Genomic DNA, 57,137 nt, shown 5'->3' with positions numbered 1-57,137 from the left:
GCGTCGTCTCCATCTGCTCGGGCGCGTTCGCGCTGGCCGCCGCCGGGCTGCTGGACCACCGCCCGGCGACCACCCACTGGCAGTACGCCGACCTGCTACGCCGCCGTTTTCCGCTCGTACGCGTGCACCCCGACGTGCTCTACATCGACGACGGCGACGTGCTCACCAGCGCCGGCAGCGCGGCGGGGCTGGATCTCTGCCTGCACCTCGTACGTCGCGACCACGGGCCGAGCGTGGCCAACACGGTGGCCAGGCGGCTCGTCATCCCACCGCACCGCGACGGCGGACAGGCGCAGTTCATCGAGGCGCCGGTGCCCCATGACCTCGACGACGACCAGATCTCCCGGACCATGACGTGGGCCCTGGCCAACCTGCGGCAGGAGATCAGCATCGAGACCCTGGCACGCCGCGCGCACATGTCCACCCGTACGTACCTGCGCCACTTCGCCCGCTGCACCGGGACCAGCCCCACCAGGTGGCTGATCGCCCAGCGGGTCCAGGCCAGCCTGCCGCTGCTGGAGAAGACCGCGGCGCCGGTGGAGGAGATCGCCCGCACCGTGGGCTTCAAGAGCCCGATCACCTACCGATCCCATTTCGTGAAGGCCATGCGCACATCGCCCTCGGCATACCGGCGCGCGTTCAATGCGGCCGAGCCGACGGAGCACGGCCACTGATCGCCGCCGGATGTGGCAGAGTGCGGGGCACCACAAGATCGAAAGGTGCGAGTCTTGGCAGTCCCCCTCGCCGCGTTGTTGCTGGCCTCGTTACTCACCGCTCCGTCCGCCGCCGCCCTGCCCGCGTGCCCGCAGATCTTCGGGCACGGCGGCTACCCCACCGGCGCCAATCCCTGGGAGAGGGATCAGGTACGCCAGCCGAACAATCCCACGGCCATCCGGAAGTACAAGGCATGGGGCGCGTCAGGCGTCGAGGCCGACCTTCAGCTCACCAAGGACGGCACCAAGGCCGTCATGTGGCACAACACCTCCACGTGGGGGCTGACGGGCACCAAGAAGAACATCACCGAAATCTGGTGGGCAGCGGGCGACACCGCGCTCAAGGGCCGGACCATCACCCGCGGCCCGTTCCAGGGCGAGACCGTGCACACCTTCCGCGAGTGGCTGTCCGCGATGAAGACCGCCGGCATGGTCGGGCTGGTCGAGATCAAGCCGGAGGCCCGGCAGTCGCTGCTCAGCTCCACCGCCTCGATCAAGACGCAGGGCTGGGCCGAGGTGCTCGACCCCGTCAAGGAGAACTACCGGTCGCAGGAGATCATCCTGTACTCCCACGACAGCGCGCTCGCCGCCGAGCTCAAGAAGCGGGTGACCGAAGCGGGCATGACCCAGGTGCTGAGCGGCGGCCCCATCTGGCCGGAGGTCACCAAGTGGGAGGAGCCGCCCCCCTCGTGGACGCTGAACGAGAACGCGTGGAAGGGCGCGCTCGCGAGCGGCGCCAAGCGGGTGGCCACCGACTACACGCCGCAGTTCAACGCCTGGCTCGAGGGAAAGTGCCAGTGACCATGCTGCAGAAGGGCGTCTTCCGCGGCTTCAGGTGACCGTCGCATCGTCGTCGCCCCCGGCCGCCGCCAGCAGCCGCCGCCCGAGGACGCGGGCGGCCTGCTGGAGCTCGGGACACCGCACGATCCGGTACGGCGCCGGGATCGCGGCGAGCTGCTCGGCGTACCACCTCGGATTGCTGGTGCTGCCGACCAGGCGGGACGTCCCGGCGTCGAGCGGCTCGAGCCGTCCGAGAGCGCGGGGAAGGCAGCGGCCCACGGTGTCGGCAGGGGCGTCGATGACGACCTCGACGTCGTACTCCCATCCGACGGAGAGATGCTCCTCGAGCGTGGCGACCGGGTCGAGGTCGGCGGGCGGGCTGAAGGTGTCGTCGAGGACCTCAACCCCGCGTACCCGGTCGATCCGGTACGCCCGGCGGGCGCCCGCGGTGTGTGACCAGCACAGCAGGTACCACCGGCCGTGGCGTACGACGACGGCCCACGGGTCGGCCTCGATGACCCGCTCCGGCCCGGCCTCGGAACGGTAGCCGAGGCGTACCCGGCGGCGGTTGGAGCAGGCCTGCACGAGGGCGGTCGCGGTGTCCGGGTCCGGGCGGGCGGCGGCGCGGTCGGGGGCGGGCGCCGTGGTCCGGCGTACGGCCTGGACCTGGGCGGCCACCGGCTCGGGAAGCGCCCGCACGATCTTGCCGAGCGCGCTGCCGACCGGGTCGGCGGCGTCGCCGGCGTCGTGATGGCCGTCGAGCACGGCCATGACCAGGCCGAGGGCCTCGGCGGCGCTGAACATCAAGGGCGGGAGCCGCAGGCCGCGGCCGATGCGGTAGCCGCCATAGGGGCCGCGGAGGGACTCGATCGGGATGCCGGCCTCGCGGAGGATCGCGACGTACCGGCGGGCGGCCCGCTCGGAGACGCCGAGCTTGTCGGCGAGCCGGTCCGCGGTGATGCCCGGACTGCCTTGGACCAGCTCGAGGGCCAGCAGTGCCCGTGCCGTGGGGCTCGCGTCGAGCTTCACCACATCCCCGCAATCCGGAAGCGGAACGTCCGGGACGGACCTTAACACGAGGTCATTTGGTGACGTCGAACGCCGCGTGCATACCCGAGGCGTAATGTCCGGGGAAGTTGCACACCAGCTCGTACTGTCCGGGGTGCAGCTGCAGCGTCACCCAGCCCATGGAGCCGGGCGCGATGCCCTCGCCCTCGCCTTGTCCGCAGTTGCTCGACGCCTCGCCGAGGCTGCCCGTCTCGCTCACGCGGGCGTCGGATCCGATCGGCCGCTTGCCGATGGCCTGCCCCTTCGGGAGCGGCAGCACGACCAGTTCGTGGGCCACCGTGCCCGTGTTGTCCGCCCGGAACGACACGGTGCCCGCCGGGACCCCGGCCGGGGTCACCGTCACGCGCATCGGCCCCGGGGCCGAGTCGGTCAGCTCCACGTCCACCACCTTGCCCGGCAGCGGCGGAGGGGTGCATTGTCGCCACTCGGCCGCCGGTGCGCCGGCGACCAGCGCGGTCGTCATCGCGGCCGTCGCGGTGGCCGCGGAACACAGGTCGTGCAGCCTCATCGGGCTCACCCCCAAGAGCGCGAACGGGTGGGCGTCCCTCTCTTCCAGCCTAGAAGAGATCGCCACCACACCGGGACCACACCCGGGCTTCCTAGATTCGACGTGCCAAGTGATCCATGGCGAACGGAGGAAGACGCATGCCGACTCAGACCGTCGAACTGCCGAAGTTCCCGCTGAGGAACGACGCCGCGCCGAGCGTGACGACCGACGCCCCGCACGAGCGCGCGTGGCGGCCGAGGTTCTCCTCTCCCAGCTCCAAGTAGCGGAGAGAACGAAATGACCGGCGGCGGGACGTCCCCGTCGCCGGTCCACACCGGTGAAATCGAGGTGACGTCATTGGCTCCCGAACCAAGTGTCGCACTGACATCCGACATTGACCTGGCACTCGGCTCGGACCGCCGGTTCGGCTCCGCCGAGGCGATCGAGGCCAGGAACCTGGCCCGCTACCGGCTGGGCCTTCAGGTGCTGGCCCGGTACCACCCCCGCGCCGCCGACAGGCTGACGCGGCTGTCCCTGGCGGGCGACGCCGACCTCCGCCCCCTGATGTACGACCCGGTCCTGCGCAACGCGTTCGAGAACGACATGACCGCGCTGGAGCTCCAGACCGGTGAAGCCGCCGATCTGGTCACCCATTTGGAGCGGGGCGTGGCGGACACGCTCGACGGCGTCGGGCCGTGTGAACGTCTTTCCCGCCCGAAGGTGCGCCCGTGGCCGGATCGCGCCGTCTCATGGGTGTGGACGGATCTCGAAACGGGCTCCGAACCGGACCTGGCACTGAGCACCCGTTTGGAGGAGCTGCTGGCAGGGACGCTGTCCAAGGACGGCTCCGGCACCCGGGTGCGTCCCGATGCCGGCCTGCTCACCGGGCTGAGCCAGGCCGCAGAGCTCCTCGCCGAACTGCTGCCCCACTCAGGCGCCGGGGTGCTGCCGCACGTCTCCCTGGCCGGGTTCATCCGGGACGAGCTGGCCGACGGAACCCTCAACTCGGTCTCCGGCGGCGACCCGCTGCCTTCGGCCCTCTTCCTGGCCCCTGAGCGGCTGTCCGATCCCTGGACCGCGGCCGAGACGCTCTTCCACGAGGGGCTGCACCTGAAGCTGTTCGACGTGCTGCGGACCGGCTCCCTGGCCGCCGAGACCGGCGAGCTGATCCCGATCCCGTGGCGCGTGGAGCCGTGGACGCTGACGCGGGTGCTGTTCGCCATGCACGTCTACGTCCACCTGCTGCTGTTCCACGCGGCGGCCGCCCAGGCATCCTCCGCCCTGCGGGCCCGGTACGGCGAGCCCGCGGCCGAGTTCGTCGACCTGGCCACCCCCGGCAGCCAGGCGGGCGAGAACGGCGGGTACACCACCAGCCTGGAACGGGCCACCTATCTCGCCCAGCAGGCCTCCCAGGCGTACGGCCACCTGCTGACCCCTACCGGCAGGCAGTTCGTCGACTGGCTGATCGGCAACGTGGCCCCCATCGCTCCAGGAATCGTGCCAGGACAGGCGCCTGTCGCGGCCGGGCGGCCGGCCCCGGAGGTGGCGTTGGGAGCGCGAGGCTACCGCCGGGCGGAGCCGGTGCAGGTGTGCCCGATCCCCGAGCAGGGACAGCTGGTGGCGTTCTCTCCGGCCCCGCCGAGCTTCCGCTGGCTGAACGACCACGCCTGGCTGATCTACGCGCTGTGCGACGGCGGGGACCTGTCGTCGCTGCGTGACCGGTACTCCCAGGCTGCGGGACCCGGCGCCGAGGACCGCCTGGCCCCGGGGGTGGCCGACCTGCTCTCTGCCGGGCTCATCGTGCCCGTGGGTTCCTGAGGACCCCGGCTACCCGGTCACCCCCAGTTCCTTGAAGATCTGTTCCGCGGCGGCCAGGTGGTGGGCGGCGGCGGCGCCGTCGCCCAGGTCGTTGTAGGCCTCGCCGAGCTCCTTGTGAGTGTCGGCGAGGCCCTTGCGGTCGCCGATGCCGGATCGGATGCGCAGCGCCATGGCGTAGTGCGCGAGCGCGTCCTGCTCCCGTCCGAGAAGGTGATAGAGACCGGCCAGGTCGTTGACCACCTGGCCCTCGCCCCTCGCGTCGCCGGTCTCGCGATGAATGGCCAGCGCGCTCAGGAGGTGCCCGAGCGCGGATTCGTACCGGCCGAGCTTGATCTCGGTCAGGCCGATGTTGTTCAGCGCGCGCGCTTCGCCCTTGCGGCTGCCCGTGGACCGGCGCAGCGCGAGCGCCCGGTGGTAATGCTCCAGCGCCTCGGCGTGGCGGCTGCGGATGTCCAGCACCACGCCCAGGTTGTTGAGCGTGTTGGCCTCGCCGTGGGCGTCGTTCGTGCGCCGGTGGATGGCCAGCGCGCGTTCGTAGTGGGCGACGGCCTCGTCCGTGCGGCCCAGGTTCCGCAGCACGATGCCGAGCAGGTTCAGCGTCTGCCCCACGGCGGCGTCCTCGCCCGCGTCCTCGAGGATGTGCCGTGCCTCGCGCAGCTCGGTGAGGGCCGCGTCATATCGGCCGAGCAGCCAGGAGACCGTGCCGATGCTGCGCAGCGCGGTGCCCGTTCCGACCGGGTCTGCCAGGCTCCGGTAGATCTCCAGTGCGCTGCGGTGCTCGGTCAGGGCCTCGGGGTAGCGGCCCAGGTACTCCAGGGTCGCGCCGAGGTTGTTGTGGGCCACCGCGGCCTGCAGGTGCTCCCCGGCCCGCTCGGCGGCGCTCGCGGCCAGGGCGTGCAGCTCCGCGGTGCCGTCCAGGCAGTGGCGTAGACGCAGCAGCGGGGCCAGGGCCGCGGGCAGCCGCCAGGCCGCGTCCAGGTGGTGCGCGGCGGCGTGACGGGTGGCGGCCAGCACGTTCTCGTACTCGTCCTGCAGCACGAGCGGGTCGTCGATGGTGCGGTACCACTCCAGCAGCCGGCGTACGGCCTGCTCGCGTACCGCCTCGTCGTCCTCGGTCTCGGCCCGGTGGCGGGCGTAGTCGAAGAGGAGATCGTGCAGGTGGTGGCGCTCCTCGTACGACTGGCTGCCACGGGTGTGGATCAGGCTGCCCGCCCGCAGCGCGTCCAGACGGGCACGGGCCTCGGCGGCGGAGACGTCGAGCATCGCGGCCAGCGCCCTGGCCGTGAAGCCGCCGCCGCCGGGGATCAGGCCGAGGCAGCGGAAGGCGATCCGGTCGGCCTCGGCCAGCGCCCGGTAGGACAGGTCGAAGGTGGCGCTGACGGCGGCGGACGGGGCGTCGCCGAGATGCAGCGCGCCGAGCCTCCCGCGTTCGGTGAGGTCGGCCACGTACGTGCCGATCCGGCGATGCGGGTGATCGGCCAGGTGGGCGGCGGCGATCCGCAGGGCCAGCGGCAGGTGTCCGCACTGGCGGGCGAGTTCGGCCACGGCGGCGGGCTCGGACTCGCAGCGGGGACCGATGACGGCGGACAGCAGGGCGGCCGAGTCGGCGGCGGTCATGATGTCGAGATCGATGGTACGCGTCGCGTGGTACAGGGCCAGGCCGGAGAGCCGGCTGCGACTGGTGACCAGCGCCAGACAGCCCTCGGTGCCCGGCAGCAGCGGCTGCACCTGGGCGGAGTCGGCCGCGTTGTCCAGCAGCACCAGCACGCGCCGGTCGGCGAGCAGCCGCCGATACGCGGCGGCGAGCTCGTCCTCTCCGGTGGGCACCTGCTCAGGAGGCAGCCCCAGGGCGCGGACGAACCGGTCCAGCGCCTCCCGCGACGTGATCGCCTCCTCCGGCCGGTGCCCGCGCAGGTCGATGAAGAGCTGCCCGTCGGGGAAGCGCTCGGCCATCCGGTGGGCCCAATGCACCGCGAAGGCCGACTTGCCGACGCCGGGCATGCCGCTGATGACGGCCACCGCCTCCAGGCGGGTCTCCGCCAGTGCGGTCAGTTCACGGAGAGCGGCACCGCGCCCGGCGAATCCGGCCAGGTCGGGCGGGAGCTGCCGGGGTACGGGCGTGTTCCCACGCTCCTCCTCCCGCTGGAGGATCCCGGCCTGCAGGCGGCGCAGCTCCGGTCCCGGATCCAGGCCGAGCTCCTCGGCGAGCACCCGCCGCGCCTCGTCGTACGCGGCCAGCGCCTCCCTGGGCTGTCCCGAGCGGTCCAGGGCGCTGATCAACCTGCTCCACAGGGACTCGCGGAGCGGATGCTCCGCCAGCAGCCCGCGGACCTCCCCCGCGATCAGGGCGTGCCGGCCGAGTCTGCCCAGAGTGTCGGCGTACTCCTCGAAGACGGCCGGCCGGAGCCCGTCGAGCCGGAGCCGCTCCGCCGCGATGAGCGGCGACTCCGGCACGTCCGCCAGCGCCCCTGCCCGCCACAGGCCAAGGGCCTCCTGGAAACCCCGCACGGCCTGCTCCAGGTGGCCGGCCTCGGCCAGCTTGCGTGCCAGGGCGGCCAGCCGCTCGAAGTCCTGGGCATCCAACGTGGTGCCCTCGAGCCCCAGCCGGTAGCCGCCCGGCTCCCTGACCAGCCCGGCGACGCCCTTTCCACGCAGCCGCGAGATCAGCGAGTGCAGGGTGCTCTCGACGCTCGCCGGCGGCGCCGTGCCCCACAGCTCGTCGACCAGGCGTTCGACGGAAACGGTACGCCCCGCTCTGATCAGCAGGATCGCCAGCAGCGCCCGCTGTTTGGGCGCGGTCAGAGGCACCCGAGAACCGTCGTGCCAGAGCTCCAGAGCCCCGAGGATCCGGAATTCCACGCCGCCCCCTTGAGCGCGCAAGCCCCGCGCAAGCCAGGTCTGGCAGTGTAGATCGAGATTGGCGCGGTCCGCTAACGCGGATTAAGCCTGTCCAGATTGAGGAGGTGGTCGTGCTCCCGACGTCCCGTGCACCCCAGATCGATCTGCTCGGCCCGCTCCAGGTCGTCCACGGCGACGGCGTGGTCCCGATCCCGGCACCCAAGCACCGCGCCGTCCTCGCCGTCCTCGCCATCAACTCCGGCCGCCCCGTTCTGGCGGACCGGATCATCGAGGAGCTCTGGCAGGGCTCCGAGCCCAAGTTCGCCCGCAAGACGCTGCAGGGATACGTCTGGCGGCTGCGCCATGTCCTCGGTGAGGATCTGCTCACGCGAGGCGGCTGCTACGAACTGCGCGGCACCCCGCGGGAGACGGACGCCGCCCGCTTCGAACGGCTGCTGGCCGACGGCCAGCTGGCACTGCGGACCCGTGATCCGGCCCTGGCCCGCAGGCGGCTGGAAGCGGCGCTGGCTCTCTGGCGCGGGCCCGCGCTCGCCGACGTGCCGAGCGGCCCGATGGTCCGGGCGCACGCCGACCGGCTGGAGGAGGCCCGGCTGCTGGCCGTCGAGGCCGTGCTGGAGGCCGATGTCGAGCTCGGCCGGCAGGCGACGGTGATCCCCGCGCTGCGCGAGCTCACCGCCGCGCATCCGCTGCGCGAGTCGCTGCACGCGCTGCTCATGCTCGCCCTGTACCGCTCGGGACGCCAGGCCGAGGCCCTGTCCGCCTACGCCGGGCTGCGGGCGACGCTGATCGGCGAGCAGGGCCTGGAGCCAGGGAGGGCGGTGCGGGAGCTCCATCGGAGGATCCTCGCGGCCGACCCGGCTCTCGACACCACCGTCCAGCCGGTTCATCAGCCCCAGTTCTGACCGGCGGGCTCCTTGATCGTGGCGTTGATGCGGTTGAAGAAGTTGGTCATGGAGATCGTCAGGATGATCGCGGAGAGCTGCTGCTCGTCGAAGTGGTCCGCGACCTCGTCCCAGAGCTCGTCCGGCACGGCGTCACCCGACCGGTCGGCGATCCGGGTGACGGCCTCGGTGAGCTGCAGCGCGGCCCGCTCGACGTCGCTGTAGTACGGTGCCTCCCGCCAGGCCGCGACGTTGCCCACGCGCTCGTCGGACTCGCCGGACTTCTTGAGGTTCTGGACGTGCGCGTGGACGCAGGCGCTGCACCCGTTGATCTGGCTGGCGCGCAGGGCGACGATCTCCAGCAGCTCCTGGGGCGTGCCGCCCTGGTAGATGGCCTTGTAGATGGTCTGGATGCCCTTCAGGCTGTCGGAGAGGACGTACGCCGGGTTCTTCATCCGTGCTTCCATGATCGAGGTTTCCTTTCTCGGCTGGCTGACCTGTGCATTCATCATGCGAAGCCGAGCTGATACATTCGCGATGCGTCCGCTATGGGCGGCCTATATGTCCCGTTCGGGAGGGTGGGTTGGGCGTTCGGTTCGCTGTCCTGGGGCCCGTGCAGGTGAGGGATGACGACCAGGAGCTGACCGGCCTGGCGCCACGTCACCGGGCGGTCCTGGCGTACCTGCTGCTGCATGCCCGCGCCGTCCTCACCGCCGACCAGCTGATCGACGCGGTGTGGGGTCTGACGCCGCCGGACACGGCGCGTTCGCAGATCCAGGCCGCCATCACCGCGATCCGCCGGGTGCTCCGCGAGGCGGGGGCGGCGCAGCAGCTCGCGACCCGGTCGGGCGGATACGTGATCGAGCCTGAGCGGCTCGATCTGGAGGAGTTCACCAGCCAGGTGGCGGCCGTCCCGAAGGCCGCCGAAGGCCCCGACGCCGGCCGGCGGATACGTGAGGCGTTGCGGCTGTGGCGGGGTCAGCCGCTGGCGGACGTGACCGCGGACTACGTCGAGAGCGCCCGCGCCCGGCTGGAGCAGCGCCGCCTGGCGGCCGTCGAGCGCCTGGCGGACATCGAGCTGTCGCTGGGCCGGCACGAGGAGCTGATCGACGAACTGTCCGCGCACGTGGCGGCGCACCCGCTGCGGGAGCGGCTGGCGGGTCAGCTGATGCTCGCCCTGCACCGCGCGGGGCGGCAGGCCGATGCGCTGTCGGTGGCCCGCTCGCTGCGCGAGTCACTGGTCGAGCAGCAGGGGCTGGATCCCGGCCGGACCTTCGTGGCGCTCGAACAGGCCATCCTCCGTGACGATCCGAGCCTGCAGGTCCAGGCGCAGGAAGAGCCCGTACGCGAGCCCGAACGGCCGGCGAACTTCCTGCCGTACGACATCCCCGACTTCGCCGGCCGGGCCGCCGAACTCGAGCGGATCGCCGGGCTCCGGTCCGGCATGACGATCGTGGCCATCGACGGGATGGCCGGCATCGGCAAGACGGCGCTGGCGATCCACGCCGCGCACCGGCTCGCCGAGCGCTACCCCGACGGGCAACTCTTCGTCGACCTGCAGGCGCACACGGCGGGGCACGAGCCGGTCGAAGCTGGCGCCGCCCTGGAGACGCTGCTGCGCCAGCTCGGGGTGCCGGCCGAACGCATCCCGGCCACGGACGCCACGCGGTCCGCGCTGTGGCGGGCCGAGCTCGCCGCGCGCCGTGCCGTGATCGTGCTGGACAACGCCGCCGACACCGATCACGTACGCCCCCTGCTGCCCGGCGCCTCCGACAGCCTCGTCCTCGTCACCAGCCGCCGCCGGCTGATCGACCTCGACGGCGCCCACGCGCTGTCCGTGGAGGTGCTGACGGCCAGGGACGGCGAGGCGCTGTTCACCTCGATCGTGGGAGAGCGGGCGCGGGCCGAGCCGAACGCGGTGCTCGACGTGCTGCAGCTCTGCGGGTTCCTGCCGCTGGCCGTGCGGATCGCCGCCGCGAGGTTGCGCCATCGCCCCCGCTGGACCGTCGCGTACCTGGCCGACCGGCTGCGTGACAAGCGCCGCCGGCTGGCCGAGCTGTCCACGCCCGACCGGGGGGTGGCGGCCGCGTTCACGCTGTCGTACGAGCATCTGGACGCCGCGGAGCAGCGCATGTTCCGGCTGCTGGGCGTGCACCCGGGGCGCGACGTCGACGCCCACGCCGCCGCGGCGCTGGCCGGCGTGCCGGCCGACGACGCCGAGACGCTGCTGGAGGACCTGCTGGACGCCCATGTCCTCGCCCAGCACCAGCCCGGCCGCTACACCTTCCACGACCTGCTGCGCGAGCACGCGCGCGCCACCGCGGCGGCCGAGGAGAGCGACGACGCCCGGCATGACGCCCTGACCCGGCTGCTCGACCACTACCGGAGCACCGCGGCCGCGGCGATGGCCCTGGTCTATCCGTTCGGCAGGCTCCGCAGGCCGGTGATCCCGGAGACGGAGTCGCAGGCCGTGCCGTTGCCGGATGCCGCCGAGGCGGGCGCGTGGCTGGCCGCTGAGCGCGCCAACCTCGTCGCCGCGGGCAGCCGCGCGGCCGACGGCGACTGGCCCCTCCATGCCGGTCAGCTGGCGACCATCATGCACCCCTATCTCGACGGGCACGCCCATCATGCCGACGCGATCACCTTGCACACGAAGGCGCTGGACGCCGCGCGCCGCCAGGGTGACACGGCGGCCGAGGCGCGGGCCCTGCTCGATCTGGCATGGGTCTACTGGCGGCAGGGGCTTTACGAGAAGTCGTACGAGACCTGCCGGCCGGCCCTGGAGCTGTGCCTCGAGAGCGGCGACCGGCTCGGCGCGTCGCGGGCGCACAACACGTTGGGGAACGTACGCCTGCGGCAGCACTCGTACGAGGAGGCGGAGCGCCATCTGACGCAGGCGCTCGACCTGAGCCGCGAGATCGGCAACCGGGTCGGGGAGGCCTACACGCTGAGCAACCTCGGCCTCGGCCACGAGCGGCAGGGACGGTATCCGGAGGCCCTCGACCATCTCCGCCGGGCGCTGCAGCTGCATCGCGAGTTCCGCAACCGCAACGGCGAGGCCCAGACACTGGACCTCCTCGGCCAGGTGCACCAGCGTCAAGGGCAGCACGAGCAGGCCCGTGACCACCACCGTCAGGCGCTGGAGCTCTATCGCGAGCTGGGGAACCGCGGTGACGAGGCCGCGCCGCTCAACGGCCTGGGAGAGGCCGCCCGGCTCGCCGGTGATCCCGAACGGGCCACGGCATACCACGACCAGGCCCTCGCCATCGCGCGCGAGCTGGGCAACCGGCCCGAGGAGGCCCGTGCCCACGAGGGCCTGGCGCGCATCCACCGTGATCGCGGCCGCCTCGACTCGGCCCGCGATCACGCCAAGCAGGCGCTGGAGGTGTACACCGGCCTCGGCGTGCCCGAAGCCGGGCAGATCACGGCGTTCATCGCCGAACTGGAGTAGACGCCTTCAAAAAAATCTGATCTGGTCTGTCGATCCGGCCCGGGCGAGTTCGACGCGTTGGTGAGAGAACTCGTAGGGAGGAAGCACCATGCAGAAGATCACCACGTACCTCTGGTTCGACAACCAGGCCGAGGAGGCCGCCACGTTCTACACCTCGCTCTTCAAGGACTCGCGCGTCCTGGACGTCCACCGCTACGGCGACGCCGGGCCCGGTCCCGCCGGGACGGCCATGATCGTGACGTTCGAGCTGGCCGGGCAGCGGTTCATCGCGCTGAACGGCGGCCCGCAGTTCACCTTCACCGAGGCCGTCTCGCTCTACGTCGACTGCGACTCGCAGGAGGAGGTGGACGAGCTGTGGGCGAGGCTCACCGAAGGCGGCGAGGAGTCGCAGTGCGGCTGGCTCAAGGACAAGTACGGCCTGTCCTGGCAGATCATCCCGCGCCGGCTTCAGGAACTGCTCAGCGACTCTGACCCGGCCAGGGCCCAGCGGGCCATGAAGGCCATGCTCGGCATGCAGAAGATCGACGTCCCGGCCCTGGAGGCGGCCGCCAACGGCTGAAGCCGGTGCGGCCGGCGGGGTCTAGAGGCCGAGCACCTGGGCGGGCTCGGCGATGACCTGCTGGATGATCAGGCCCGCCGCGCCCAGCACGGCCGCGTCCGGGCCGGTCTCCGACACCACGAGGGCGGGGGGTCTGCCGCGCATCTGGCCCAGGCGGGCCCCCAGCCCCTCCGACACCGGCCCTTCCAGCCAGGGGAACAGCGGCGCGTAGATCCCGCCCAGCACGATCCGGCCGGGGTCGAGGAGGTGGATGGCCGAGGTGAGCGCCACGCCGAGCGCGTGCCCGGCCCGCTCGCACGCCGCCAGCGCCGGCCGGTCGCCCGATTCCAGCCGCGCGACCAGCGAGGTGACCGAGGGCAGCGCGCCGAGCAGGGCGTCCTGCCCGGCGTACACCTCAAGGCAGCCCCGGCCACCGCACCGGCACGCCGGCCCGTCGGGCACGACGACGACGTGGCCCAGCTCGCCCGCCAGCCCGAACGTCCCCCTGAACACCGTCCCGCCCACCACGAGCCCGGCCCCGATGCCGATCTCGCCGGACACGTAGAGGAAGTCCGCCGCCCGCGAGCCGAACCACAGCTCGCCGAGCGCCGCCAGGTTCGCCTCGTTGTCGATCGCGAACGGCAGGTCGACCAGGTCCGGCACGCGTACGTCCCGCCAGCCGAGGTGTGGCGCGTTACGCAGCACCTCGCCCTCGACCGTGCCGGGCACGGCGAGTGCCGCGCCGATGATCCGCAGCCCGGCCTGCTCCGCCTCGGCCGTCGTCTCCTTGACGAGGTCGCGCAGGCTCTCCAGGATGTCCGCCGGGTCCGAGTTGCGGTTGTCGGCCCGCCGCGTACGGCGCAGCCGCACCGCCCGGGTGAGATCGACGACGCACGCGGCCAGGTAGTCGATGTTGATCTCCAGCCCCAGCGTGGCCACCCGGTGCCCGCTCAGGCTCACCGCCACCCCCGGCCGCCCCCGCTCGCCGCCCCGCACAGCCCCGCTCTCGGTCACCACCCCGGCGTCCAGAAGGTCGGAGACCAGGCTGGACACGGTGGTCTTGGTGAGACCCGTCATCTCGGCGAGCGCCGCCCTGGTGTGCGGTCCTGATCGGTGAATGGCGCCGAGTACTACGGCCAGGTTACGGGCACGCATGGAATCATGCCGGACCCCTCTTGACGCCGCCATGCTCACCTCCTCAGGATTATGTACAGATTATGGACTAATCCACAGGAGCGCACTCGAATGGCCAATTTCATCCCGACCCCGACCGACCGGTTCACCTTCGGCCTCTGGACGGTCGGCTGGCAGGCGCGCGACCCGTTCGGCGACGCCTCGCGGGCGCCGCTCGACCCGGTGGAGACCGTCCACCGGCTCTCCGAGCTCGGCGCGTACGGCGTCACGTTCCACGACGACGACCTGCTCGCCGTCGAGCCCGACAGGGACAAGGCCATCGCGGCGTTCAGGAAGGCCCTGGACGAGACCGGCATGAAGGTGCCGATGGCGACCACGAACCTCTTCACGCACCCCGTGTTCAAGGACGGCGCGTTCACCAGCAACGACCGCGACGTCCGTCGGTACGCGCTGCGCAAGGTGATCAGGAACATCGACCTGGCCGCCTCGCTGGGCGCCAAGACCTACGTGTGCTGGGGCGGTCGCGAGGGCGCCGAGTCGGACGCGGCCAAGGACGTCAAGGCCGCGCTCGACCGCTACAAGGAGGGCCTCGACCTGCTCTGCTCGTACGTACGCGAGCGCGGCTACGACATCCGCTTCGCCCTCGAGCCCAAGCCCAACGAGCCCCGCGGCGACATCCTCCTGCCCACGATCGGCCACGCCCTGGCGCTGATCAACGACCTGGAGCACCCCGAGATGGTGGGCCTCAACCCCGAGGTCGGCCACGAGCAGATGGCCGGGCTCAACTTCGTGCACGGCATCGCCCAGGCGCTCTGGCACGGCAAGCTCTTCCACATCGACCTCAACGGCCAGCACGGGCCGAAGTACGACCAGGACCTGATCTTCGGCCACGGCGACCTCAAGAGCGCCTTCTTCCTGGTCGACCTGCTCGAGAACGGCGGCTACGACGGGCCGCGCCACTTCGACTACAAGCCGCTGCGTACCGAGGACGCCCAGGACGTGTGGGACTCGGCCGCGGCGAACATGCGTACGTACCTGATCCTCAAGGAGAAGTCGCGGGCCTTCCGCGCCGACCCCGAGGTGCAGGAGGCCCTGCGCGCCTCCCGCGTGGACGAGCTGGCGCAGCCTACGCTGGCGCCGGGCGAGACCTGGGCCGACCTGGCCAAGGACGACTTCGACCCCGAGGTGGCGGCCGCCCGCGGCTTCCACTTCACCCGGCTCAACCAGCTCGCGCTCGAGCACCTCCTGGGGGTACGCGGATGACGAAACCCATCAGTGTCCAGCTCTACACCGTCAGGGACGCGCTGGCGGCCGACCGCGACACGGTGCTGAGCCGGATCGCGGAGATCGGCTACCGGTCCGTGGAGCCCTACGACCCCACGACCGATCCCAAGGGTTTCCGCGAGGTGGTCGACGACCTCGGGTTGAGCGTGTCGAGCACGCACGCGTACGCGCTGCTGAGCAAGGAGCCCGCCGAGGTCTTCGACGCCATCGCCACGATCGGCACCGACCTGGTGATCATCCCTGGCGGCATCGCGCACGAGGAGTTCACCACGCGCGACGGGCTCTCGCGCACGGCCGACCTGCTGAACGGGCTGGCCGAGCAGGCGGCGCGGTACGGGATGCGGATCGGGTACCACAACCACTGGTGGGAGATCGAGCCGCGGATCGACGGCCGGCACGCCCTCGAGGCGCTGGCCGACCTGCTCGTCCCCGAGGTGTTCCTGGAGATCGACACGTACTGGGCGGCCGTGGGCGGCGCCGACGTGCCCGCCCTGCTCGGCAGCCTGGCGGAGCGCATCCTGGCGCTGCACGTCAAGGACGGGCCGGTGGTCAAGGGCGAGCCGCACACCGCGGTGGGCAGGGGCGTCATGCCCGTGCCCGAGATCCTCGCCGCCGCTCCCGACGCCTGGCGCATCGTCGAGCTCGACGAATGCGCGACCGACATCTTCGCCGCTCTCGCGGACAGCCACGCCTACCTCACCTCTTTGGAGGGCTCTTGAGCAACGGCCCCGTCGGCGTCGCCCTGGTCGGCGCCGGGAACATCAGTGGCCAGTACCTTCGCAACCTCACAGCCTTCCCCGACGTGCGCGTGATCGGCGTCGCGGACATCGACACCGAGCGGGCCGCCGCGGTCGCGGCCGAGCACGGCGTGCCCGTGTCGGGCGCCCTCGCCACCGTCCTGGCGGTGCCCGAGGTCGAGATCGTCGTCAACCTCACCGTCCCGTCCGCGCACGCGGCTGTCGCGCTGGAGTCGCTGCGCGCCGGCAAGCACGTGTACGGCGAGAAGCCGATGGCCATGGACGTGGACGAGGCCACCAAGATCGTGACCGAGGCCGCCAACCTGGGCCTGCGGGTCGGCGGCGCGCCCGACACCTTCTTAGGAGCCGGGCTCCAGTCGGCCCTGCACGCCCTGCGCTCCGGCCTCATCGGCGAGCCGGTGGCCGTCACGGCGGCCACGCAGAGCCTCGGCCCCGAGTCCTGGCATCCCAACCCCGAGTTCTTCTACCAGCCGGGCGGCGGCCCCCTCTTCGACCTCGGCCCGTACTACCTGACCGCCCTGGTGTCCCTGCTCGGCCCCGTCACCCGGGTGGCGGCCGGCACGCGCAGGGCGCGCCTGCACCGCGTCGTCGGCTCGGGGCCGAAGGAGGGCAAGGTCTTCCCCGTGGACGTCCCGACGCACGTCAACGCGTTGCTCGACTTCCCCGGGGCGGCCACCGCCGCGGCCACCTTCAGCTTCGACTCACCGATCAACCGCCGGACCATCGAGATCATCGGCTCCGAGGGCGCCCTGTCGCTGCCCGATCCCAACACGTTCGAGGGGCCTCTGCTGGCTCGGGGGCTGCACGACACGGACTGGCACGAGCGGCCGGTCTCGGGCACCACGGCCGGGCGCGGCATCGGCGTGCTCGACCTGGCCAGGTCCCTACGTTCGGGCACCCCGCACCGGGCCTCGGGCGATCTGGCCTTCCACGTGCTGGAGCTCATGTCGGCCATCTCGGAGTCTGGCGAGCGCTCCGAGTTCCGGCCCATCACGTCCACCACCGCCTCACCGGAGCCTCTCCCGTCGGACTGGGACCCGTACGCCTCGACCCTTTGACGGGGCTCCCACGCTGACCCGCGGCGCCCACCGCCCCTCGGCGGCCGGGCGCCGCACCCTTCCCTCCGCCGCGCGTCCTCGCCTGCTCAGCGCCACTGTGGCGGCACCCCGGCCGTCCCAGGCGCGCTGAGCGCGGCGACATGCCACACCAGCCGGGACACGCCGCCACCGGGGCGAGAGGCGACACCGGCGGGGCGCAGGACCAGCGTGCACAGCGGGGCGAACGCGACACGCGCCCCCACCGCCACGCCATCCAGCCCCACGCCACCCAGCCCCACACCACCCCAACGCCACCCAGCGCGACGCCACTCGGCGGAGGCCGCGAGTGCGCGGCGGTGTGGGGCGTTCGTGGTCGCCCAGCGGCTCGGTCGTCCGCGCCGTGCCCAGCGGCGTGTTGCCGCACCTCCAACCGTCAACGGCGAGACGCCGCCACCCTGGTGAGCCTGGCGACGGAGCGTGAGGAAGGGCAACTCGTTGGCTTGGACAGGAGGGAGCCGCGAGAATGGCACGATGGTGGAGAGTGGCGAGACCGACTGGGTCTCCAGGTTCGCGGACGAGGTCATCTCCGAGGCGGAGCGTCGCGCGCCCGGCAAACCGGTCGTGTGCGCCTCCGGCTTGAGCCCGTCGGGCCCGATCCATCTGGGCAACCTGCGCGAGGTCATGACCCCCCACCTGGTCGCCGACGAGATCCGGCGGCGCGGCGTCGAGTGCGTGCACCTGCTGTCCTGGGACGACTACGACCGCTTCCGCAGGGTGCCCGCGGGCGTCGACCCGTCCTGGGCCGAGCACATCGGCAAGCCGCTGACCTCCGTCCCCGCGCCTCCTGGCAGCGCGTACGGAAACTGGGCCGAGCACTTCAAGGCACCCATGATCGAGGCACTCCGGCAGCTGGGCGTCGAATACCACGGCATCAGCCAGACCGAGCAGTACACGAACGGCGCCTACCGCGAGCAGATCCTGCTGGCCGTGCGCGAGCGCGCCAGGATCGACGCCGTGCTGTCGCGCTACCGCACGAAGCAGGCGGAGCAGGCGAAGCAGGCGGAGCAGGCGGAGCAGGCGGAGCAGGCGGAGCAGGCGGAGGACTACTTCCCGTACAAGCCGTACTGCGAACTGTGCGAGCGCGACCTGACCACGGTCACCGCCTACGACGACGAGACCACCGAGCTGGCCTACACGTGCGAGTGCGGCTTCGGCGAGACCGTGCGCCTGGCCGAGCACGACCGCGGCAAGCTGGTGTGGAAGGTCGACTGGCCGATGCGCTGGGCGTACGAGGGCGTGGCCTTCGAGCCCTCCGGGGTCGACCATCACTCGCCGGGGTCGGCGTGGATCGTCGGCGGCCAGATCGTGGGCGAGGTGTTCGGCGGGCAGCAGCCGATCGGCCCCATGTACGCGTTCGTCGGCATCACCGGCATGGCCAAGATGAGCAGCTCCAAGGGTGACGTGCCGACCGCCGCCGACGCCCTGGAGATCATGGAGGCGCCGGTGCTGCGCTGGCTGTACGCCCGCCGCAAGCCGGCCCAGTCCTTCAAGATCGCCTTCGACCAGGAGATCCAGCGGCTCTACGACGAGTGGGACGCCCTGGGCCGCAAGGTCGCGGAAGGCCGGGCCCAGCCCGCCGAGCTGGCCGCGTACAACCGGGCCATGAGCACGGCCGCGGGCCCGCTGCCCGCGACGGCGCACCCGGTCCCCTACCGCACGCTGGCCTCCATCGTGGACATCACGACCGGCGATGCCGACCAGACCCTGCGCATCCTGCGCGACCTCGACGCGATCGGGACGCTCGACGAGGCCCGCCCCCGGCTCGACAGGGCCCAGCGCTGGGTCGACGGCCACGTGCCCGCCGACCAGCGCACGCGCGTGCGCGAAGAGCCCGACGAGGAGCTGCTCGACTCGCTCGACGCCGGCCAGCGGGAGGCCCTGCGACTGCTGGCCGACGGCCTGGACGACTGGTCGCCGGCCGGCCTGACCGCGCTGGTGTACGGCGTACCGAAGATCCAGGCCGGGCTGCCGGCGGACGCCGAGGCGACGCCCGAGCTGAAGGCGGCGCAGCGGGCCTTCTTCGCCCTGCTCTACAAGCTCCTGGTCGGCCGCGACACCGGTCCGAGGCTCCCCACGCTGCTGCTGGCCGTGGGCGCCGACCGGGTGCGGAAGCTGGTGGGCGCGTGAACGGCGCCGTCCTGATCACCGGCGTCATGGCCGCCGGCAAGTCCACCGTGGCACAGGCCCTGGCCGAGCGGCTGCCGCGCTCCGCTCACGTGCGCGGTGACACGTTCCGGCGCATGGTCGTCGGCGGCCGCGCCGAGATGACCCCCCAACCCACCGACGAGGCCGTCCGCCAACTCGATCTCCGTTACCGCATAGCGGCCAACACGGCCGACATGTATTTCGATGCCGGATTCACACCAATAGTCCAGGACATCATTATCGGCGGAGACTTGGAACGGTTTACGAGACTTATTCACACTCGCCCTCTCCATGTAATCGTCCTGGCTCCGGACGCGGATGAAATCGATCATCGAGAAAGATCCAGAGCAAAGATCGGATATGGCGGAAGATGGACGATTGCCCAGCTAGATGCGGTTCTTCGCGCGGAGACACCGCGCATCGGACTATGGCTTGACACCACCCGGCAAACGCCCCACGAGACCGTCGACGAGATCATTAAGAGGGCCGCAGAAGCGGAGATCTTGAATTAGCAGACCAATGCAAGGAACCGTCAAGCGACTTGCATGTGTCCGGGGTGACCTTTAGCACATGAACAAGCAGCCTTTCGCCGCCAGCGTCAGTGTCATCGTCCCGGCGATGAACGAGGCCGAGAACCTCCCCCATGTCTTCGCGACGCTGCCCAACTGGATCGACGAGGTCATCCTCGTCGACGGCAACTCCACCGACGACACCGTTGCCGTCGCGCGCAGGCTGCGCCCCGACCTCCGGGTCGTCGTGCAGACCCGGCGCGGCAAGGGCAACGCCCTCATCGAGGGCTTCCAGGCCGCCCGGGGCGACATCATCGTCATGATCGACGCCGACGGCTCGACCGACGGCCGGGAGATCCACTCCTTCGTCACCACGCTCGTCAACGGCGCCGACTTCGCCAAGGGCTCCAGGTACGCCCCTGGCGGCGGCTCGGACGACATCAGCCCGATCCGCTCGTTCGGCAACAAGTTCCTCACCGGGCTGACGAATCTCCTCTACGGCACCCGTTACACCGACCTCTGCTACGGCTACAACGCCTTCTGGGCCTGCCACCTCGACGCCCTCGGGCTCGACTGCGACGGCTTCGAGATCGAGACCCTGATGAACGTGCGCGCCGCCCAGGCCGGCCTCATCATCCGCGAGGTCCCCAGCCACGAGCGTTCGCGCATCCACGGCGCGAGCAACCTGCACGCGGTGCGCGACGGCTGGCGCGTGCTGAAGACGATCATGCGCGAGCGTGCGCGAGGGTCTGCCGTGACCGGGCAGACGCAAGTTGCGCTCGCCAAGTGACATCCTTGGACGATGCGTTACATAGTGATCGGAGCAGGAGCAGTCGGCGGAACCATCGGCGCCCGTCTCCACCAGGGCGGGCACGATGTCCTCCTCATCGCGAGAGGCGCCCATTACGAGGCGATCAAGCGCGACGGCCTGCGTCTGATCACCCCCGAGTCATCCGAGACCCTCGACATCCCCGCCGCCGACGGCCCCGTGCCCGCGCGCGACGACGACGTGCTGATCGTGGCCACCAAGTCGCAGGACACCATCGCCGCACTCGACGGCTGGCCGTCCGATCTGCCGGTGGTGTGCGCCCAGAACGGTGTGGACAACGAGCGCACCGTCCTGCGGCGGTTCGAGCGCGTTTACGGCATGTGCGTGTGGCTGCCCGCCCAGCACATGGAGCCCGGCGTCATGGCCGCGTACGCGCATCCGTACTCCGGCATCCTGCACGTCGGCCGCTATCCCCAGGGTGTGGACGAGCTCGCCCGGCGGATCGCCGACGACCTGGGCAAGCGCGGCCTCGTGGGCCTGGCCCGGCCCGACGTGATGCGCTGGAAGCACGGCAAGCTGCTCGGCAACCTGGGCAACGCCGTGGAGGCGCTCGTCGGCCACGTCCCCGGCATGGAGAAGGTGATCGAGCGCGCCAGGGCCGAGGCCAGGGCCGTGCTGGACGAGGCCGGGATCGCGTACTCGACGCCCGAGGAGGAGGCCGTCGTGCGCGGCCGCAAGGCGGACGTACGGCCCATCGACGGCATCGCCCGCGGCGGCGGCTCGTCGTGGCAGAGCCTGGCGAGGAGCAGCGGCTCCATCGAGGCCGACTACCTCAACGGTGAGATCGTGCTGCTCGGCCGCCTGCACGGCAGGCCCACCCCGGTCAACGAGGTGCTGCGGCGCGAGGCCAACAGGTTCGCCAAGGAGAAGCGGCCGCCGGGCTCCATGCCGCTGGAGACCCTGCTGGCGCTCATCGACGGGCGTTCCGCAGCCTGATCCCGCTGAACTCCAGCGTGCTGGCGATCACCTCGTCCCAGAACGGCCAGAGGCTGGGCAGCACACGGAGCTGGATCCCCGCCTCCTCGTGGAGTTCGAACAGGTCGCCGACCCGCTCGGGCGGGCCGAGCGGCTCGACGGCGACCGTGGACACCACGGCGTGCGGCCGGTCCCCGATGGGCTTGAAGCGCTCCGCCGGCAGCCGGTACGCGTACAGCCGCACCTCCCTGAGCGCCTGCAGCCAGCGGTACTCGACGGCGTGCACCCGATCGCCGCACCCCGCGCCGATGATCCGGTCCGTGTCCTGCTCGGTGGTGCGCGGCCCGACCCAGGCCATGGCCCGCGGGCAGGCACGCGGGAACCAGTAGTCGGGGCAGCGGTCGTGATCGACCGCCCACACGTACGACTCCGTCAAGCTGGAGGTCGGCGCCACGTGCGGGACGAACCGCTTTATCGTCGGGTCCTCGGAGAAGTGGAGCACTTGCCCGGGCTCTGGCCGCATGAACGCAATCATGGCGCATATACCGGCGATCCCGGGGCAGTGGGAGCGGGCTCTGACGACAAGGGGTGAGTTGGATGATCCTGTTAGGACTGATCCTGGTCCTGCTCGCCGGCGGCGCCCTCGCCTTGGTCCTGACCGAGGAGAGCGCCAGGTACATCCTGTTCGGATACACCTTCGAGCTCAATCAGGTGGAGATGTTCCTCGCGGGTGCGGCCGCCGCGGCCGTGCTGCTGTTGGGCCTCTGGCTGATCGGCTCGGGCTCGCGCAGGTCCGCGAAGCGCCGCCGTGCGCTACGCGGAGCCAGGGCCGAGGCCTCCAACCGGGTGGCCCGGCTGGAGAACGAGAAGCGAGAGTTGGAACGGCGGCTGGAAGACAGCCCCGAACCCGGCGACCGCCTAGTCTCGCGTGGCTCCCAGAACACGAGACCGTGATTCCTGGCGCGAGGGCAGCAGGTTGCCCTCGCGCCAGAGCGCGAACCCCGTGATGAGCGCGCCGAGCCCCTCCCAGAGGCCGATGCCGATGAACTTGCCCGGCGCCGCCCCCGTCAGCACCAGCGTGGTGAAGACCGTGAACGTCACCAGCCTGAACGGGACCGTCCAGCGGAAGAACGGCGTGTAGTTCGCGGATGCCGCGAAAATGTAATAAACGCCCATGTTCACCGCCGCCATCGACGAGGCGGCCATATAGACCAGCGTGTAGTCCCCCGTGGCCCGCGCGTCGAGCACCTCGAACCCCAGCATGGCCAGCATGGTGTCGGGCGAGATCAGCCCGAGCAGGCCGAGTGCGAAGGAGATGAGGCCGAAGACCCACATGGTCCAGCCGGAGAAAGAACGCGGAAGACGCACAGAAATCCTTCCAAAGGGGGGTGTAATCTGCGAGGCGATCTCATCATGCACCCGGAGGTCGCATGCCCCCCACGCGTGGCCGTCCCATCGCAGTGAAACTCCTTGTCCTTCTTCTCGTCCCGCTGATCTCCCTGGTGGGCCTGTGGGCGTTCGCCGCGGGCCTGACAGGCGGCGACGGCATGCGCCTGCTCGCCATCAACGACCTGGCGACCAAGCTGGCCGACCCGTCCGAGCGGGTCAACATCGAGCTTCAGGACGAGCGGCTCGCGTCCGTGGACTTCCTGGTCAACGGCCAGGGCGCGAACAAGGTGGCCAAGCAGCGCGAGGACACGGACAAGGCCGTGGCCACGTTCCGCGGGCTGTCCAAGACCCTGCGCGACCTGTCACCCGAGATGACCGCGCAGCTCGCCGCGCTGAACACCCAGCTCGACCACCTCGCGGGCGTCCGCCGCGACGTGGACTCCACCACCGTGGCGCCCCTGGACGTGATCGACGCCTACAGCCAGATCGTGGACGCGTCCTTCCGCATGTACGACTCCATGGTCCTGGTGCCCGACATGGCCCTCTACAAGCAGGCCAGGGCCGTCTCCATGCTGGGCGAGGCCAAGGACGTGCTCTCCAGGGAGCGCGCCATGGTCTCCATCGTGCTGGCCAAGGGCAGGGTGGAGCAGCGGGAGCACGAGGCGTTCACGGGCATGGTGGCCACCAGGCGGCTGCTGTTCTCCCAGGCGCTCTCGCACCTGGACGCGGGCCTGCGCGGGCCGTACGAGCGGCTGGCCGCCTCGCCGGTCTACAAGGAGTTCCAGGCGGCCGAGGACGCCATCCGGGGCCAGGCGGTCACGAACGGCCTGCCCGCCACCGCCGCCACCTGGCCGGTCGACGGCCAGAACCTGTGGGCGGCGGTCGAGCGCAACCAGTCCGTGGCCGTGCAGAGCCTGGTACGGCGGGTGACGCCGACGGCCATCAGCATGCTCGTCAAGGTCGGCGTGGCGGGCGGCGTGGGCCTGATCGCCGTCATCGCCTCGATCATGGTCTCGCTGCGCTTCCGCAAGCGGCTGGTGCGCGAGCTGGCCGGGCTCCGCGACGCCGCCACGGAGCTGGCCGAGGTGCGCCTGGCCGGCCTGGTCAAGCGGCTGCGCACGAACACGGCCCCGCCCACCGCCGACGAGGTGGCCCCGATCGAGGTCAGGACCAGCACCTCCGAGATCGGCGACATCGTCCAGGCCTTCAACGACGTGCAGTCCACGGCGGTCGAGGCCGCGGTGAGCCAGGCCAGGCTCCGGCACGGCGTCAGCCAGGTCTTCGTGAACCTCGCCAGACGCAACCAGTCGCTGCTCCACCGGCAGCTGCTCCAGCTCGACAGCATGGAGCGGGCCACGGAGCAGCCTGAGGAGCTGGCGGACCTGTTCAAGCTCGACCACCTGACCACCCGCATGCGCAGGCACGCCGAGAGCCTCATCATCCTGTCGGACCAGACTCCGGGACGCGGCTGGCGCAACCCGGTGCCCCTCCTCGACGTGCTGCGCGCAGCCGTGGCGGAGGTGGAGGAGTACGAGCGGATCGAGATCCTCCAGCCGCCGCAGGTCGCGCTGCTCGGCGCGGTGGTCACGGACGTGGCCCACCTGACGGCCGAGCTGATCGAGAACGCCACGCTCTTCTCGCCGCCGCTGACCAGGGTGGACGTACGCAGCGGGACCACCGCGCACGGCGTCATGATCGAGATCGAGGACCGCGGACTCGGCCTGCCGCGCGTCGAGCTGGACGAGCTCAACGAGCGGCTGGCCAAGATGCCGGAGTTCGATCTCGCGCAGAGCGACCGGCTCGGCCTGTTCGTGGTGGGCAGGCTCGCGGCCAGGCACGGCATCAAGGTGACTCTGGCGTCCTCCCCGTACGGCGGCCTGACCGCGATGGTCGCCCTGCCCGCGGCGCTCCTGGCCGAACAGCCGGCCATGAGCGGACGTTAGCCGCTAGGCCAGGACCTGGAGCAGCGCCCGGTTCCTGGCCTTGGCCGGTTCGGCGATCCGCTGGGCCGGCTGTCCCGCGCTGTCGAGCACGACCAGCGAGTTGTGCGCGGGGCTTCCGGACCCGGACTGGCCGCGCGTGCCGGCCGTACGCACCACGAGGCGGCCGTCCGGCAGGTAGAAGGCGCCGATCTGCTTGCCCTTGACCGCCGGCCGCTCCTTCTTGCCCGTCCTGATGTCGAGCACGACCGGCTTGAACGAGGCCGGCCAGGTCCCGTCGCCGAGCGTCTCCGGGCTCTCCGGGATCGAGACGACCGCCTTGCTGCCGTCGGGCGACAGGCTCTGCACGTGGTTGATGTACTTGACTCCCTTGGCCGGCAGGCTCTTGCCGGTCTTGACGTTGAGCCGGTAGAGGGAGTCGCCCTGGGTGTTGTAGCCCGCGAGGTAGCGGCCGTCGGCCGACCAGGCCAGGTGGCAGACGCCCGGGGACGTGCCCACCTTCTCCGGGGCGGCACTGCCGTCCGCCTTGGCGACCATGATCTCGTTGCCCTGGGCCGGGTAGGCCACCCTGCTCGAGTCGGCGGACCAGACCGGGGTCAGGCACGGCGTGCCGCCCTGGAGTCCGTTCACGAGCGTGGTGGCCTTGCCGCCCTCCATGACCTGGAGGTTGCCGTTCTCGGTCACCCAGGCCGCCTTCGTGCCGTCGGGCGACGCGGCGAACTGCGGTGTGGCACCGACCTTGGCGAGCGTGCTCCACTCGCCGTCGGCGTACCGTGTGAGCTGATTTCCGAATCCGGCGTAGACGGCGCCCGAGAGGTCAGGCGTGGGCGCCGCCGACGCTGCCGGCGAGAACACCAGAACGGCGCCAAGAGCGACGCCGGTCACAATGTGTGTCTTCATGGCTACACATCGTGCCCGTAAGTCGCTCAGAGACGTAGGAACGGCTCGCCGAAATGAGCGGTGGCGAGAATCGCCCGCTCGGCCCTCAGCGCGCCGAGCACCTCCGCGCGGGTGCGCGCGGCCGTCTCCTGGTCGTCGTCGTAGACGTACCGGATGGACGGGTCGTCGAGCTGCACGGGGTGGAGCACGAGGTCTCCGGTGATGGCCACGTCGCCGACCCTGGCGATCTGGTGGCCCGGGGTGTGGCCGGGCGCCAGGTGCACGTGGACTCCCGGCGAGACCTCGGCCTCGCCCTCGACGGCGTGCAGCTGGTCCTTGATCGGGGTGAGCAGCCGGTCGAACACCGGGCCGCGCGCGGCGTCCAGCTCGGCCTGCTGGAGCACGTATCGCGCGTTCTCGAACGCCGGCCTGCCGTCCACGACCACGCCACTGGCATGGTCACTGTGCAGGTGGGTGAGGACGACCGTGCCGATCTCGGCGGGCGTGACGCCCGCGGCGGCCAGCTCACCGGTCAGCGTTCCCGGGACCGGCGCCCAGCTCGCGGCCGGTGAGTCTTCGTCACCGATGCCGGTGTCGACGAGGGTCAGGCGACCGGCCGCGTCGCGGATCAGATAGCAGTGGAAGTGCAGGTCCCACGGCCCATCCTGAAGCTCCGAACCGAGGAACATCTCGGCGAGTGGGCGGCGGATCGCCGCTCCCATGGGGCCCACGGCGTCGCAGAGCGGTGTCACCTCGACGCCGGAGACGGTTGTAGGTCTATGTGGCACTCGCCCAGATTAGGCGGCTACGGGCTCGGCGGGAACGAACTCGTTCTCCAGGTCGGCGGCGTAGACGGCGCGGCAGCAGTGCGCGCACCTGTACATGATCGGGCCTTCGTCGAGCTCGTGGTGGCACTGCGGGCAGCGGTTGACGGTCTTCATGATGCTCCCCCAAGGAGTCCTGTTTGTTCTATGGAACCTTCACCGAGTTGCAGGGGTCCTGCATGCCACTTGACACGATGACGCTGCTTCGATGGGGGTTCTGTGCCCTCCGGTACACCGGGCGCGGTAATTTTCCTCGCAGTACGGTGCCGAGAAGAACATTGTCACGCGCCCTGTCCCGCGTCCGTGGGAGAAACTCCGAGAACGGCCCGGGAATAGCCCAAGAGGGCTAGGCGTTTACTGGGCCAGATGGTGTGGTATCTTGCCACCAAGCGTTGAGCTTCCGCTCCGCTGGTTCTTCATCTGAGTCTTGGCCCCCAGGGCCCGACTTCCTTTTTTCGCCACCGCGCCCTGCCCTGGTCAGGCGCGTCTCCCCCAAAGGGGTTCACCATGTCTGTACACATCCCTGAACAGCGTGCGGACGTACCCGTCCGCCAGGTCGAGGGCCTCCTGGACGTACGCGACAAGTCCGCGTTCATCCGGGCCGGCCAGCTGCCCGGCCCCGGCGACGTCCGCCTTCAGCCCGACAAGGTTCGGCAGTTCGACCTGCGGAACGGCGACCACGTCGTCGCGTCGTTCGCCGGCAACAAGCTCGTCGGCATCACGTCGGTCAACGGTGCCACGCAGTGGCGCGATCGGCCGCGGTTCGCCGAGCTGACACCCGTACATCCGACCGAGCGGCTGCACATCGAGACCGAGTCGCTCAGCACGCGCGTCGTCGACCTGTTCGCGCCCATCGGCAAGGGACAGCGCGGCCTCATCGTCGCGCCGCCCAAGGCCGGCAAGACCATGGTCCTGCAGGCGCTGGCCGCCGGGATCAGCCGCAACCACCCCGAGGTGCACCTCATGGTGGTCCTCGTGGGCGAGCGGCCCGAGGAGGTCACCGAGATGCGCGCCACGATCGCCGGCGAGATCTTCTCCTCGACCTTCGACCACCCCGACCGCGACCACGCCGCCGTCGCCGAGCTGGCCATCGAACGGGCCAAGCGGCTCGTGGAGTCCGGCCAGGACGTCGTGCTGCTGCTCGACTCGCTGACGCGGCTGGGGCGGGCGTACAACAACCTGGCGCCCGGCGGCGGCCGGGTGCTCACCGGCGGCATCGACGCCGGGGCCCTGTACCCGCCCAAGCGCTTCTTCGGCGCCGCCCGCAACGTCGAGGGCGGCGGCTCCCTCACCATCCTCGCCACCGCGCTGATCGACACGGGGTCGCGGATGGACAACAACCTGTACGAGGAGTTCAAGGGGACGGGGAACATGGAGCTGCACCTCGTCCGCGAGCTGGCCGAGCGCCGGCTGTTCCCGGCCGTGGACCTGGACGCCTCGGGGACCCGGCGCGAGGAGATCCTGCTGCACGCGGAGGAGCGGCAGGTGGTGTGGCGGCTGCGGCGGATGCTCACGGGGCTGGAGAAGCAGCAAGGGCTCGAGGTCCTCATCGGCAAGCTCCGCACCACCCCCTCCAACGCCGCCTTCCTCCTTGAGGCCACCGCCGCCTGACTCCCGTGCCTCTCTCCTTACGGCCTGCACTTTCCACCGCCGCCCCACTCGGCGGCACACACACCGAAGGCGACGCCCCAAGGCGCCTGCACCTGGATCGCAAGGCCATGGCACATCGCAGGCGCGACGGCCCCTCCACCACCACAGGCGGCGCCCCCAAGGACGCGCGCACGCCGGCGACACGGCCGCGGCGCATCGCGGCTGCGACGACTCCTTCCACGCGCCGCGTCGGCGAGACGATGTGCGGCGGAGCCCGGCGCAACGCCCGCAAAGTCCAGCCACCCGCCCACCGCGCACCTGCGCCGCACTGTCCCCCAGCCGCCGACACGAGGACCCACAGGCGCGCTCCCACGACCGCCTACATGCCAAGGACGGTGCCCCTCCACACAGGGGCGGGGCGGAGCCCCGTCGGGAAGGGTCCCCGGGGGGTGGACGAGAATGGGCGGCATGCTGGCCGACATCGTCGAATACCTCGTCTGCCCCGTCTGCCGTGCCGGCGTGCGGCTCGACGCCGATGCGCTGCGGTGCGCCAACGGGCATGCGTACGACGTCGCCAAGCAGGGTTACGTAAGCCTGCTCGTAGGCAGCAAACCCCCGGGAACGGCCGACAGCCCTGAGATGGTGGCCGCGAGGGCGCGATTTCTCGATGCGGGTCACTATGCACCGCTGCAAGACGCAGTGGCAGAAACCGTGCGAAAGTACGCGTGCGGCGAGAACGGTCCAGCAAAACGTGAGTACTCCACCGAAACGAATGACGGCGCGGAGTTGAGGGCGTACCGTGGGGCGGAAGTGGAGGCCGGTTACGGCGCGGGGCCACAACGTCTCGCGTACGAGCCGGAAATAACCGGCGGTCGGCGTCGCGCGGAGGGATGGTCCGCGCCGTTGGTCGTCGATGCGGGCACGGGCACCGGGCACTACCTGGCGGCCGTGCTCAACGCGGTGAACGATGGCATCGGGATGGCGTTCGATGTGTCGAAGCACGCTGTACGCCGGGCGGCGCGGGTGCATCCCAGGGCAGGGGCGTTCGTGGCCGACGTGTGGCGCCCGCTCCCCATCAGGGACGGGGTGGCCGATGTGGTGATCGACGTGTTCGCGCCCAGGAACGGGCCCGAATTCAGGAGGATCCTCCGTCCCGGAGGCGTCGCGGTGGTCGTGACCCCGGCCAGGCGGCACCTGAGCCCGCTCGTCGAGGAGTTGGGCCTGCTCTCCGTGGACGAGGAGAAGGAGCGCAGGCTGGCGCGGAGCCTGGAGGGCTTCGTCGAGTCAGAGCGGCGCTCGATCGAGTTCGAGATGGAGCTGGGGCATGACGACATCGCACAGGTGGTCGGGATGGGCCCGAGCGCGTGGCATACCGACCCGGATGAGCTGAACCAGCGAATCGCGGGATTTATCTCCCAGAATGTCGCGAAAAGGCAGAAAAAAGTGCGAACGCAGGCGTCGTTTCACCTGTCTATCTTCGAGCCCGCGACCCGATCAAGGGTCGTTCCTTGACGGACGCATGGGACTGGTGTTACTGATGGGGCATTTAGTCCGAAATTCCCCCACATTCCCCGAGTATTTCTCCGGAACAGGCGCAATACTGGACGACATCCCTCGCCCGGAGGCGCGGGGCAGCCAAGGGAGGGGGCGCACCGGATGAAGGCGGAGGAACGCTGGCAGGCCAGGTTCCGGGCGTCGCGCATGACGCTGCCGTCCTGGGCGCGCCTGGCCCCGAACCGCTCCATCTACCGCTCCAACGCCACCGGCACCTGGGAGGTCTACGCCTGGGACCGCGTGACCGGCGCCACCCGCCAGGTCACCGAACGTCCCAGAGGCACCGCGTACGCGGCCATCGACCCCACCGGCCAGTGGATCTACTGGTTCGCCGACACCGAGGGCGACGAGTTCGGCGTGTGGTGGCGTCAGCCGTTCAACGGCGGCCCCAACGAGCCGGTGGCCCCCGACCTGCCCCCGGGCCAGCCCGGCGGCATCGCCCTGTCCACGACGGGCGTCGCGGCGATCACCATGGCCAGCGACGGCACGTTCAGGGTCTACCTTGTACGCGACGGCGAGCCGACCAAGCTCCTGTACGAGCACAGCGAGGCCGCCTGGGTGGCCGACATGACCCTCGACGGCTCCCTTATCGCGATCAACCATGGCGAGTACGGCGACTTCCGTCACCCCGCACTCCGCGTCATCCGCCCGAACGGCCACACGGTGGGCGAGCTCTACGACGGCCCCACCAAGGGCGTCACCGGCCTCAAATTCGCCCCGGTCGTCGGCGACCGCCGCCTGCTCGCCCTGCACGAGCGCCGCGAGCGCCACGAGCCCCTGGTCTGGGACCCGGTGACCGGCGAGCAGCGAGAGATCTGGCTGAAGGACTCAGGCGACCTCGACGCCGAGTGGTACGACGACGGCCGCGGCCTGCTCATTCTGCGCGACGACCGCGCCCGCAGCTACCTGCACCGCTACGACCTCGCGGGCGGCGGCCTGACCCTCCTCGAGACGCCGCACGGCGTGATCGACGAGGCGGCCCCCCGGCCCGGCGGGCACGTCGAGTACTCCTGGTCCAGCGCCTCGCGCCCGCCGATCATCCGCTCCACCAACGGCCAGGTCGTGGTCAATCCCAGCGGCCCGCCCGCTCCGCCGAGCGTCCCGGTCGAGGACATCGACGTCAACGGCGAGGGCGGCCGGATCCACGCGCTGATCTCCAAGCCCGAGGTGGGCGGCGCCCCGTACCCCACGGTCTTCCTGCTGCACGGCGGGCCGACGGCGCACGACCGCGACGTGTTCTCGCCCGAGGTCGCCGCCTGGGTGGACGCGGGGTTCGCCGTGGTGCGCGTCAACTACCGGGGCTCGACCGGGTACGGCTCCGCCTGGCGCGACGCGCTGCACGGCAACGTCGGGCACATCGAGCTGGCCGACGTGGCCGCCGTACGCCGGTGCGTGGTCGATCGCGGCATCGCCGACGAGCACCGGATCGTGCTGGCCGGCTCGGGGTGGGGCGGCTACCTCGCGCTGCTCGGCCTCGGCACGCAGCCGGACCTGTGGGCGGCCGGCATCGCGGCGGCGCCGATCGCCTGCCACCAGACCGCGTACGAGGACGAGGCGGAGAGCCTGCGCGCCTACCACCGCGCGCTGCTCGGCGGCTCGCCCGACGAGCAGCCCGCACGGTATGCGGCCAGTTCCCCCATCACCTACGTCGACCAGGTCAAGAGCCCGCTGCTGATCCTCGCGGGCGAGGACGACACGCGCTGCCCGCTGCGCCAGATCGAGAAGTACGTGGCCAAGCTCGCCGAGCACGGGCGCGATCACGAGGTCTACACCTACGACGCCATCCGCGGCTCTCTCGTGGTCGCCCAGCGGATCGCACAGCTCACGCTCCAGCTCGATTTCGCCAGGAAGCACGTGAATCCACAGTGAAACTTGACACCCTGTAAGAAGCTGGCTGACTCCATGCCTTGATCGTCGGCCGATCCCGGTGACAGCATGCGCCCACGCTGTCACAGGGAGGCGTCAATTGAGCTGGGAGCTATCGGGCGCGCAGCACCAGGATGGCCAGGTCGTCCTGGCTCGGCTCCGAGGCGAAGTCGGCCGCGCCCCTGCGGATGCGCTCCGCGACCGCCCTGGCCGACAGCCCCGCGCACTCGGCCAGCAGCTTGGCCAGGCCGCCGTCGTCGTCGAGCAGCCGGCCGCCCGAGCGCCGCTCCGTCACCCCGTCGGTCACGGCCAGCAGCACGTCGCCATGGTCCAGATGCACGGTGTCGGCCTCGAACACGACCTCGTGGAAGACCCCCAGCAACGACTGCGGCGTGGTGACCGCCTCGACCTTGCCGTTCGGCCTGAGCCGCAGCGCCTCGGGATGCCCCGCCGAGACCAGGCGCACCTCGAGGCCGGTCTTCATGGGGGTGATGTCGCCGTGCAGCAGCGTGAGGAACCTGGCGCGCTCGCCCTCCTCCAGGATCGCCTGGTTGAGCCGCCCGAGCACCGCCGCGACGCCGTACCCCTCGCGGGCCAGCAGCCGCAGCGTGTGGCGGGCCAGCCCGGTCACGGCGGCGGCCTCTGGGCCGGTGCCGCAGACGTCGCCGATCGCGAACCGCCAGGAGTCGTCGCCCGCCTTGAACAGGTCGTAGAAGTCGCCGCCGACCTCGTTGGTCTCGCCGGCCGGTTCATAGATGACGCCGTAGTCGAGCCCGGGGACCTCGGGCTCGTTGGGCGGCAGCAGGCTGCGCTGGAGCGCCCGGTTGGCGGCGGCCTGCTGGGCGTAGAGCCTGGCGTTGTCCATGGCCAGCGCGGCACGCCTGCCGATGTCCTCGGCGAACTGGATGACCTCGTCGGGAAAGCGGTCGGGCCGGCCCAGGCACATCATGCCGAGGCCGCGTCCGCGTGCCGTGAGCGGCACGGCGAGCACCTGCGAGTCGGGCAGGTGGAGGGCCGAGGTCACGCTGGTGTCGGCGGCGGCGACGTCCATGTCGGCGAGCTGCTCGCGCAGTCCGTCTATCCTGGCCTCGTCGGCGTGCCAGAGGTAGACCAGCCGCAGCGGCCCGGCGGTGCTGTCGGCGGTGTAGACGGCGCACCAGCTCGACAGCCGGGGCACCACGACCTGCGCGATGATCGCCGGGACCATGTCGGGGTCGAGGGTGCCCGCGAGCAGGTCGCTGGCGTCGGCCAGAAATCCCAGCCAGTGCGGCCCTCGGGAGCTCTCCTCCAGCCATTCGGCGGCCAACCGGTCCGCGGAGCCAGGTAGCGTGAGTCTGGCCCAATGGACACGAGAATCGCCCGTGAAGGTGACTCCCCACTCTTCGACGTTCGCGGAAGGAGCTTTCGGATCACCCTGGGAGAGGTGTCGCTGCTTCAACTCAACCTGGACAGCATCCCCAAAATGCTTCCAAATCACCTCAAACGGCTCATCAACCACCTGTTCGGCCAAGTCCCCCGCGACCTGCTCGGCGGTGTGGAGCACGCCGCCGGTGGCCCACGCGGTCATCACCTCGCGCGTGAACCTCATCGCAGCCGTCACAGCGGTCTCGCCGGGCGCGAACGTCGCAGCCAGCACCGCATGGGGAGAAGCAGTCATCCCCACGTGCCTACCACACTTCCCACTGACTTGGGGTAAATCCAAGGGCAGGACTACGAGCTACTCATCGTGACAGACTTGAATCACTCGCCGGAGCCCGCCGCGAGTGAAGGAGGCCCCATGACCACGGCCAAGGCCATGCCAACCGCGGAGGAGAGGACCTATACCGAGTCGGATCTCGTGCCCATCCTTGAGACACTGTTCTCTTGGCGTGACGGCGATTTCCGGCGTCGTGTTCCTCATGCGCCCCCTGGGATCCTGAGCGAGGTCCGGCTGCTGCTCAACGAAGTGGCCGACCGCCGCGAGCATCTCGCCAACGAACTGGTCCGCGTGCGCAAAGAGATCGTCAAGGAGGGCCGGTTCGGCGAGCGGCTGAGCCCCGGTCCCGGCGTCGGCGCGTGGGCGGAGGGCGTCGAGTCGGTCAACCAGCTGATCGACGCCCTGGTGAGCCCGGTGAGCGGCGCGGCCGACGTGATCGACGCGGTCGCCAAGGGCGACCTGTCGCGCCGGATCGACCTCGACCGTACGGCCAGAGGCGAGGTGCGGCGCCTGGGCAAGGCGATCAACGGCATGGTCGACCAGCTCGCCCTGTTCAACTCCGAGGTGACCAGGGTGGCGCGCGAGGCCGGCACGGAGGGGCGCCTGGGCGGCAGCGCCAACCTGCGCGGCATGTCGGGGAGCTGGCGCGACCTCACCGAGGCGGTCAACACGATGTCCTCCCGCGTGGCCGCGCAGGTGCGCGACATCGCCGTGGTGACCACCGCCGTGGCCAAGGGCGACCTGAGCCGCAAGGTGACGGTCGACGCCGTGGGCGAGATGTTCGAGCTGAAGAACACCGTCAACACGATGGTGGACCAGCTGTCCGGCTTCGCCGAGGAGGTCACCAGGGTCGCCCGCGAGGTGGGCACGGAGGGCCAGCTGGGCGGGCAGGCGCAGGTGACCGGCGTGTCGGGCGTCTGGAAGGACCTCACCGACAACGTCAACTTCATGGCCAACAACCTGACCTCCCAGGTGCGGAGCATCGCGACCGTGGCGACGGCGGTGGCCCAGGGCAACCTGTCGAAAAAGATCACCGTTGACGCGCAGGGCGAGATCCTGCAGCTCAAGGACACTCTCAACACGATGGTGGACCAGCTGTCCTCCTTCGCCGACGAGGTCACCCGAGTCGCCCGCGAGGTGGGCACCGAGGGCAAGCTGGGCGGCCGGGCCGAGGTGAAGGGCGTGTCCGGGGTCTGGAAGGACCTGACGGACAACGTCAACTCGATGGCCAACAACCTGACGTACCAGGTGCGCAACATCGCCCAGGTGACCACGGCCGTGGCCAACGGCGACCTCACCCGCAAGATCGACGTGGACGCCCAGGGCGAGATCCTCGAGCTCAAGTCGACCATGAACACGATGGTCGAGCAGCTGTCGTCGTTCGCCTCCGAGGTGACCCGAGTCGCCCGCGAGGTGGGCACGGAGGGCCAGCTGGGCGGGCAGGCCCAGGTGCGCGGCGTGTCCGGGGTCTGGAAGGACCTCACCGACAACGTCAACTTCATGGCCAACAACCTGACCTCCCAGGTGCGCCAGATCGCGACCGTGTCGTCGGCGGTGGCCCAGGGCGACCTGTCGAAGAAGATCACCGTTGACGCGCAGGGCGAGATCCTGCAGCTCAAGGACACCCTGAACACGATGGTGGACCAGCTGTCCTCCTTCGCCGACGAGGTCACCCGAGTCGCCCGCGAGGTGGGCACGCAGGGGCAGCTCGGCGGCCAGGCCCGGGTGACCGGCGTGTCCGGGGTCTGGAAGGACCTCACCGACAACGTCAACTTCATGGCCAACAACCTGACCTCGCAGGTGCGTAACATCGCCGAGGTCACCACGGCCGTGGCCAACGGCGACCTCACCCGCAAGATCGACGTGGACGCCCAGGGCGAGATCCTGGCGCTGAAGACCACCATCAACCGCATGGTGGACCAGCTGTCGTCGTTCGCCTCCGAGGTGACCCGAGTCGCCCGAGAGGTGGGCTCCGAAGGACAGCTCGGCGGCCAGGCGCGGGTCGAGGGCGTCGAGGGCACGTGGAAGCGGCTCACCGAGAGCGTCAACGAGCTGGCCGGAAACCTCACCACCCAGGTGCGCGCCATCGCCACCGTGACCAGCGCCGTGGCCCGCGGCGACCTGACCCGCTCGATCGCCGTCGAGGCGAAGGGCGAGCTGGCGGAGCTCAAGGACAACATCAACTCGATGGTGGCCAACCTCCGCGAGACCACGCAGGCCAACCAGGAGCAGGACTGGCTCAAGTCCAACCTGGCCCGCATCTCCCGGCTGATGCAGGGCCACCGCGACCTGCTCGAGGTGGCCAAGCTGACGATGAGCGAGCTGACGCCGCTGGTCTCGGCCCGCTACGGCGCCTTCTACAGCATCGACCCCGAGGGCGACCACGAGCTGCTGCTGATCGGCGGTTACGGCGTGCGCCCCGGCAGGGGGCCGCGCCAGCGCTTCGCGATCGGCGAGGGCATCGTGGGGCAGGCGGCGGCCGAGGGCCGGCACATCATGCTCGACGACGTGCCGCCGGAGTTCATCACCATCGACAGCGGGCTCAGCCAGTCCACGCCCGCGCAGATCGTGGTGCTGCCGATCCTGTTCGAGAGCCGCGTGCTCGGCGTGCTGGAGCTGGCCTCGTTCACGCCGTTCGGCGAGGTGCACCTCGATTTCCTGCGCCAGCTCGTCGAGACCATCGGCGTCACGATGAACACGATCATCGCCAACTCCCGCACCGAAGACCTGCTGACCGAGTCGCAGCGGCTCACCAGGGAGCTGCAGGAGCGCTCCGACGAGCTGCAGCGCCAGCAGGAGGAGCTGCGCAAGTCGAACGCCGAGCTGGAGGACAAGGCGGCGCTGCTGGCCAAGCAGAACCGCGCGATCGAGATCCAGAACTTCCAGATCGAGCAGGCCCGCCGCACGCTGGAGGAGCGCGCGGAGCAGCTCGCGGTGTCCTCGCGCTACAAGTCCGAGTTCCTCGCGAACATGTCCCACGAGCTGCGCACGCCGCTCAACAGCCTGCTGGTGCTGGCCAAGCTGCTGACCGAGAACGCCGAGGGCAACCTGACCTCGCAGCAGGTGGAGTTCGCCCGTACGATCCACAGCGCGGGCTCCTCGCTGCTCCAGCTCATCAACGACATGCTCGACCTGTCCAAGGTCGAGGCGGGCCGGATGGACATCCACCCGATCAAGGTGTCGCTGCCGAAGATGGTCGACCTGCTCGAAGCCGCATTCGCGCCGCTGGCGCAGGACAAGGGGCTGTCGTTCAGCGTCGATGTCGAATCCGAAGTGCCGCAGGAGCTGCGCGCCGACGAGCAGCGCCTGCAGCAGGTGCTGCGTAACCTGCTCTCCAACGCGGTGAAGTTCACCCCGCGCGGCGAGGTCAAGCTGCGCGTGTCGATGGCGCCCCCCGGAGTCGACTACGACGACGACAGCCTGCACGATGCCGACAACCTGCTGGCCTTCCAGGTGATCGACACCGGCATCGGCATCGCACCCGACAAGCGAGACGTCATCTTCGAGGCGTTCAGGCAGGCCGACGGCACCACCAGCCGCAAGTACGGCGGCACGGGCCTGGGCCTCGCGATCTGCCGCGACATCGCCAGGCTGCTCGGCGGCGAGATCCACGTCGACAGCGAGCTCGGCCAGGGCAGCACGTTCACGCTCTACCTGCCGGCCTCCTACACCGGCCCGCTGGCCGTGACCGACACCGGCGGGACGCGGCGGCAGCTGATGACGGCGCCGTCGGAGGAGCAGGCGGCGGCCGTGCCGGAGCCGCCGATGCCGCTCGACCTGCCGATGCCGGAGCTGGTCGAGCCGCCGCTGGAGACGCCGATCCAGTGGCAGGGCGACGACCCGCTCAGCGGCGCCAAGATCCTCATCGTGGACGACGACATCCGAAATGTCTTCGCGTTGACCAGCGTCCTGGAGCGACACGGGTCCACCGTCGTCTACGCTGAAAACGGTCGGGAGGGGATCGAGCAGCTCGAACGGAACGAGGACGTCGCGCTCGTGCTGATGGACATCATGATGCCGGAGATGGACGGCTGGGCCACCACCTCGGCCATCCGGCGCATGCCGCAGTTCGCCGATCTGCCGATCATCGCGCTGACCGCCAAGGTCATGCGGGGCGACCGCGAGAAGAGCATCGCCTCCGGCGCGTCCGACTACGTACCCAAGCCGGTCGACGTGGACCGTCTGCTCGAACGCCTGCGCGGCTGGCTCAGCCGCGGGCGCGGCTCCACGTCCGACTCATCAGCTTCAGCAGCCGAAGGGTCGTGATCGATGCCGGATCGAGCCAAGATCCTCCTCGTCGACGATCGCGAGGAGAACCTGATCGCTCTCGAAGCCATCCTCAGCTCTCTCGACCTGGTGCCGGTGCGCGCCAGGTCGGGTGAGGAGGCGCTCAAGGCACTGCTCAACACCGAGTTCGCGCTCATCCTGCTGGATGTGCGGATGCCCGGCATGGACGGGTTCGAGACCGCCGCGCACATCAAGCGGCGGGAGCGCACCAGGAACATCCCGATCATCTTCCTGACCGTGGTGGACAGCGCGCCCGACTACGCCTTCCGCGGCTACGCGGCCGGGGCGGTCGACTACCTGACCAAGCCGTTCGACCCCTGGGTGCTGCGGGCGAAGGTGTCGGTGTTCGCCGAGCTGTACAACATGAACAAGCGGCTGGCCGAGCAGGCGTCCATGCTCCGCGACCGCCTGACCGGCGAACTGCCGCCCGGGGTCGGGGACCACGCGGCGGTGCTGCCCGAGTTGTCGCGGCGGCTGACGGCGGTGGAGGACGAGCTGGCCCGGGTGCGTGAGCTGGCCCGCAAGACCCAGGATCCGGCGCTCGCCGCACCCCTGTCCGACCTGACGGACCGCCTCACCCACCTCCGCGCCGGCTTCGACGCCCTGTCCTGACCGGCCCGGGGTGGCGCCCCCGGCCGTCTCGTGGGATCCGGCACGCACTCTCCCGGGGAGGCGGCGGAAGCCGGTCAGTGGCGTGCGCGTTCCAAGGCGTCCCAGAAACCGCGCCGCAGCGCGTGCCGTACCTCGTCGTGCAGCAGGAAGTCGATAGGCAGCGAAGACCCCTGCAACAGCCGCGCCTCCAGGTCGGAGGGCATGCGCGGCTTGCGCGCCAGCACGGCCTCCAGCCAGAGCGCGGGCGCGTCGCGGGCGACGGACTCGCCGAAGTCGTGCCCCTCCCGATGGGCGGACTTGACCGCGTCCGCCAGAGTCGTGGCACCGGCGGTGGCGGCCGAGGGCGGGCTGACGGGGGCGGGCTGCGGCCCCGTGTACGGCCCCAGCTGCGAAGGCTGGTAGGTCCCGCTGGAGGACGGCGAGGCGAACTGCCCGGTGCTGGGCGACTGCGACTGGATGGGCCCGGTGACGGGAGCCGACGGCGGCGGTGTGGCCGGCGGCGGCTGCTCGGGCTGGTAGTTGGAGTACGTCGGCAGCGCGGGCGGCGTGGACGACTGCCCGCGCCCGGACGACGATCCGTTGGACGAGGGCTGGGACGGCGCGGCGGAGGATGAGCCGGCGGCGTGGCTGCCGCTGGAGGGCGGTATCTGGGGCAGCGACGGCGGCAGGGAAGGCTGGGCGGGCGGCAGCGAGTGGGCGGCCTGCCCGTTGCTGACCGGCTGGTGGCCGTTGGACGACTCGGCGGCCCCCGAGACCAGGCTGACATAGGGGCGCAGGTGTACGGCCCCGAGCTCGACCAGGTCGTCGCACTCCTGCCGCAGCGAGCGGGACACGGCCCAGCCGCCCTCGGCCGCGACGTGGATCACGCTCACCCTGATGCCGAGGTCCTGCGCGTCGCACACGACCTGTGCGAGATCCTCGTCGCCGCTCACCACCACCGCGTCGCAGATGGCGTTGTTGCGGGCGAGTGTCATCAGGTCGCGATGGACCTGCGCATCGACGCCCTCGCGCCGGCCCGGCCGGATGCGCGACAGCCTGAGCTTGAGGCCGGGTATGTCGGCCAACGCGTCGTGCTCCGGCGTGCGCCGGCCTTCGACCGTCGCCTCGTACCAGTAGCACCGAAGCAGCGGCAGGCCGGTGCGCTCGCGCGACAGGCCGGTCATCAGCTGGAGCAGCCCGGGGTAGTCCCAGGCAACCGCTTCGCGATGACGCGTGCCGTGCACGGCCATCGCTCCGTCAGCCAGCAGATAGCCGGCGTCCACGAACAGCGCACAGCGATCCACTAGCACCGCCCCTTTCCTGGTGGTCCGACCTTGCTGGCTCTGCACCGTCAGAGACCGGACTTGGCGGCCCTCTCTCAGGGTAATGAAAGCAGGTGATCGCGCGAGGGTTAATCCAGACGATTCGGCACTCGCCCGCTAACACACCAGATCGGCCAGGAAGACCGTACCAGTTTGTCCAAATTAGGGTCACTGTCGCGCACGCACACTCAACGCGGCCGCTCCGAGCAGGACGACGTCCTTGTCCGTGGCGACCGTCAGCCCCGGGTCCACGCCGAGCTCCGCGCTGATCGTGTCGACGTCGACGCCGAACGTCATCTCCGCCGCGCCGCTCGACGACTCGTCGAAGACGTTCGCGGGATCTCGGTCACCGTTCGCGGGGGCCAGCGCGCCGGACCCGAGCGAGACCTTGTCGCCCTGGAGATCGGCGTCCCCCTCCCACGTCACCAGCTCGACCCTGGCGGGCGAGGCGGCCGGGCTCAGCCCACCCAGCGGGATACGGACCCGCCGCGCCGCGCCCCCGACCACGGTGGCCGCGTCGAGCACCACAGCCTGGCTGTACGGCTCCGCCGGATCCGTGACGATCACCACGAGGCTCCACCCGGCATGCCTGGACACGCCCTCCTCCAGCGGTGCGTCGGCCGCCCACCACGTGCCGTTCCTGCGGGAGGCGGCGACCAGCTCACTGACGTCGGCGTACGCCTGGTAGACGGGCCCGAGCGGCAGCTCGCGGACGGCCACGTCGCCGGGCTGGACCGTCACGTAGTCGCGCTGCCCCGGCGCTCGCAGCTTGATGGGCCCGGCCTCCGCGGTGCTCGCGGACCAGTAGAGCCCGGCCCACACCACCCTGCTGCCCTTCGGCAGGGTCAGCTCGGCTCCGCTGGACGTGTGGGTGCCGGGGTCGTCGTCCCGGTCGAGCGCGGTCATCGGCCAGAGGTCGTTGTCGCGCTGACCGCGCTGACGCCGCCTGGCCTCCAGGCAGCCCGCACGCTCCTCGGGGCAGCTCAGCAGCGAGTTGCCGATCGCCCTGACGGCCACCCTGCCGTCGGTGGCGAACCTGGCCGGCGCCCCCACCAGCCGTACGCCCTCCTCGGCCTGCGCCGTGACATGCAACGAGCCCGCGTCGACCCGGACGGCGGGCACCGCGCCCTCCCGCGCCTCACCTGACACCCGCACCCGCAGGAACAGCGCCGTGCCCTGACCGGCCGCGAGCGGGGCCCTGCCGCACCGTGCGCCGCGTCCCGCCGCCCGGCACGACCAGCCGTCCACGGTGCCGGCGGCGTCGTGGCGGGTGCGCCGCGTGGGCGGGATGAGCGCCACGCCCGCCGGCAGATAGACGAACGCCGTCAGGCTCTCGCTGTCGGCCCCGCCGTAGTTGCGCAGCCGCATGCCGACGATGCCGGGCCGGGCCCGTACAAGAGATCCGAGCGCGTCGATCGTGGCGCGCAGCCGCGCCTGGGCCGGCGGCCTGCCCCTGACCGGCGGCGGTGGGGGCACCCGGGCGGGCTCCTCGCTCTGCAGCGGCACCGGCACCGGCTGCACCGAGGCCGGCGGCACGGCGACCGGCGCGGCGACGGGCTTCCTGCCCGGCCTGCCGTCGGAGAGCAGCAGCACGGTCGCCACGGCCATCGTCACCGCCATGCCGCCGGCCATCGCGGCCTGCTGGTGCCTGGGCGCCCGTCGCGCCCGGCCGAGCACCCGCAGCAGCCCGCGCGCGCCACCACCCGCCACAACCGACCTGGCCTGCGCCGCCGCGTACCCGCCGAATACCGGCCCCGCGATCAGCGGCCCGACCATGACACGCAGCCCGCGGTCGACGTCGGCCAGCTCCAGCAGCACCCCGTGGCACTCTTCGCAGCCGCTCACATGCTCGTCGACCTCTTTGGCGTCGCGCCTGGTCAGCCCGCCCCGCACGTACGCGCCCATCTTGCCGAGCACGGGGCGGCAGTCGTGCCGCGGCGGCGAGCCCAGGTGGATCTGCAGGTACGCCTGCCGCAGCCCCTCCCGCGCCCGGTACGCGAGCGCCGCCACGCCGTTGACGGACAGACCCAGCAGCGGAGCCACCTCGGCCGGCCTGCACCTTTCCACCTCGGTGTGCCAGAGCACCGCCCGCCACCGCTCGGGCAGCGACAGGAACGCCCTGGCGATCAGCGACCTCTCCAGCCCGACGAGCGACGGATCGACGAACGGCACCCCCGGGTCGTACTCCCCCATGGTCATCTCGCCGCCCTCGATCCTGGAGCGGTCGTGGACCGTGTGCCGCACCACGGTCAGCAGGTAGGTGCGGAAGCCGGACTGGGGCCCGCCGCCCCTGCCGACCAGGTCGAGGATCTTCGTGAACGACTCCGCGACCACGTCCTCCACCTCGACGCGCGAGACGAGCTGCCTGGCCAGCGCGCGGGCGGCGGCGACGTGGCGCTCGTAGAGCAGCCCGTAGGCGGCGGCGTTGCCCTCTCTGACCGCCTGAAGGAGCTCTGCATCGCTTTGTGGAGATTCGACACCCATAGTGACCTCACGATTACACGGGGTTGCCCGCGCATTCATTCCGCACTATCGGCGATGACTAAACCGCGCCCGTGCCTTTGCCTCCGAGTCGAGACCTTCGGGCAGGCCCATAAGCTTGGACGCATGACGGATCGCGACAACCTGCTGGCCGAGATCAAGAGCAAGGCCGTCGTCCACGGCAAGGTCATCCTCTCCTCCGGCATGGAGGCCGACTTCTACCTCGACCTGCGCCGCATCACGCTCGACGGCGTGGCCGCGCCCCTCGTCGGCAGGGTGATGCTCGACCTGACGGCGGACCTCGAGTTCGACGCGGTGGGCGGGCTCACGCTGGGGGCCGACCCGGTGGCGGTCGCGATGCTGCACGTGGCGGCGGCGCGCGGGCGCACGCTCGACGCGTTCGTGGTCCGCAAGGCGCAGAAGCAGCACGGCATGCAGCGCAGGATCGAGGGCCCCGAGGTGAGGGGGCGGCGCGTGCTGGCCGTCGAGGACACCTCCACGACGGGCGGCTCGCCGCTGACGGCCGTCGAGGCGCTGCGCGAGGCGGGGGCCGAGGTCGTGGCCGTGGCGACGATCATCGACAGGGGCGCAAGGGAGCGCATCACCGGCGAGGGCCTGGAATACCGCTCGGCCTTCACCCTCGAAGACCTCGGGCTCTAGCCTCCGGGGCTCTTGACGGTGAACGCGTCGCGTTCGCCGTCCTTGCCCTGGTCCCTGGGTTTGCCGTTCTCGGTGACGCGGACCGTGCCCGCGTCACTGAGCACGACGTCGAGCTCGGGCTCGAAGTAGCTGACCTCTTCGCCCCTGCTCATCTCGCGGTACTGCAGCACGTCGCCGCCCGGCACGCGTACCGTGACGATGGGGCAGGTCTCGGCGACGCACTCGATGCGCACGGTCGGCTCCCGCGCGGTGGCCGCCGTGACCGGGCCGGTCGTGGCGGCGACGGCACGCTCTCGCTCCTGCGTCGCGTCGGACGAGCCGAGCAGCGCGCGAGCGCCGATGACGAGGAGCGTCACCACGGCGCCCGCGGCGAGGAGGGCGAGCGCCAAGCGGGCAAGGCCCATCGGATCTGACCTGTGGCGTCCCACAGACGGCAGCGTACCCCGGGTAACCCCCGGTTTTCGGGTCAGTGCACGCGGTGGTGCTTGCCGTTGGGCGTGGGGGTGTTCTTACGCTCCCGGCGCTTCTTGATCACCTCGATGATGATCGGGATCAGCGAGATGAGCACGATGACGAAGACGCCCGGCAGGATGTACCTGTCGATCTGCTTGGGGTCGACCTTGCTGCCGAGGAAGTGGCCGAGCAGGAGCAGGCCCTCGACCCAGACCACGCCGCCGATGGCGTTCCACAGGAAGAAGCGCTTGGCCGGCATCTCCAGCACGCCCGCGACAGGATTCATGAACGTGCGCACGATCGGCACGAACCTGGCCAGGATCACCGCTCTGGCCGGACCGAACTTCTCGAAGAACTCCTCGGCCCTGACGACGTGCTCCCTCTTGAACAACCGCGAATCAGGTTTCTCGAAGAGTTTGCGGCCGAATCTGGCTCCCAGGAAATGCCCCAGTTGAGCGCCCGCAATGGCGCACAGCGGCGTGCCGATCAACAGGACGGGCATGGAGAGAGGCTCGATGCCCATTCCGTCAGCCACCGCGGCCGAGCTGAAAATCCCCGCGGCCACCAGGAGTGAGTCGCCAGGCAGGAAGAACCCGAGCAGCAAACCGGTTTCGGCGAAGATGATCGCGAGAACGCCGATCGTCGCGAAAGCCCCCAACACGGTCAGCCACCACGTCGGGTCGAGGAGATTCCAGAGCCAGTCCACGCCGAGAGCCTACCCGTAGCGGGCACAAACGCGTTGTGTCTACCACATGGGGTAGTGACCCGGAATACTGGGCCTGGCGCGAAGCCGTAACTTCTCAGGGAGATGAATCATGCCTATTGCGACTCCAGAGGTCTACGCTGAGATGCTCGACCGGGCCAAGGCCGGCGGATTCGCCTACCCGGCGATCAATGTGACGTCGTCGCAGACGTTGAACGCCGCCCTGCGCGGCTTCGCGGAGGCGGAGAGCGACGGCATCGTCCAGGTCTCCACGGGCGGCGCCGAATTCCTGTCAGGAGCCACCGTAAAGGACATGGTCACGGGCGCGACGGCGCTGGCGGAGTACGCGCGGGTCGTGGCCGCGAAATATCCCGTCACGGTGGCGCTGCACACCGACCACTGCCCCAAGGACAAGCTCGACGGCTTCATGCGGCCGCTGATCGACATCTCCCTCGAGCGGGTCTCCAAGGGCCTCGACCCGCTCTTCCAGTCGCACATGTGGGACGGCTCGGCCGTGCCGCTCGACGAGAACCTGGAGATCGCCAAGGAGCTCCTGGAGAAGTGCGCCAGGGCGCGGATCATCATGGAGATGGAGATCGGCGTCGTCGGCGGCGAGGAGGACGGCGTCGTCGGCGAGATCAACGAGAAGCTCTACACGACGCCCGAGGACGCGCTGGCCACCGCCGAGGCCGTGGGCCTCGGTGAGAAGGGCCGCTACATCCTGGCGGCGACGTTCGGCAACGTGCACGGCGTCTACAAGCCGGGCCACGTCAAGCTGCGGCCGAGCGTGCTGAAGGACCTCCAGGACGCGGTCGCGGCCAAGTACGGCAAGGAGAAGGCGTTCGACCTGGTCTTCCACGGCGGCTCCGGCTCGTCGCTCGAGGAGATCCACGAGGCCATCTCGTACGGCGTCGTCAAGATGAACATCGACACCGACACCCAGTACGCCTTCACCCGGCCGGTCGCGGACCACATGTTCCGCAACTACGACGGCGTACTGAAGGTGGACGGCGAGGTGGGCAACAAGAAGGCGTACGACCCGCGTTCGTACGGCAAGGCCGCCGAGGCCGGGATGGCGGCGCGCGTCGTCGAGGCGTGCGAGAACCTCAAGTCGAGTGGGACGAAGATCTCGTAGCGCCTTTCGCGGCCCGGCGGGTATGACTTGTCGTATGGATAACCTTCTCGCCGGGCCGCCCCCGACTCAACTGCCGGATCTGCCCGAGGCCAGGGAGGCGCTCGAATCGGGCGCCAAGGCCGCCGACGTGGCCGCCCGCTTCCCCGCCCATCCAGCGGCATGGGCGTCGCTCGCGGAGGAGTACTTCGCGCAGGGCCATGCCGTCACCTCCTACGCCTTCGCCCGCACGGGCTACCACCGCGGGCTCGACCAACTGCGTCGCAACGGCTGGAAGGGACACGGCCCCATCCCTTGGGAGCACGAGCCCAACCGCGGCTTCCTGCGCTGCCTGTACGCCCTGTCCAGGGCCGCCCAGGCGATCGGCGAGAAGGACGAGGCCGAGCGGTGCCTGCAGTTCCTCAAGGACAGCACGGAGACCGGTTACGACGCGCTCACCAAGGGCTAGCAATCGCTGTCTTGGGACGTATGGGCACGTTCGGGTAGTCTCTCTACGCAAGAGCCCCTGTCGCGCTTGCGCCAGGGGTTTCGATTTGTGCACGGGAGACACAACCATGCCGGCTGCCGTTCTCGTTGGCGCCCAGTGGGGCGATGAGGGCAAGGGCAAGGCCACCGACCTGCTCGGTGGCGACGTCGACTACGTCGTCCGCTATCAAGGTGGCAACAACGCGGGACACACCGTGGTCATCGGGGACCAGAAATACGCGCTCCATCTCCTACCCACGGGAATCCTGTCGCCTGACGTCGTGCCCGTTATCGGCAACGGCGTGGTCATCGACCCCGGGGTGCTGCTGAGCGAGATCGACGGGCTGGCCGCGCGCGGCATCTCCGCCGAGCGGCTGCTGATCTCGTCCAACGCGCACCTGATCATGCCCCACCACAAGGCCCTCGACAAGGTCACCGAGCGCTACCTGGGCAAGGCCAAGATCGGCACCACGGGGCGCGGCATCGGGCCGGCGTACGGCGACAAGATCGCCCGCATGGGCGTGCGCGTGCAGGACCTGCTCGACCCCGGCATCCTGGCGAAGAAGATCGAGGTCGCCCTGACCGAGAAGAACCAGGTGCTGACCAAGGTCTACAACCGGCGCGGCATCGAACCCTCCGCCGTCCTGGAGGAGTACCTCGCCTACGCCGAGCGGCTCAAGCCGCACATCGCCGACACCTCGCTGGTGCTCTCCAAGGCGCTGGACGAGGGCAAGTTCGTGCTGCTGGAGGGCGGCCAGGGCACGCTGCTGGACATCGACCACGGCACGTACCCCTTCGTCACGTCCTCCTCGCCCACCTCGGGCGGGGCCTGCGCCGGCGCCGGCATCCCGCCGAACCGTCTCACCAAGATCATCGGCATTCTCAAGGCGTACACCACCCGCGTCGGCTCCGGTCCCTTCCCGACCGAGCTGACCGACGAGGTGGGCGACTGGCTGCGGCAGACGGGCGGCGAGTACGGCGTCACCACCGGCCGCAACCGGCGCTGCGGGTGGTTCGACGCGGTCATCGCCCGCTACGCGACCCGGATCAACGGGATCACCGACTACTTCCTCACCAAGCTGGATGTGCTGTCCGGACTGGAGAAGATCCCGGTGTGCGTCGCCTACGAGGTGGACGGGGTGCGGCACGACGAGATCCCGATGACGCAGACGGACTTCCACCACGCCGTTCCGGTCTACGAGGAACTGCCGGGGTGGCAGGAGGACATCACCAGCGCGAAGTCGTTCGACGACCTGCCGCCCACCGCGCAGGCGTACGTGCGGGCGCTGGAGGAGATGAGCGGCGCCCCGATCTCGGCCATCGGCGTCGGCCCCGGCCGCGACCAGACCGTGGTGGTGCGCTCGCTCGTCTGATCCCGCGATCGACTCGTTCCCCTTACCGCCTGATTAGTCCCTGTCGGCCGTGATATTGACAGAGGGCCACGGAAGATCGGAGAGGGGGCGCGGTGACGTTGCTCGGGGGCCGCTACCGGCTGCAGTCGCAGCTCGGCGAGGGCGGCATGGGCACGGTCTGGCGGGCGACGGACGAGCTGCTCCAGCAGGAGGTCGCCGTCAAGGAGGTCAAGTTACCGCCGGACCTCGACGCGGCCTCGCGGACCGAGCTGACCGAACGCACGCTCCGCGAGGCACGGGCCGCGGCGCGGCTGCGTTCCCACCCCTCCATCGTCACCGTGCACGACGTCGTCCTCGACGGCGGGCGGCCGTGGATCGTCATGGAACTGGTCCGCGGCCGCTCCCTCGACCAGGCCGTACGTGACAACGGCCCGCTGCCGCCGCGGCAGGTCGCCGGGATCGGCCTGCGGGTGCTCGACGCCCTCGCGGCCGCGCACGCGTCGGGCGTCCTGCACCGGGACGTCAAGCCCGCCAACGTCATGCTCACCGACGACGGGCGGGTGCTGCTGACCGACTTCGGCATCGCGACCATCGCCGGAGACCCCGCGCTCACCCAGTCCGGGTTCCTGACCGGCTCGCCCGGCTACATCGCGCCCGAGCGTCTGAGGGGCGAGACGGACGGCCCTGCCGCCGACCTGTGGTCGCTCGGCGCCACGCTCTTCACGGCCGTGGAGGGCGGCCCGCCGTTCGCCGGCCCGAACACCGCCGCCGTGCTGGCGGCCGTGCTGATGCAGGAGCCCGCCCCCTTCCGGCTGGCAGGACCGCTCGCGCCCGTGCTGGCCGCGATCCTGGAGAAGGACCCGGCGCGGCGCTGCCCGCCGGACGAGGCGGGCCGCTCGCTGGAGGCCATCTCGCGGGGGAACCCCGCGACCGCCCCGGCCCTGAGGCAGCGGCACACCAGGCCGGTACGCCAGCCTCGACGCGGCCGGACCAAGCTCGCCGTGGGTGCCGTGCTGGCGGTGGTGCTGGTCGTGACGGCGACGGTCGTGGTCGTGCCGCGCCTGTTTCCGAACGTCGTCCGCGTACTCGGCTTCGCGCTCTCACCCCCGGTCACCTACTCGGTGCCGACCTACTCGATGCCGACATTCGGCCCGCCGTCGCCGACAACGCCGCAGATCAAACGCGCCTTCGAGGCGTGCGACCTGCTGACCAGCGCCCAGGTGCGCTCGTTGCTGGGCGGTTCGGCCAAGCGCCAGTATCTGTCCGCCGGCAGCTGCATGTGGAACAAGGGGGACGGCACCGGGCTGAACCTCAGCGCCATCAGCTCCTCCTGGAGCGCGTGCGCCGCCCATGAGCAGACGGTCAAGAGCATGAAGGAGGAGCCGAAGCGCGTCCCTGGGACCAAGCTCCGCAAGGGTCCGGCCGTGGGCGACGCGGCGTACAGCTTCACCCAGAGATCGGTCCTCGGCGGGCTGCGGCTCTATCGGACGCAGATCTCCTTCTGCCTGTCGAACGTCTGGGTGCTCATCTACCTGAACCACCGCCGGTCCGGGTTCGCCACCGGTGACCAGGCGGCCAAGCTCGTCGCGGCGGCCCTCGACAAGTATCGCTAGTGCGCCCTGGTTGATGCCTGGGCCCGCCGGGCCTCATATGGTTAGGTCATGCCTCGTTTCCGCCACATCCTGGACACCATGGCCGCCTACAAGCCGGGCAAGGCCGTTGTGACCCCCGACGGCCGGTCGTACAAGCTGTCGTCGAACGAGTCCCCGTACGACCCGCTGCCGTCCGTGGTCGAGGCCATCGCCGAGGGGGCGCGGCAGATCAACCGCTATCCCGACCCCGGCGCGGTCAAGCTGACCGAGGCCATCGCCGAGCGGTTCGGCGTGCCGGTCGACCACATCGCCCTCGGCGCGGGGTCCGTCACGGTGGCGCAGCAGCTGTTCGAGACGGTCGGGGAGCCCGGGGCCGAGGTCGTGTACGCATGGCGGTCGTTCGAGGCGTACCCGCTGCTGGCCGACCTGGCCGGAGTCACGTCGGTGAGGGTGCCGCTGGTCGGCGAGGACCACGACCTGGACGCCATGGCGGCGGCGATCAACGACGACACCCGCATGGTGTTCGTGTGCAACCCGAACAACCCCACCGGCACCGCCGTCCGCCGGGGCCCGCTGGAGGCGTTCCTGGACCGGGTGCCCGAGCACGTGCTGGTGGTGCTGGACGAGGCCTACCGCGAGTACGTGCGCGACGAGGACGTCCCCGACGGCCTGACCCTCTACCGCGACCGGCCGAACGTCTGCGTGCTGCGTACGTTCTCCAAGGCATACGGGCTGGCGGGCCTGCGGGTCGGCTACCTGGTCGCGCACGAGCCGGTGGCGACGGCCGTGCGCAAGACGATCATCCCGTTCGCGGTCAACCACCTCGCCCAGGTGGCGGCCATCGCCTCGCTCCAGGCCGAGGACGAGCTGCTGGAGCGGGTCGAGCGGGTGGTCAAGGAGCGCACGCGGGTCCGCGAGTCGCTGATCTCCCAGGGCTGGACGGTGCCGCCCACCGAGGCCAACTTCGTCTGGCTCAGGCTCGGCGAGCGCACCATGGACTTCGCCGCGGCATGCGCGGTCGAGGGGGTGGCCGTGCGGCCGTTCGCGGGGGAAGGCGCCCGCGTGTCGATCGGCGACCCGGAGGCCAACGACGCCTTCCTCGCGGCGGCGAGCGCCTTCCACGGCTGATCAGCGGCTGATCACCTGCGGCGCCTACACGCCGCGCTGCTCGACCGGGGGGTCAACATGGTGCCGCGCGGGCTGTGGTGCCTGTCCACCGCGCACACCGAGGCCGACGTCACCGTCACCGTCGAGGTCTTCGAGGACGCGCTTCGGTCTCTTCCCCTCGTTTGAGATCACCAGCGCCACGCCCACCAGGATGACCAGGCCACCGACGAGCACCTGCGTCGTGATCGGCTCGTGCAGCACGAGCGCGCCCAGCGCGACGGCCACGGCCGGGTTGACGTACGCGTAGGTGGACACCAGCGAGATGGGGGCGTTGCCGAGCAGCCACGAGAACGCGGTGAACCCGATCAGGGATCCCACCAGGATCAGATAGGCCAGCGCCACCCAGGACCTGGTGGTGACGGCCGACAGGTCGAGCCGCTCGCCGATCCCGGGGCCGAGCACCAGCAGTCCGGCGCCGCCCACGACCATCTCGACGGCGCTGGTGGCGAGCGGGTTGGCCGGCATCTGGATCCTGCCCGACAGGAACGAGCCCACGGACCAGGACACCGAGCCGAGCAGCACCGCCACGATCCCGACGCCGCTGCCGCCCTGGGCGCCGGTCAGCGAGAGTGCCGCGACCCCGCCGAGCCCGATCAGCACACCCACGAGCGTGAGCGCCTTGGGACGGTCGCGCACGGCGAACCTGAACACGACCAGCCACAGCGGCACCGAGGCCACCAGAAGCGCCGCCAGGCCCGTGGAGATGTACTGCTCGGCCACCGCCAGCAGCCCGTTGCCCAGGGTCAGCAGCAGCACGCCCACGAGGGCCGCGCCGAGGAACTGCCTGCGCGACATCCTGAAGGCCGCCGGCCCCGACCGCACCAGCAGGAAGCCGGCGAGCAGGACGGCGGCGGCGATGAACCGCATGGCCCCGCTCAGCATGGGCGGCATCGACTCGACCGCGATGCCGATCCCGAGATACGTCGAACCCCACACCACGTAGACGGTGGCCAAGGCACCCCAGACCATGAGCGGAGTGCGACTGTCAGTGGTGTCTAACTTCATGACTCATGACCATACAGGTCGGCTCTGACGTGCTCCGGCAGGTATCGGACCCAGAACGACGGCGACCCGCAACGCCGGACGGATCAGCCCGAAACCGGTCACATCGCTACCACGACTCGCGGCCATGCACGTGATGTTGGGCGAAAGCACGGCGCCCCGACCAGAAACGCACACCGGGAGCGCGCGACTCGACTCACCGAGCGGCAGGGGCGGCGCCGGAAAGAATTTGGCGCCCCCGTCCGAATCTCGTCGATCGGGGGCGTCCGAGAACATACCCGCATCTACACGGGTCAACCAATAACTTCACCGGGGTCAATGTGGGAGTTCGCAGTGATGACACTGATTGTCAATGCCATCGTCTGCCACAGGTCACGACAAAGTACCCAAACGCCCCGGAACCACTCAGCTCTTTCCGCGCGGACGAGAGCCCGCCGCCATCAGGCGACGGGCTCAAGCACGGCACTCCCCAGGAACCGGGGCCTCATCGGGGACCGAGTTTCTCCACGATCAGCCGGTACAGCTGGCGCGGACGGCCAGGCTGGGGTGTGCGGTTCGGCGGGAGCGGCCACGCGAGTCCCTCGTCAACCAACGTGCGCAGCAACCGCCGGGCCGTGCGGGGCGTGACGCCCAGCATCTTGCCCGCCCCCTCGGCGTCGACCACGGTGTCTCCACCCTCGAGCTTGGCCGCCAGCCGGGCCAGCACCTCCACGCCCTTCGGCTTGAGTGCGGCCGATCCAGCGGGTGGCATGCGGGGAGCGGGGATGAGCGCTCGCCCTTCGCGGTCCACGGCGAACCCCTGCGCCTGTTTGCCCGCCTGCGTGCGGGCCAGCGCCGCCCGAGCGTGCGACTCCGCGTCGTGCGTCGTGCGTCCCATGCCCACGCCGACCTCGACCGCCAGACCCAGCTCGTCCCTGATCCTCCCGGCGAACGGCAGCACCCTGAACCCGTCCGTCGCCGCCACGATCGAGCCTCTGGTCGCGGTGACCAGATAGCTGTGATCGTCGATGGGCCAGACGGTGGCGTTCATCCGGTTCGCCTCCTGGACCAGGAGCCGGTGGAGCGACAGCCGCAGCTCGTCGCGCCAGTAGCGGGGCGCGGCGCGGCGTACGGGCTCGCGCAGCGTCGGCACCTCCACCAGGACCACCGTCAGCTGCGACTCCTCCAGCCGGTGATGCGCCCCCAGCAGCGCCGCTGTGTGCAGCGCCGTGCGGACCGCGCCCGAGGTCGGCCTGATCCTGATGACCGGCACGCCTGCCGCGTGCAGGCGCTCGCCCACCGCGGGCAGGCACGTCAGCGCCCCGGAGGTCGCCCCCTGCCTGACCAGGCGTTCATGGTAAGCCGCGATCGTGCCGGTGGCGCCCGGCTCGTCGCGGCTGTGCACGTCGGCGGCGGGAATGCCGAGGTCCGTGTAGGCCTCCTCGACATCTGCCCTGCTCACCACGTCGATGCTGACCCGTTGCGGGTCGATGCGGGGGTCTAGCGCGGCCTTGGCCAGCGCCGCCACCAATGCTGCTCCGCCGAGTTGGACGTACGTCGCGGGCATCGTCAGCACGCCGGAACGCCTGGCCAGGTCATAGGGGACCGGGCTGGCGAACAGGCATGCGTCGACTCCGGGACCGAGCCGCGTCACCTTGTCCGGTGCCTCCTGTTCGTCGCGGTACGCAGCCGCGACAAGGCGACACGGCAATGGTGCCGCGGCATGACCCATCAGCATGACTCGCTCGACCAAGTCGTGAGGTCCGACCACGCCGATGGTTAGGTCCGGTGTCATAGCGCCCGGGCGTGACACTCGGGGAGTTTCTTCGGCCCTATCGACCAATGTTCGTCCCATCCTGCCGTCCGTTGCAGTGCTCTCTTTTGGAACGATCGCTCGCGGGGGCCGTAATGTCACGCCCGACTTTTCCGGAAAGCCGTAGAGGTTGACCGCCCGACAAGATGTCCTAGCAGCTCAACGAGGTTTTTCCAGCGTTTTTTAGCGCTCTGAAATCTCTCGTGTAATGTCCGCGCCGAGCGCGCGCATTCGGGCGGCGAGATGCGCGTGGCCGCGGTCGATCAGGTATCCGGAGTCGATCACGGTCTCGCCCTCGGCGGCGAGCCCGGCGAGCACCAGGGCGATGCCCGAGCGCAGGTCGTGGGCCGTCACCTGGGTGCCGATCAGCGGCGTCCTGCCGCGCACCACGGCCCGGCTGCCCTCGACCTCGACGTTCGCGCCCATCTTGTTCAGCTCTCCGGCCAGGGCGAACCTGCCGTCGAAGATGCGCTCGTGGATGTAGCTGGTGCCGTCGGCGAGCGCCGCGACGGTCATCATCGGGGACTGCAGGTCGGTGGCGAAGCCGGGGTAGGTGTCGGTGATGATGTTGATCGGCCGCAGCGGGCCCTCGCACCGCACGTGCAGGACGGCGCCCTGGCGGGCGAAGTCGACCCCCATCTGCTCCAGCTTGTAGCGGACGACGCCGAGGTCGAGGCCCGTGCCCACGAGGCTCAGCTCGCCCCCGGTGATGGCCGCGGCCATCGCGAACACACCGGCGTCGAGCCGGTCGGGCATCACCGTGTGCTCGACGGCGTGCAGCTCCTCCACGCCCTCCACGGTGATGAACCCCGTGCCGCCGCCGCTGATCCGCGCGCCCATTTTGGTGAGCATGTCGATGACGTCGAGCACCTCGGGCTCCAGCGCCGCGTTCTCGATCACCGTCGTGCCCTTGGCCAGGGCGGCGGCCATGATGAGGTTCTCGGTGCCGGTGTGTGACGGGGTGTCGAGGTAGAGGGTCGCCCCGGTCAGGCCGGACGCCTTGACGTGGATGACGGTGTCGCCCTCGTCCACGATGGCGCCCAGCCGCTTGTAGCCGAGGTAGTGGAAGTCGAGGTTGCGGCTGCCGAGGTTGCAGCCGCCGACGCCCTCCACGATCGCCTCGCCCAGCCGGTGGAGCAGAGCGGGGGTGAACAGAACCGAGCCGCGGAAGCGCCTGGCGATCGCGGCGGGCAGCACGGGGCTGTCCACCCTGGAGGCGTCGATGACCAGCGTGCGCTCGGACTCGTGCAGCTCGACGTACGCGCCGACCGCCTCGGCCAGCTCGATCGCGCGGCGGACGTCTTCGATGATCGGCACGTTGCGCAGGACGGTGCGGCCCTTGGCGGCGAGCAGAGCCGCACCGATCATGGGTAGCACGGCGTTCTTCGCGCCCTGGATGAACGCGGTTCCACGCAGTGCGTTGCCACCGCGCACGCGGTAACGGACCATTCGTGCGGCTCCTTGAAATCAACGGTGAGGCTCGATCGGGCCAACAGTAGTCGCTTACACCACATGACCCAGCCGAATCATCCGCTAAAGGAAGCCCCCGTGACGCGCTCATATGCTTCTAGGTATCGCTGCCTTGTGCGCTCGATCACGTGGTCAGGAAGGGGAGGTGGGGGGGTTCCGGAGGATTTGTCCCATCCCGATTCGGGCGATAGCAACCAATCGCGCACAAATTGCTTGTCAAAAGAATACTGCGCACGGCCCGGCTGCCACTGGTCGGCCGGCCAGAATCGCGACGAGTCGGGCGTAAGCACCTCGTCGCCGAGCGTCAGAACCCCGTCGGCGTCCCAGCCGAGCTCGATCTTGGTATCGGCCACGATGATGCCGCGCTCGCGGGCGATCTCCGCGCCGCGGGTGTAGACGGCCAGGGTGATCCGCCGCAACTCCTCGGCGGTCTCCGCACCGACCTCCTGGACGACCTGCTCGTACGAGATGGGCTCGTCGTGCTGCCCCATGGGCGCCTTCGTGGACGGCGTGAAGATCGGCTCAGGAAGCCGGGAGCCGTCCTCGAGCCCCTCCGGCAGACGGACGCCCGAGACCGTGCCGTCGGCGCGGTACTCGTTCAGCCCGCCGCCCGCGAGATAGCCCCGTGCCACGCACTCGACCTGCACCATCCGCAGCGGCCTGCACAGCACGCTGCGGGCGGCGTCGCCGGGTGCCACGACATGGTTGGGCACGACATCCTTGAGCTGGTCGAACCACCACAGCGACATCTGCGTGAGAATGGCGCCCTTGTCGGGGATCTCGGTCTCCAGCACGTAGTCGAAGACCGAGATCCGGTCGGAGGCGACCATCAGGAGCAGACCCTCGTCGGTCTGGTAGAGGTCGCGTACCTTGCCGGAGTGCACGTGTTTCATCGGGCGATGTCCGTCCTGTGGAAGGAGCCGCGCAGCTCGATCCGGCCGACGAGGTCGTAGGCCGCCTGGCGCGCGCTCTCCTGGTCGGGTCCGTGGCCGACCACGTTGAGCACCCGGCCGCCGTTGGAGACCACCTCGTCGCCCTGCCGCTTGGTGCCGGAGTGGAGGACGTACGCGTTGTCGGTCTCCTGAAGCCCATTGATCACGTCGCCCTTGACCGGCGCCTCGGGGTAGTTCTCCGCGGCGATCACCACGGTCACGGCCGAGCCGTCCTTGAACACCGGGTCGAGCCCCAGCTCGCCGGTCGCGCAGGCCATCAGCAGCCCGCCCAGCGGCGTCTCCAGCCGGTCGAGCAGCACCTCTGTCTCCGGATCGCCGAAACGCGCGTTGAACTCGACGACCTTCGGCCCCTTCGAGGTCAGGGCCAGCCCCACGTAGAGCACGCCCTGGTAGGGCAGCCCGCGCCGGGTCAGCTCGCCGATCGTCGGGTGCACGACCTCCCGCATGACCTGCTCGGTCAGCCCGTCAGGCGCCCACGGCAGGGGGGTGTAGGCGCCCATGCCGCCGGTGTTGGGGCCCTCGTCGCCGTCGTAGGCGCGCTTGAAGTCCTGCGAGAGCTGCAGCGGCACGGCGGTGCTCCCGTCGCACAGCGCGAACATCGACACCTCGGGCCCGTCGAGGAACTCCTCGATCACGACCCGGTCGCACGCCTGCGCGTGCGCCAGCGCCTTCTCCCTGTCGTCGGTGACGACCACGCCCTTGCCGGCGGCCAGCCCGTCGTCCTTGACCACGTACGGGGCGCCGAACTCGTCGAGAGCGGCGGCCGCCTCCTCCTCCGTGACGCAGCTCCTGGCCCGCGCGGTCGGCACGTCGGCCGCCCTCATGATCTCCTTGGCGAACGTCTTGGAGCCCTCGATCATGGCGGCCTCTCTCGACGGCCCGAAGCACGCGATGCCCGCCTCGCGTACGGCGTCGGACACCCCCGCCACGAGCGGCGCCTCCGGCCCCACCACCACGAGATCGACCCGCAGCCGCAGGGCCAGCTCGGCCACCTGCTCAGGGTCGAGCGGATCGACGGGATGGACGGTCGCCACCTCCTCGATGCCCGCGTTGCCCGGGGCACAGTGGAGCTCGCCGACCTGGGGATCGAGTTTGAGTGAACGGCACAGGGCGTGCTCACGCCCTCCGGAACCAATGACTAGAACGCGCACGCGGTCCATTGTCGCAGGCCCGCCGCCCCGCGCACGCGAGGGTGCTCGACCACACCATTCGCCCGAATAGCACCGGAACTTTGTCGAGTTCTACCTGAGTCCAGGCCATCCTTGCGAGTATCGTCAAGTAGGTTCACCCGCCTGTGGTAAGTTAGGGCGGCTTCGCGGCGTCCCAATGCGATTGGAGGTGGTCCGGGATGAAACCTGGTGATCCCAGCAGTACGTGCTCGTTCACGTACACCCCGTATACCCCCGACCACTCCAATCCGGCAGCCTGATCGTGCCTCCGCGCATTCTGTGAGGTGACTTTTCGTCGCGCGTGGAGCGTGCCAGGTCGGGCGGAAAGGGACTGCCATGCGCTCGTCCACGCTTTTCCGTCGCATCAACCGTCACCCTGTTCGTCCGCACACCGGGCTCGCGCTCGCCGAGTCGGTGCGTGAGGTCTGCGTGCCCCCCGTTGACTCCCTCGTCGAGTACGGCGCCTACATCCAGGGCAAGAAGGTCGCCGCCTCCGGCATCGTCGAGGCGCTCGACCTCGTACGCGAGCACAACAAGAGCTCCGACGGCGCCAACGCGTTCGTCTGGGTCGGGCTGCACGAGCCCGAGGCCCCCGAGGTGGAGTGGCTCTCCGAGGTGTTCGGGCTGCACCCGCTGGCCGTCGAGGACGCCGTCAAAGCGCACCAGCGCCCCAAGGTGGAGCGCTACGGCGAGTCGCTGTTCATGGTGCTCAAGACCGTCTCCTACCTCGACCACGACGAGCTGACCGGCAACAGCGAGATCATCGCCACCGGCGAGATCATGGTGTTCCTCGGCGTGGACTTCGTGGTGACGGTGCGCCACGGCGAGCACTGCCCCCTCACGGTGGTCCGCGAGCGCCTCGAGGACAAGCCCAAGCTGATGAACCGCGGCCCCGCCGGCGTCCTGCACGCCATCGCCGACCACGTCGTCGACCAGTACCTCCAGGTCGCCGACCTCATGCAGCTCGAGCTGGAAGAGGTCGAGGCGACGGTGTTCGCCGACGTCAGCTCCCGCGACATCAACCGGATCTACCAGCTCAAGCGGGAGATGCTGGAGATGAAGCGGGCCGTCATGCCGCTGCTCTCCCCCCTGGCCGCACTGCCGCAGCGCCGCGTCATCCCCAACGACATGCGTGAATACTTCCGCGACGTCGGCGACCACCTCTCCCGGGTGTGCGAGCAGGTCGAGTCCTCGAACGAGCTGTGCAGCTCGATCCTGCAGGCCGCGCTCGCCCGCTCCAACGCGCTCGCCAACGAGGACATGCGCAAGATCTCGTCCTGGGTCGCCATCCTGGCCGTGCCCACGATGATCGCCGGGATCTACGGCATGAACTTCGACTTCATGCCGGAGATCCACCAGGTCTGGGGCTACCCCGCGGTGCTGGCCGTCATGGTGGCCGCCTGTGTGCTCCTGCACCGGGGCTTCCGCAGGAACGGCTGGCTCTAGACCCAACGCCGTTCAGTTAGGGCTGTGGTGGCGGCGTCAAGGGCTGGCCGGGATCATGTTGATGCTGATGGTGGCCTTGTAGGTGGTCCGGTCGAT

49 protein-coding genes (1 of these 49 running past the window's edge) are annotated in these 57,137 nt (G+C 70.3%); 28 read left to right on the top strand and 21 right to left on the bottom strand.

Annotation, left to right across the window (positions count from 1 at the left end):
* Together AB0J64_RS35935 and AB0J64_RS35930 are read left to right on the top strand one after the other, a co-directional pair.
* Positions 1-674, top strand: partial view of a helix-turn-helix domain-containing protein gene (locus tag AB0J64_RS35935; RefSeq protein WP_364037316.1) — the 3' portion only. The gene continues 319 nt to the left of window position 1, outside the view; only the last 674 of its 993 coding nucleotides appear in the window; the start codon falls outside the window, past its left edge; the stop codon is at positions 672-674.
* Positions 675-728: 54 nt separating this feature from the next.
* Positions 729-1,514, top strand: a complete 786-nt coding sequence (locus AB0J64_RS35930) for a glycerophosphodiester phosphodiesterase family protein (RefSeq protein WP_364037313.1) — start codon at positions 729-731, stop codon at positions 1,512-1,514.
* Between the two features lie 30 nt (positions 1,515-1,544).
* On the opposite strand, the gene AB0J64_RS35925 is transcribed toward AB0J64_RS35930, so the two are convergent.
* Together AB0J64_RS35925 and AB0J64_RS35920 are read right to left on the bottom strand one after the other, a co-directional pair.
* Positions 1,545-2,522: a WYL domain-containing protein gene (locus tag AB0J64_RS35925; protein WP_364037310.1), complete on the bottom strand. Its 978-nt coding sequence runs from the start codon at positions 2,520-2,522 to the stop codon at positions 1,545-1,547.
* A gap of 52 nt (positions 2,523-2,574) precedes the next feature.
* Positions 2,575-3,069: a sulfocyanin-like copper-binding protein gene (locus AB0J64_RS35920; RefSeq protein ID WP_364037307.1), complete on the bottom strand. Its 495-nt coding sequence runs from the start codon at positions 3,067-3,069 to the stop codon at positions 2,575-2,577.
* A 137-nt stretch (positions 3,070-3,206) separates the two neighbouring features.
* On the opposite strand from AB0J64_RS35920, the gene AB0J64_RS35915 reads away from it, so the two are divergent.
* The gene (locus AB0J64_RS35915; protein WP_364037304.1) at positions 3,207-3,332 is read left to right on the top strand and encodes a hypothetical protein; all 126 of its coding nucleotides are present in this window, start codon (positions 3,207-3,209) and stop codon (positions 3,330-3,332) included.
* A gap of 73 nt (positions 3,333-3,405) precedes the next feature.
* Positions 3,406-4,866 carry an HEXXH motif-containing putative peptide modification protein gene (locus AB0J64_RS35910; protein ID WP_364037301.1) on the top strand — a complete coding sequence of 487 codons (1,461 nt, stop codon included), beginning with the start codon at positions 3,406-3,408 and terminating at the stop codon, positions 4,864-4,866.
* A gap of 9 nt (positions 4,867-4,875) precedes the next feature.
* Here the strand turns inward: AB0J64_RS35910 and AB0J64_RS35905 are convergent, their stop codons facing one another.
* Positions 4,876-7,725 (bottom strand): tetratricopeptide repeat protein, encoded by a 2,850-nt coding sequence (locus AB0J64_RS35905; protein WP_364037298.1) that lies wholly within the window; start codon positions 7,723-7,725, stop codon positions 4,876-4,878.
* Positions 7,726-7,835: 110 nt separating this feature from the next.
* On the opposite strand from AB0J64_RS35905, the gene AB0J64_RS35900 reads away from it, so the two are divergent.
* Positions 7,836-8,627 carry an AfsR/SARP family transcriptional regulator gene (locus AB0J64_RS35900; RefSeq protein ID WP_364037295.1) on the top strand — a complete coding sequence of 264 codons (792 nt, stop codon included), beginning with the start codon at positions 7,836-7,838 and terminating at the stop codon, positions 8,625-8,627.
* On the opposite strand, the gene AB0J64_RS35895 is transcribed toward AB0J64_RS35900, so the two are convergent.
* Positions 8,612-9,073: a carboxymuconolactone decarboxylase family protein gene (locus AB0J64_RS35895; protein WP_364037292.1), complete on the bottom strand. Its 462-nt coding sequence runs from the start codon at positions 9,071-9,073 to the stop codon at positions 8,612-8,614. The two genes, AB0J64_RS35900 and AB0J64_RS35895, sit on opposite strands and share 16 nt — an antisense overlap.
* Before the next feature lie 146 nt (positions 9,074-9,219).
* Here AB0J64_RS35895 and AB0J64_RS35890 point away from each other — a divergent pair, with 146 nt between their 5' ends.
* Together AB0J64_RS35890 and AB0J64_RS35885 are read left to right on the top strand one after the other, a co-directional pair.
* The gene (locus AB0J64_RS35890; protein ID WP_364037289.1) at positions 9,220-12,057 is read left to right on the top strand and encodes a tetratricopeptide repeat protein; all 2,838 of its coding nucleotides are present in this window, start codon (positions 9,220-9,222) and stop codon (positions 12,055-12,057) included.
* Positions 12,058-12,145: 88 nt separating this feature from the next.
* Positions 12,146-12,616, top strand: a complete 471-nt coding sequence (locus AB0J64_RS35885) for a VOC family protein (RefSeq protein WP_364037286.1) — start codon at positions 12,146-12,148, stop codon at positions 12,614-12,616.
* 21 nt (positions 12,617-12,637) lie between these two features.
* Here the strand turns inward: AB0J64_RS35885 and AB0J64_RS35880 are convergent, their stop codons facing one another.
* A complete protein-coding gene (locus tag AB0J64_RS35880) occupies positions 12,638-13,750 on the bottom strand; it encodes an ROK family transcriptional regulator (protein ID WP_364037283.1) in 1,113 nt (370 codons plus the stop codon).
* Positions 13,751-13,840: 90 nt separating this feature from the next.
* On the opposite strand from AB0J64_RS35880, the gene xylA reads away from it, so the two are divergent.
* From xylA to AB0J64_RS35865, 3 genes are read left to right on the top strand one after another with little or no spacing between them, the layout of a single operon-like run.
* Positions 13,841-14,992: a xylose isomerase gene (xylA, locus tag AB0J64_RS35875; RefSeq protein WP_364037280.1), complete on the top strand. Its 1,152-nt coding sequence runs from the start codon at positions 13,841-13,843 to the stop codon at positions 14,990-14,992.
* Complete coding sequence (locus tag AB0J64_RS35870) at positions 14,989-15,732, top strand: sugar phosphate isomerase/epimerase (RefSeq protein WP_364037277.1); 744 nt, start codon at positions 14,989-14,991, stop codon at positions 15,730-15,732. Before xylA ends, AB0J64_RS35870 begins: the two co-directional genes overlap by 4 nt.
* A complete protein-coding gene (locus AB0J64_RS35865; RefSeq protein WP_364037274.1) occupies positions 15,729-16,829 on the top strand; it encodes a Gfo/Idh/MocA family oxidoreductase in 1,101 nt (366 codons plus the stop codon). The genes AB0J64_RS35870 and AB0J64_RS35865 overlap by 4 nt, the downstream gene beginning before the upstream one ends.
* 86 nt (positions 16,830-16,915) lie before the next feature.
* Here AB0J64_RS35865 and AB0J64_RS35860 read toward each other — a convergent pair whose 3' ends face one another.
* Positions 16,916-17,092 (bottom strand): hypothetical protein, encoded by a 177-nt coding sequence (locus tag AB0J64_RS35860; RefSeq protein WP_364037271.1) that lies wholly within the window; start codon positions 17,090-17,092, stop codon positions 16,916-16,918.
* Between the two features lie 247 nt (positions 17,093-17,339).
* Here AB0J64_RS35860 and lysS point away from each other — a divergent pair, with 247 nt between their 5' ends.
* The 4 genes from lysS to AB0J64_RS35840 are packed head-to-tail and all read left to right on the top strand — an operon-like array spanning position 17,340 to position 21,287.
* Positions 17,340-18,995 (top strand): lysine--tRNA ligase, encoded by a 1,656-nt coding sequence (gene lysS, locus AB0J64_RS35855; RefSeq protein ID WP_364037268.1) that lies wholly within the window; start codon positions 17,340-17,342, stop codon positions 18,993-18,995.
* Positions 18,992-19,525 (top strand): AAA family ATPase, encoded by a 534-nt coding sequence (locus AB0J64_RS35850; RefSeq protein WP_364037265.1) that lies wholly within the window; start codon positions 18,992-18,994, stop codon positions 19,523-19,525. The genes lysS and AB0J64_RS35850 overlap by 4 nt, the downstream gene beginning before the upstream one ends.
* 58 nt (positions 19,526-19,583) lie before the next feature.
* Positions 19,584-20,312, top strand: a complete 729-nt coding sequence (locus AB0J64_RS35845; protein ID WP_364037262.1) for a glycosyltransferase family 2 protein — start codon at positions 19,584-19,586, stop codon at positions 20,310-20,312.
* 12 nt (positions 20,313-20,324) lie between these two features.
* The gene (locus AB0J64_RS35840; protein ID WP_364037259.1) at positions 20,325-21,287 is read left to right on the top strand and encodes a 2-dehydropantoate 2-reductase N-terminal domain-containing protein; all 963 of its coding nucleotides are present in this window, start codon (positions 20,325-20,327) and stop codon (positions 21,285-21,287) included.
* On the opposite strand, the gene AB0J64_RS35835 is transcribed toward AB0J64_RS35840, so the two are convergent.
* Entirely contained in the window at positions 21,262-21,789 is a 528-nt protein-coding gene (locus AB0J64_RS35835) for a DUF6886 family protein (protein ID WP_364037256.1), read from the bottom strand. The two genes, AB0J64_RS35840 and AB0J64_RS35835, sit on opposite strands and share 26 nt — an antisense overlap.
* Positions 21,790-21,863: 74 nt before the next feature.
* Here AB0J64_RS35835 and AB0J64_RS35830 point away from each other — a divergent pair, with 74 nt between their 5' ends.
* The gene (locus AB0J64_RS35830; protein WP_364037253.1) at positions 21,864-22,220 is read left to right on the top strand and encodes a hypothetical protein; all 357 of its coding nucleotides are present in this window, start codon (positions 21,864-21,866) and stop codon (positions 22,218-22,220) included.
* On the opposite strand, the gene AB0J64_RS35825 is transcribed toward AB0J64_RS35830, so the two are convergent.
* Positions 22,185-22,634 (bottom strand): hypothetical protein, encoded by a 450-nt coding sequence (locus AB0J64_RS35825; protein WP_364037250.1) that lies wholly within the window; start codon positions 22,632-22,634, stop codon positions 22,185-22,187. The genes AB0J64_RS35830 and AB0J64_RS35825 overlap by 36 nt on opposite strands.
* 62 nt (positions 22,635-22,696) lie before the next feature.
* On the opposite strand from AB0J64_RS35825, the gene AB0J64_RS35820 reads away from it, so the two are divergent.
* Positions 22,697-24,598 carry a nitrate- and nitrite sensing domain-containing protein gene (locus AB0J64_RS35820; protein ID WP_364037247.1) on the top strand — a complete coding sequence of 634 codons (1,902 nt, stop codon included), beginning with the start codon at positions 22,697-22,699 and terminating at the stop codon, positions 24,596-24,598.
* Between the two features lie 3 nt (positions 24,599-24,601).
* Here AB0J64_RS35820 and AB0J64_RS35815 read toward each other — a convergent pair whose 3' ends face one another.
* Genes AB0J64_RS35815 through AB0J64_RS35805 form a run of 3 tightly spaced genes read right to left on the bottom strand, consistent with a single transcriptional unit; the run spans position 24,602 to position 26,415 of the window.
* The gene (locus AB0J64_RS35815; RefSeq protein ID WP_364037245.1) at positions 24,602-25,495 is read right to left on the bottom strand and encodes a hypothetical protein; all 894 of its coding nucleotides are present in this window, start codon (positions 25,493-25,495) and stop codon (positions 24,602-24,604) included.
* 26 nt (positions 25,496-25,521) lie between these two features.
* Positions 25,522-26,262: an MBL fold metallo-hydrolase gene (locus AB0J64_RS35810; RefSeq protein WP_364037242.1), complete on the bottom strand. Its 741-nt coding sequence runs from the start codon at positions 26,260-26,262 to the stop codon at positions 25,522-25,524.
* Between the two features lie 9 nt (positions 26,263-26,271).
* Positions 26,272-26,415 carry a hypothetical protein gene (locus AB0J64_RS35805; protein ID WP_364037239.1) on the bottom strand — a complete coding sequence of 48 codons (144 nt, stop codon included), beginning with the start codon at positions 26,413-26,415 and terminating at the stop codon, positions 26,272-26,274.
* 390 nt (positions 26,416-26,805) lie between these two features.
* Here AB0J64_RS35805 and rho point away from each other — a divergent pair, with 390 nt between their 5' ends.
* The 3 genes from rho to AB0J64_RS35790 all read left to right on the top strand — a co-directional run bounded on the left by rho (position 26,806) and on the right by AB0J64_RS35790 (position 31,311).
* Positions 26,806-27,909 carry a transcription termination factor Rho gene (rho, locus tag AB0J64_RS35800; protein ID WP_364037237.1) on the top strand — a complete coding sequence of 368 codons (1,104 nt, stop codon included), beginning with the start codon at positions 26,806-26,808 and terminating at the stop codon, positions 27,907-27,909.
* A gap of 447 nt (positions 27,910-28,356) precedes the next feature.
* On the top strand, positions 28,357-29,400 hold the full coding sequence (locus AB0J64_RS35795) for a putative RNA methyltransferase (protein ID WP_364037234.1): 1,044 nt from the start codon (positions 28,357-28,359) through the stop codon (positions 29,398-29,400).
* A 144-nt stretch (positions 29,401-29,544) separates the two neighbouring features.
* Positions 29,545-31,311: a prolyl oligopeptidase family serine peptidase gene (locus AB0J64_RS35790; protein WP_364037231.1), complete on the top strand. Its 1,767-nt coding sequence runs from the start codon at positions 29,545-29,547 to the stop codon at positions 31,309-31,311.
* 109 nt (positions 31,312-31,420) lie between these two features.
* On the opposite strand, the gene AB0J64_RS35785 is transcribed toward AB0J64_RS35790, so the two are convergent.
* Positions 31,421-32,614, bottom strand: coding sequence for a SpoIIE family protein phosphatase (locus tag AB0J64_RS35785; RefSeq protein WP_364037228.1), 1,194 nt, complete (start codon positions 32,612-32,614; stop codon positions 31,421-31,423).
* Between the two features lie 471 nt (positions 32,615-33,085).
* Here AB0J64_RS35785 and AB0J64_RS35780 point away from each other — a divergent pair, with 471 nt between their 5' ends.
* Both AB0J64_RS35780 and AB0J64_RS35775 read left to right on the top strand, forming a co-directional pair.
* Positions 33,086-37,270, top strand: coding sequence for a HAMP domain-containing protein (locus tag AB0J64_RS35780; protein WP_364037225.1), 4,185 nt, complete (start codon positions 33,086-33,088; stop codon positions 37,268-37,270).
* A 3-nt stretch (positions 37,271-37,273) separates the two neighbouring features.
* Positions 37,274-37,903 carry a response regulator gene (locus AB0J64_RS35775; RefSeq protein ID WP_344999111.1) on the top strand — a complete coding sequence of 210 codons (630 nt, stop codon included), beginning with the start codon at positions 37,274-37,276 and terminating at the stop codon, positions 37,901-37,903.
* A gap of 74 nt (positions 37,904-37,977) precedes the next feature.
* On the opposite strand, the gene AB0J64_RS35770 is transcribed toward AB0J64_RS35775, so the two are convergent.
* Both AB0J64_RS35770 and AB0J64_RS35765 read right to left on the bottom strand, forming a co-directional pair.
* A complete protein-coding gene (locus AB0J64_RS35770) occupies positions 37,978-39,186 on the bottom strand; it encodes an NYN domain-containing protein (protein ID WP_364037222.1) in 1,209 nt (402 codons plus the stop codon).
* Between the two features lie 186 nt (positions 39,187-39,372).
* Positions 39,373-41,688, bottom strand: coding sequence for a sigma-70 family RNA polymerase sigma factor (locus AB0J64_RS35765; RefSeq protein WP_364037219.1), 2,316 nt, complete (start codon positions 41,686-41,688; stop codon positions 39,373-39,375).
* A gap of 123 nt (positions 41,689-41,811) precedes the next feature.
* Between AB0J64_RS35765 and pyrE the strand changes: the two genes are divergently transcribed.
* A complete protein-coding gene (gene pyrE / locus AB0J64_RS35760) occupies positions 41,812-42,345 on the top strand; it encodes an orotate phosphoribosyltransferase (RefSeq protein WP_364037216.1) in 534 nt (177 codons plus the stop codon).
* Here pyrE and AB0J64_RS35755 read toward each other — a convergent pair.
* Positions 42,342-42,749 carry a hypothetical protein gene (locus AB0J64_RS35755; RefSeq protein ID WP_364037213.1) on the bottom strand — a complete coding sequence of 136 codons (408 nt, stop codon included), beginning with the start codon at positions 42,747-42,749 and terminating at the stop codon, positions 42,342-42,344. The genes pyrE and AB0J64_RS35755 overlap by 4 nt on opposite strands.
* A gap of 62 nt (positions 42,750-42,811) precedes the next feature.
* On the bottom strand, positions 42,812-43,504 hold the full coding sequence (locus AB0J64_RS35750) for a DedA family protein (RefSeq protein WP_364037210.1): 693 nt from the start codon (positions 43,502-43,504) through the stop codon (positions 42,812-42,814).
* A 109-nt stretch (positions 43,505-43,613) separates the two neighbouring features.
* Here AB0J64_RS35750 and fbaA point away from each other — a divergent pair, with 109 nt between their 5' ends.
* From fbaA to hisC, 5 genes are all read left to right on the top strand, one after another.
* Positions 43,614-44,636: a class II fructose-bisphosphate aldolase gene (fbaA, locus tag AB0J64_RS35745; protein WP_364037207.1), complete on the top strand. Its 1,023-nt coding sequence runs from the start codon at positions 43,614-43,616 to the stop codon at positions 44,634-44,636.
* Between the two features lie 34 nt (positions 44,637-44,670).
* Complete coding sequence (locus tag AB0J64_RS35740) at positions 44,671-45,081, top strand: DUF3151 domain-containing protein (RefSeq protein WP_364037204.1); 411 nt, start codon at positions 44,671-44,673, stop codon at positions 45,079-45,081.
* A 106-nt stretch (positions 45,082-45,187) separates the two neighbouring features.
* Positions 45,188-46,471, top strand: coding sequence for an adenylosuccinate synthase (locus AB0J64_RS35735; protein ID WP_364037201.1), 1,284 nt, complete (start codon positions 45,188-45,190; stop codon positions 46,469-46,471).
* Between the two features lie 92 nt (positions 46,472-46,563).
* Positions 46,564-48,063, top strand: a complete 1,500-nt coding sequence (locus tag AB0J64_RS35730) for a protein kinase (RefSeq protein WP_364037197.1) — start codon at positions 46,564-46,566, stop codon at positions 48,061-48,063.
* Between the two features lie 48 nt (positions 48,064-48,111).
* Entirely contained in the window at positions 48,112-49,170 is a 1,059-nt protein-coding gene (gene hisC / locus AB0J64_RS35725; RefSeq protein ID WP_364037194.1) for a histidinol-phosphate transaminase, read from the top strand.
* A gap of 24 nt (positions 49,171-49,194) precedes the next feature.
* On the opposite strand, the gene AB0J64_RS35720 is transcribed toward hisC, so the two are convergent.
* The 5 genes from AB0J64_RS35720 to purD form a co-directional block, all read right to left on the bottom strand.
* Entirely contained in the window at positions 49,195-50,214 is a 1,020-nt protein-coding gene (locus AB0J64_RS35720; protein ID WP_364037191.1) for an EamA family transporter, read from the bottom strand.
* Between the two features lie 481 nt (positions 50,215-50,695).
* Positions 50,696-51,985: a transcriptional regulator gene (locus tag AB0J64_RS35715; protein WP_344999136.1), complete on the bottom strand. Its 1,290-nt coding sequence runs from the start codon at positions 51,983-51,985 to the stop codon at positions 50,696-50,698.
* A gap of 201 nt (positions 51,986-52,186) precedes the next feature.
* Positions 52,187-53,452 carry a UDP-N-acetylglucosamine 1-carboxyvinyltransferase gene (gene murA, locus AB0J64_RS35710; RefSeq protein ID WP_364037187.1) on the bottom strand — a complete coding sequence of 422 codons (1,266 nt, stop codon included), beginning with the start codon at positions 53,450-53,452 and terminating at the stop codon, positions 52,187-52,189.
* A 77-nt stretch (positions 53,453-53,529) separates the two neighbouring features.
* Positions 53,530-54,366 carry a phosphoribosylaminoimidazolesuccinocarboxamide synthase gene (locus tag AB0J64_RS35705; RefSeq protein WP_364037184.1) on the bottom strand — a complete coding sequence of 279 codons (837 nt, stop codon included), beginning with the start codon at positions 54,364-54,366 and terminating at the stop codon, positions 53,530-53,532.
* Positions 54,363-55,577 (bottom strand): phosphoribosylamine--glycine ligase, encoded by a 1,215-nt coding sequence (gene purD, locus AB0J64_RS35700; protein WP_364037181.1) that lies wholly within the window; start codon positions 55,575-55,577, stop codon positions 54,363-54,365. The genes AB0J64_RS35705 and purD overlap by 4 nt, the downstream gene beginning before the upstream one ends.
* Before the next feature lie 447 nt (positions 55,578-56,024).
* Between purD and corA the strand changes: the two genes are divergently transcribed.
* Positions 56,025-57,041 (top strand): magnesium/cobalt transporter CorA, encoded by a 1,017-nt coding sequence (gene corA / locus AB0J64_RS35695; protein WP_364037178.1) that lies wholly within the window; start codon positions 56,025-56,027, stop codon positions 57,039-57,041.
* Positions 57,042-57,137: the final 96 nt, after the last annotated feature.

Origin of the sequence: Nonomuraea sp. NPDC049695 (genome assembly GCF_040674955.1) — a bacterium.
GTDB classification, from domain to species: Bacteria; Actinomycetota; Actinomycetes; order Streptosporangiales; family Streptosporangiaceae; genus Nonomuraea; species Nonomuraea helvata.
Note: the sequence above shows the minus strand (reverse complement) of the source record. Positions and strands in the feature narration are given on the sequence as shown.

Excerpts from the sequence above, each read along its gene's own strand:
- AB0J64_RS35920 (WP_364037307.1), bottom strand. The coding sequence starts at position 3,069 with ATGAGGCTGCACGACCTGTGTTCCGCGGCCACCGCGACGGCCGCGATG.
- AB0J64_RS35915 (WP_364037304.1), top strand. The coding sequence starts at position 3,207 with ATGCCGACTCAGACCGTCGAACTGCCGAAGTTCCCGCTGAGGAACGAC.
- AB0J64_RS35895 (WP_364037292.1), bottom strand. The coding sequence starts at position 9,073 with ATGGAAGCACGGATGAAGAACCCGGCGTACGTCCTCTCCGACAGCCTG.
- AB0J64_RS35885 (WP_364037286.1), top strand. The coding sequence starts at position 12,146 with ATGCAGAAGATCACCACGTACCTCTGGTTCGACAACCAGGCCGAGGAG.
- AB0J64_RS35880 (WP_364037283.1), bottom strand. The coding sequence starts at position 13,750 with ATGCGTGCCCGTAACCTGGCCGTAGTACTCGGCGCCATTCACCGATCA.
- xylA (WP_364037280.1), top strand. The coding sequence starts at position 13,841 with ATGGCCAATTTCATCCCGACCCCGACCGACCGGTTCACCTTCGGCCTC.
- AB0J64_RS35870 (WP_364037277.1), top strand. The coding sequence starts at position 14,989 with ATGACGAAACCCATCAGTGTCCAGCTCTACACCGTCAGGGACGCGCTG.
- lysS (WP_364037268.1), top strand. The coding sequence starts at position 17,340 with ATGGTGGAGAGTGGCGAGACCGACTGGGTCTCCAGGTTCGCGGACGAG.
- AB0J64_RS35845 (WP_364037262.1), top strand. The coding sequence starts at position 19,584 with ATGAACAAGCAGCCTTTCGCCGCCAGCGTCAGTGTCATCGTCCCGGCG.
- AB0J64_RS35840 (WP_364037259.1), top strand. The coding sequence starts at position 20,325 with ATGCGTTACATAGTGATCGGAGCAGGAGCAGTCGGCGGAACCATCGGC.
- AB0J64_RS35835 (WP_364037256.1), bottom strand. The coding sequence starts at position 21,789 with ATGCGGCCAGAGCCCGGGCAAGTGCTCCACTTCTCCGAGGACCCGACG.
- AB0J64_RS35830 (WP_364037253.1), top strand. The coding sequence starts at position 21,864 with ATGATCCTGTTAGGACTGATCCTGGTCCTGCTCGCCGGCGGCGCCCTC.
- AB0J64_RS35820 (WP_364037247.1), top strand. The coding sequence starts at position 22,697 with ATGCCCCCCACGCGTGGCCGTCCCATCGCAGTGAAACTCCTTGTCCTT.
- AB0J64_RS35815 (WP_364037245.1), bottom strand. The coding sequence starts at position 25,495 with ATGAAGACACACATTGTGACCGGCGTCGCTCTTGGCGCCGTTCTGGTG.
- AB0J64_RS35805 (WP_364037239.1), bottom strand. The coding sequence starts at position 26,415 with ATGAAGACCGTCAACCGCTGCCCGCAGTGCCACCACGAGCTCGACGAA.
- rho (WP_364037237.1), top strand. The coding sequence starts at position 26,806 with ATGTCTGTACACATCCCTGAACAGCGTGCGGACGTACCCGTCCGCCAG.
- AB0J64_RS35795 (WP_364037234.1), top strand. The coding sequence starts at position 28,357 with ATGCTGGCCGACATCGTCGAATACCTCGTCTGCCCCGTCTGCCGTGCC.
- AB0J64_RS35790 (WP_364037231.1), top strand. The coding sequence starts at position 29,545 with ATGAAGGCGGAGGAACGCTGGCAGGCCAGGTTCCGGGCGTCGCGCATG.
- AB0J64_RS35780 (WP_364037225.1), top strand. The coding sequence starts at position 33,086 with ATGACCACGGCCAAGGCCATGCCAACCGCGGAGGAGAGGACCTATACC.
- AB0J64_RS35775 (WP_344999111.1), top strand. The coding sequence starts at position 37,274 with ATGCCGGATCGAGCCAAGATCCTCCTCGTCGACGATCGCGAGGAGAAC.
- AB0J64_RS35765 (WP_364037219.1), bottom strand. The coding sequence starts at position 41,688 with ATGGGTGTCGAATCTCCACAAAGCGATGCAGAGCTCCTTCAGGCGGTC.
- pyrE (WP_364037216.1), top strand. The coding sequence starts at position 41,812 with ATGACGGATCGCGACAACCTGCTGGCCGAGATCAAGAGCAAGGCCGTC.
- AB0J64_RS35755 (WP_364037213.1), bottom strand. The coding sequence starts at position 42,749 with ATGGGCCTTGCCCGCTTGGCGCTCGCCCTCCTCGCCGCGGGCGCCGTG.
- fbaA (WP_364037207.1), top strand. The coding sequence starts at position 43,614 with ATGCCTATTGCGACTCCAGAGGTCTACGCTGAGATGCTCGACCGGGCC.
- AB0J64_RS35740 (WP_364037204.1), top strand. The coding sequence starts at position 44,671 with ATGGATAACCTTCTCGCCGGGCCGCCCCCGACTCAACTGCCGGATCTG.
- AB0J64_RS35735 (WP_364037201.1), top strand. The coding sequence starts at position 45,188 with ATGCCGGCTGCCGTTCTCGTTGGCGCCCAGTGGGGCGATGAGGGCAAG.
- hisC (WP_364037194.1), top strand. The coding sequence starts at position 48,112 with ATGCCTCGTTTCCGCCACATCCTGGACACCATGGCCGCCTACAAGCCG.
- AB0J64_RS35720 (WP_364037191.1), bottom strand. The coding sequence starts at position 50,214 with ATGAAGTTAGACACCACTGACAGTCGCACTCCGCTCATGGTCTGGGGT.
- AB0J64_RS35715 (WP_344999136.1), bottom strand. The coding sequence starts at position 51,985 with ATGACACCGGACCTAACCATCGGCGTGGTCGGACCTCACGACTTGGTC.
- murA (WP_364037187.1), bottom strand. The coding sequence starts at position 53,452 with ATGGTCCGTTACCGCGTGCGCGGTGGCAACGCACTGCGTGGAACCGCG.
- AB0J64_RS35705 (WP_364037184.1), bottom strand. The coding sequence starts at position 54,366 with ATGAAACACGTGCACTCCGGCAAGGTACGCGACCTCTACCAGACCGAC.